54 protein-coding genes, 2 tRNA genes and 1 pseudogene (1 of these 57 running past the window's edge) are annotated in these 57,671 nt (G+C 52.5%); 51 read left to right on the top strand and 6 right to left on the bottom strand.

Annotation, left to right across the window (positions count from 1 at the left end; all coding sequences use genetic code 11):
- Nucleotides 1-95: 95 nt before the first annotated feature.
- On the bottom strand, nt 96-689 hold the full coding sequence (locus DWX59_RS10075; protein ID WP_117558681.1) for a hypothetical protein: 594 nt from the start codon (nt 687-689) through the stop codon (nt 96-98).
- Nucleotides 690-840: 151 nt separating this feature from the next.
- On the opposite strand from DWX59_RS10075, the gene DWX59_RS10080 reads away from it, so the two are divergent.
- The 17 genes from DWX59_RS10080 to rplT all read left to right on the top strand — a co-directional run bounded on the left by DWX59_RS10080 (nt 841) and on the right by rplT (nt 16,252).
- Nucleotides 841-1,899, top strand: coding sequence for a molybdopterin-binding protein (locus tag DWX59_RS10080; RefSeq protein WP_117558683.1), 1,059 nt, complete (start codon nt 841-843; stop codon nt 1,897-1,899).
- Between the two features lie 14 nt (nt 1,900-1,913).
- Nucleotides 1,914-2,393 (top strand): cyclic pyranopterin monophosphate synthase MoaC, encoded by a 480-nt coding sequence (gene moaC / locus DWX59_RS10085; RefSeq protein WP_117558685.1) that lies wholly within the window; start codon nt 1,914-1,916, stop codon nt 2,391-2,393.
- A gap of 17 nt (nt 2,394-2,410) precedes the next feature.
- Nucleotides 2,411-3,472, top strand: coding sequence for a GTP 3',8-cyclase MoaA (gene moaA, locus DWX59_RS10090; protein WP_117559250.1), 1,062 nt, complete (start codon nt 2,411-2,413; stop codon nt 3,470-3,472).
- Nucleotides 3,473-3,518: 46 nt separating this feature from the next.
- Complete coding sequence (locus DWX59_RS10095; protein ID WP_117559252.1) at nt 3,519-4,493, top strand: MOSC domain-containing protein; 975 nt, start codon at nt 3,519-3,521, stop codon at nt 4,491-4,493.
- A gap of 214 nt (nt 4,494-4,707) precedes the next feature.
- Nucleotides 4,708-5,628, top strand: coding sequence for a molybdate ABC transporter substrate-binding protein (gene modA / locus DWX59_RS10105; protein WP_117558689.1), 921 nt, complete (start codon nt 4,708-4,710; stop codon nt 5,626-5,628).
- Nucleotides 5,629-5,650: 22 nt separating this feature from the next.
- Nucleotides 5,651-6,322 (top strand): molybdate ABC transporter permease subunit, encoded by a 672-nt coding sequence (gene modB, locus DWX59_RS10110; RefSeq protein WP_117558691.1) that lies wholly within the window; start codon nt 5,651-5,653, stop codon nt 6,320-6,322.
- Nucleotides 6,323-6,325: 3 nt separating this feature from the next.
- The gene (locus DWX59_RS10115; RefSeq protein ID WP_117558693.1) at nt 6,326-7,489 is read left to right on the top strand and encodes a sulfate/molybdate ABC transporter ATP-binding protein; all 1,164 of its coding nucleotides are present in this window, start codon (nt 6,326-6,328) and stop codon (nt 7,487-7,489) included.
- A gap of 15 nt (nt 7,490-7,504) precedes the next feature.
- Complete coding sequence (locus tag DWX59_RS10120) at nt 7,505-8,446, top strand: NTP transferase domain-containing protein (RefSeq protein WP_117558695.1); 942 nt, start codon at nt 7,505-7,507, stop codon at nt 8,444-8,446.
- On the top strand, nt 8,443-9,474 hold the full coding sequence (locus DWX59_RS10125) for an XdhC family protein (protein WP_117558697.1): 1,032 nt from the start codon (nt 8,443-8,445) through the stop codon (nt 9,472-9,474). The genes DWX59_RS10120 and DWX59_RS10125 overlap by 4 nt, the downstream gene beginning before the upstream one ends.
- A gap of 445 nt (nt 9,475-9,919) precedes the next feature.
- Entirely contained in the window at nt 9,920-10,738 is an 819-nt protein-coding gene (gene yqeC, locus DWX59_RS10130; RefSeq protein ID WP_117559256.1) for a selenium cofactor biosynthesis protein YqeC, read from the top strand.
- Between the two features lies 1 nt (nt 10,739).
- Entirely contained in the window at nt 10,740-11,330 is a 591-nt protein-coding gene (locus DWX59_RS10135) for a nucleotidyltransferase family protein (RefSeq protein ID WP_117559254.1), read from the top strand.
- Between the two features lie 50 nt (nt 11,331-11,380).
- Nucleotides 11,381-12,754 (top strand): MATE family efflux transporter, encoded by a 1,374-nt coding sequence (locus DWX59_RS10140; RefSeq protein ID WP_117559258.1) that lies wholly within the window; start codon nt 11,381-11,383, stop codon nt 12,752-12,754.
- Nucleotides 12,751-14,367, top strand: a complete 1,617-nt coding sequence (locus tag DWX59_RS10145) for a glycoside hydrolase family 113 protein (protein ID WP_117558699.1) — start codon at nt 12,751-12,753, stop codon at nt 14,365-14,367. Before DWX59_RS10140 ends, DWX59_RS10145 begins: the two co-directional genes overlap by 4 nt.
- Before the next feature lie 60 nt (nt 14,368-14,427).
- Entirely contained in the window at nt 14,428-14,742 is a 315-nt protein-coding gene (locus tag DWX59_RS10150) for a DUF1540 domain-containing protein (RefSeq protein WP_117558701.1), read from the top strand.
- A 404-nt stretch (nt 14,743-15,146) separates the two neighbouring features.
- A complete protein-coding gene (gene infC / locus DWX59_RS10155; protein ID WP_117558703.1) occupies nt 15,147-15,641 on the top strand; it encodes a translation initiation factor IF-3 in 495 nt (164 codons plus the stop codon).
- Nucleotides 15,642-15,670: 29 nt separating this feature from the next.
- The gene (gene rpmI / locus DWX59_RS10160; RefSeq protein WP_002603682.1) at nt 15,671-15,868 is read left to right on the top strand and encodes a 50S ribosomal protein L35; all 198 of its coding nucleotides are present in this window, start codon (nt 15,671-15,673) and stop codon (nt 15,866-15,868) included.
- Between the two features lie 27 nt (nt 15,869-15,895).
- A complete protein-coding gene (rplT, locus tag DWX59_RS10165) occupies nt 15,896-16,252 on the top strand; it encodes a 50S ribosomal protein L20 (protein ID WP_007868471.1) in 357 nt (118 codons plus the stop codon).
- Between the two features lie 87 nt (nt 16,253-16,339).
- Here rplT and DWX59_RS10170 read toward each other — a convergent pair whose 3' ends face one another.
- Nucleotides 16,340-17,146, bottom strand: coding sequence for an N-acetylmuramoyl-L-alanine amidase family protein (locus DWX59_RS10170; protein ID WP_117558705.1), 807 nt, complete (start codon nt 17,144-17,146; stop codon nt 16,340-16,342).
- Between the two features lie 131 nt (nt 17,147-17,277).
- On the opposite strand from DWX59_RS10170, the gene DWX59_RS10175 reads away from it, so the two are divergent.
- The 6 genes from DWX59_RS10175 (at nt 17,278) to DWX59_RS10200 (ending at nt 24,607) form a co-directional block, all read left to right on the top strand.
- The gene (locus DWX59_RS10175) at nt 17,278-18,186 is read left to right on the top strand and encodes a DMT family transporter (protein WP_117559260.1); all 909 of its coding nucleotides are present in this window, start codon (nt 17,278-17,280) and stop codon (nt 18,184-18,186) included.
- 115 nt (nt 18,187-18,301) lie between these two features.
- Nucleotides 18,302-18,976 (top strand): ABC transporter ATP-binding protein, encoded by a 675-nt coding sequence (locus DWX59_RS10180; RefSeq protein ID WP_117558707.1) that lies wholly within the window; start codon nt 18,302-18,304, stop codon nt 18,974-18,976.
- 56 nt (nt 18,977-19,032) lie between these two features.
- Nucleotides 19,033-21,066: a zinc ribbon domain-containing protein gene (locus tag DWX59_RS10185; RefSeq protein WP_117558709.1), complete on the top strand. Its 2,034-nt coding sequence runs from the start codon at nt 19,033-19,035 to the stop codon at nt 21,064-21,066.
- Between the two features lie 99 nt (nt 21,067-21,165).
- Nucleotides 21,166-22,353 (top strand): ABC transporter permease, encoded by a 1,188-nt coding sequence (locus DWX59_RS10190; RefSeq protein ID WP_117559262.1) that lies wholly within the window; start codon nt 21,166-21,168, stop codon nt 22,351-22,353.
- On the top strand, nt 22,350-23,453 hold the full coding sequence (locus DWX59_RS10195) for a hypothetical protein (protein WP_117558711.1): 1,104 nt from the start codon (nt 22,350-22,352) through the stop codon (nt 23,451-23,453). The genes DWX59_RS10190 and DWX59_RS10195 overlap by 4 nt, the downstream gene beginning before the upstream one ends.
- A gap of 317 nt (nt 23,454-23,770) precedes the next feature.
- The gene (locus tag DWX59_RS10200; protein WP_117558713.1) at nt 23,771-24,607 is read left to right on the top strand and encodes a class I SAM-dependent methyltransferase; all 837 of its coding nucleotides are present in this window, start codon (nt 23,771-23,773) and stop codon (nt 24,605-24,607) included.
- Nucleotides 24,608-24,654: 47 nt separating this feature from the next.
- On the opposite strand, the gene DWX59_RS10205 is transcribed toward DWX59_RS10200, so the two are convergent.
- A tRNA-Leu gene (locus DWX59_RS10205) sits at nt 24,655-24,738 on the bottom strand.
- Nucleotides 24,739-24,914: 176 nt separating this feature from the next.
- Between DWX59_RS10205 and DWX59_RS10210 the strand changes: the two genes are divergently transcribed.
- From DWX59_RS10210 to DWX59_RS10255, 10 genes are all read left to right on the top strand, one after another.
- Nucleotides 24,915-24,998: transfer RNA gene (locus tag DWX59_RS10210), tRNA-Leu, on the top strand.
- Nucleotides 24,999-25,260: 262 nt separating this feature from the next.
- Nucleotides 25,261-25,620, top strand: coding sequence for an Hpt domain-containing protein (locus DWX59_RS10215; protein ID WP_117558716.1), 360 nt, complete (start codon nt 25,261-25,263; stop codon nt 25,618-25,620).
- Between the two features lie 59 nt (nt 25,621-25,679).
- On the top strand, nt 25,680-29,429 hold the full coding sequence (locus DWX59_RS10220; RefSeq protein WP_117558718.1) for a sensor domain-containing diguanylate cyclase/phosphohydrolase: 3,750 nt from the start codon (nt 25,680-25,682) through the stop codon (nt 29,427-29,429).
- Between the two features lie 121 nt (nt 29,430-29,550).
- Complete coding sequence (locus tag DWX59_RS10225) at nt 29,551-30,507, top strand: alpha/beta hydrolase (protein WP_117558720.1); 957 nt, start codon at nt 29,551-29,553, stop codon at nt 30,505-30,507.
- Between the two features lie 232 nt (nt 30,508-30,739).
- Nucleotides 30,740-32,368 (top strand): response regulator, encoded by a 1,629-nt coding sequence (locus DWX59_RS10230; protein WP_117558722.1) that lies wholly within the window; start codon nt 30,740-30,742, stop codon nt 32,366-32,368.
- Nucleotides 32,369-32,382: 14 nt separating this feature from the next.
- Complete coding sequence (locus DWX59_RS10235; RefSeq protein ID WP_227116338.1) at nt 32,383-33,906, top strand: sensor histidine kinase; 1,524 nt, start codon at nt 32,383-32,385, stop codon at nt 33,904-33,906.
- A gap of 175 nt (nt 33,907-34,081) precedes the next feature.
- Entirely contained in the window at nt 34,082-35,179 is a 1,098-nt protein-coding gene (locus tag DWX59_RS10240; RefSeq protein WP_117558726.1) for an ABC transporter substrate-binding protein, read from the top strand.
- Nucleotides 35,180-35,310: 131 nt separating this feature from the next.
- Nucleotides 35,311-36,825 (top strand): sugar ABC transporter ATP-binding protein, encoded by a 1,515-nt coding sequence (locus DWX59_RS10245; RefSeq protein ID WP_117558728.1) that lies wholly within the window; start codon nt 35,311-35,313, stop codon nt 36,823-36,825.
- Nucleotides 36,822-37,877, top strand: coding sequence for an ABC transporter permease (locus tag DWX59_RS10250; RefSeq protein WP_177315667.1), 1,056 nt, complete (start codon nt 36,822-36,824; stop codon nt 37,875-37,877). The genes DWX59_RS10245 and DWX59_RS10250 overlap by 4 nt, the downstream gene beginning before the upstream one ends.
- A complete protein-coding gene (locus DWX59_RS10255; RefSeq protein ID WP_117559264.1) occupies nt 37,877-38,899 on the top strand; it encodes an ABC transporter permease subunit in 1,023 nt (340 codons plus the stop codon). The genes DWX59_RS10250 and DWX59_RS10255 overlap by 1 nt, the downstream gene beginning before the upstream one ends.
- Nucleotides 38,900-39,147: 248 nt before the next feature.
- On the opposite strand, the gene DWX59_RS29955 is transcribed toward DWX59_RS10255, so the two are convergent.
- On the bottom strand, nt 39,148-39,339 hold the full coding sequence (locus tag DWX59_RS29955) for a DUF6783 domain-containing protein (protein ID WP_353626763.1): 192 nt from the start codon (nt 39,337-39,339) through the stop codon (nt 39,148-39,150).
- Nucleotides 39,270-40,112, bottom strand: a complete 843-nt coding sequence (locus tag DWX59_RS10260) for a DegV family protein (protein WP_117558732.1) — start codon at nt 40,110-40,112, stop codon at nt 39,270-39,272. Before DWX59_RS10260 ends, DWX59_RS29955 begins: the two co-directional genes overlap by 70 nt.
- A gap of 314 nt (nt 40,113-40,426) precedes the next feature.
- Between DWX59_RS10260 and DWX59_RS29960 the strand changes: the two are divergent.
- The 18 genes and pseudogenes from DWX59_RS29960 to DWX59_RS10345 form a co-directional block, all read left to right on the top strand.
- Nucleotides 40,427-40,525: pseudogene (locus DWX59_RS29960) on the top strand (DUF6783 domain-containing protein); the annotation flags it as partial.
- Between the two features lie 66 nt (nt 40,526-40,591).
- The gene (locus DWX59_RS10265) at nt 40,592-41,686 is read left to right on the top strand and encodes a GntR family transcriptional regulator (protein WP_117559266.1); all 1,095 of its coding nucleotides are present in this window, start codon (nt 40,592-40,594) and stop codon (nt 41,684-41,686) included.
- A gap of 13 nt (nt 41,687-41,699) precedes the next feature.
- Nucleotides 41,700-42,065: a hypothetical protein gene (locus DWX59_RS10270; RefSeq protein ID WP_227116336.1), complete on the top strand. Its 366-nt coding sequence runs from the start codon at nt 41,700-41,702 to the stop codon at nt 42,063-42,065.
- The gene (araA, locus tag DWX59_RS10275) at nt 42,052-43,548 is read left to right on the top strand and encodes an L-arabinose isomerase (RefSeq protein WP_117558734.1); all 1,497 of its coding nucleotides are present in this window, start codon (nt 42,052-42,054) and stop codon (nt 43,546-43,548) included. Before DWX59_RS10270 ends, araA begins: the two co-directional genes overlap by 14 nt.
- Nucleotides 43,549-43,700: 152 nt before the next feature.
- Nucleotides 43,701-45,308, top strand: a complete 1,608-nt coding sequence (locus DWX59_RS10280; protein ID WP_117558736.1) for a xylulokinase — start codon at nt 43,701-43,703, stop codon at nt 45,306-45,308.
- A gap of 14 nt (nt 45,309-45,322) precedes the next feature.
- Nucleotides 45,323-46,018: an L-ribulose-5-phosphate 4-epimerase gene (locus DWX59_RS10285; protein WP_117558738.1), complete on the top strand. Its 696-nt coding sequence runs from the start codon at nt 45,323-45,325 to the stop codon at nt 46,016-46,018.
- Nucleotides 46,019-46,163: 145 nt separating this feature from the next.
- Nucleotides 46,164-46,517, top strand: a complete 354-nt coding sequence (locus tag DWX59_RS10290) for an MGMT family protein (RefSeq protein WP_117559268.1) — start codon at nt 46,164-46,166, stop codon at nt 46,515-46,517.
- Between the two features lie 387 nt (nt 46,518-46,904).
- Complete coding sequence (locus tag DWX59_RS10295) at nt 46,905-47,582, top strand: GntR family transcriptional regulator (protein WP_207660420.1); 678 nt, start codon at nt 46,905-46,907, stop codon at nt 47,580-47,582.
- Between the two features lie 83 nt (nt 47,583-47,665).
- Nucleotides 47,666-47,830, top strand: a complete 165-nt coding sequence (locus tag DWX59_RS10300) for an LPXTG cell wall anchor domain-containing protein (RefSeq protein ID WP_117558742.1) — start codon at nt 47,666-47,668, stop codon at nt 47,828-47,830.
- 14 nt (nt 47,831-47,844) lie between these two features.
- Nucleotides 47,845-48,528, top strand: coding sequence for a QueT transporter family protein (locus tag DWX59_RS10305; protein WP_117558744.1), 684 nt, complete (start codon nt 47,845-47,847; stop codon nt 48,526-48,528).
- An 18-nt stretch (nt 48,529-48,546) separates the two neighbouring features.
- Entirely contained in the window at nt 48,547-50,271 is a 1,725-nt protein-coding gene (locus tag DWX59_RS10310; protein ID WP_117558746.1) for an ABC transporter ATP-binding protein, read from the top strand.
- Complete coding sequence (locus DWX59_RS10315) at nt 50,246-51,049, top strand: energy-coupling factor transporter transmembrane component T family protein (protein WP_165642208.1); 804 nt, start codon at nt 50,246-50,248, stop codon at nt 51,047-51,049. The genes DWX59_RS10310 and DWX59_RS10315 overlap by 26 nt, the downstream gene beginning before the upstream one ends.
- Before the next feature lie 12 nt (nt 51,050-51,061).
- Complete coding sequence (locus DWX59_RS10320; protein ID WP_117558750.1) at nt 51,062-52,168, top strand: SIS domain-containing protein; 1,107 nt, start codon at nt 51,062-51,064, stop codon at nt 52,166-52,168.
- 10 nt (nt 52,169-52,178) lie between these two features.
- Nucleotides 52,179-53,096, top strand: a complete 918-nt coding sequence (locus DWX59_RS10325) for a carbohydrate kinase family protein (protein ID WP_117558752.1) — start codon at nt 52,179-52,181, stop codon at nt 53,094-53,096.
- A gap of 62 nt (nt 53,097-53,158) precedes the next feature.
- Nucleotides 53,159-53,908 carry a BtpA/SgcQ family protein gene (locus DWX59_RS10330; protein WP_117558754.1) on the top strand — a complete coding sequence of 250 codons (750 nt, stop codon included), beginning with the start codon at nt 53,159-53,161 and terminating at the stop codon, nt 53,906-53,908.
- Nucleotides 53,909-54,086: 178 nt separating this feature from the next.
- Entirely contained in the window at nt 54,087-55,355 is a 1,269-nt protein-coding gene (locus DWX59_RS10335) for an alkyl/aryl-sulfatase (protein WP_117558756.1), read from the top strand.
- 68 nt (nt 55,356-55,423) lie between these two features.
- Nucleotides 55,424-55,702 carry a type II toxin-antitoxin system HicB family antitoxin gene (locus DWX59_RS10340; protein WP_117558758.1) on the top strand — a complete coding sequence of 93 codons (279 nt, stop codon included), beginning with the start codon at nt 55,424-55,426 and terminating at the stop codon, nt 55,700-55,702.
- A 103-nt stretch (nt 55,703-55,805) separates the two neighbouring features.
- Nucleotides 55,806-55,985 (top strand): DUF6019 family protein, encoded by a 180-nt coding sequence (locus DWX59_RS10345; RefSeq protein WP_117558760.1) that lies wholly within the window; start codon nt 55,806-55,808, stop codon nt 55,983-55,985.
- 196 nt (nt 55,986-56,181) lie between these two features.
- On the opposite strand, the gene arfA is transcribed toward DWX59_RS10345, so the two are convergent.
- On the bottom strand, nt 56,182-57,671 hold the 3' portion of the coding sequence (gene arfA, locus DWX59_RS10350; protein WP_117558762.1) for an arabinosylfuranosidase ArfA. It continues 25 nt past the right edge of the window; the window shows 1,490 of its 1,515 coding nt (coding positions 26-1,515); the start codon falls outside the window, past its right edge; its stop codon occupies nt 56,182-56,184.

Raw genomic sequence — 57,671 nt, forward strand, 5'->3', positions numbered from 1 at the left:
ACCCGTTCACCGAGCCACCCGTTTTACGGGTGGCGGCGACTCATGATGAGATAACCATGCTTTAATTCTGACTTTGCGGCCGGTTGGTCTTCCGGTCATGATTGGGAAATCACAAGGCCGGATGCCTCTTTTATGCCCAGTTCCCCCAGCCTGGCAGCTGAAAACCGGAGCTCATAAAACAGCAGGTCCTCCAGTTCTGCGGCCAAACCATCCCAATCACCGCGCTCCAGGCTTTCCGACAGGAGGTTGATGTGCGGGAGATAGAATGCGTTAATCTCCTCCCTGGAGCCATGCATGCTGCGCAGAGGATATCCCCAAAGCAGAAGTGAGGGCAGTTGATTATAGATTTCCTGTATGACCTGGTTCGGAGAGCATAACGGGATGATTTCAAGGGAGGCAAATACCACTGACTCATACCGGAAGTTTTCCCTGATGTACGCCAGACGGTCTTTCCATAGGCCGATGGCCTGGGCCTTGATGCTTTTAACACAGGCCCTGCATGTCATGGCAAAGATCTGAAGGCTTTGCACGAAGTCCAGCAGCCGTTTTCTTATCATGGGCCGGGTCATGTCGTAGTTTTTTAAACTGTCCTCCGTGCTTAAAATCTTGCTGCCAACCCCGTTTATGGATTGAACGGCGCCTAGCTGGTTCAGCAGCGTCAGGGTCCGGCGGACCGTGATGGATAGCATGTATGGCCAGGCTTTTCTACCAGTTATTGAATCCCAAAATTTAAATTCATGGGATTATTGTCCGCAAAAGTGTTTACAAAAATGTTGAAAAGTGATATCCTGTTAACAGCGTTATTTTTGTAAATAAATAACGGGTGGAGGTTAAGGAAAAATGAAACTGATTAAGACAGTGGACGCAGAGGGAACCGTACTGTGTCACGATATCACGCAGATCATCAAAGGCGTTACCAAGGACGCGGTGTTCCGCAAGGGACATGTGGTGACAAAGGAGGACATCCCTGTTCTTTTAAGCGTTGGCAAGGACCAGCTCTATGTGTGGGAGAAGGAAGAGGGGATGCTCCATGAGAATGATGCGGCAGAAATACTCTGCGCCATGTGCAGGGGCGGACATATGGAACGCTCCCAGGCAAAGGAAGGGAAGATTGAACTGACTGCTTCCTGCGACGGCCTTTTAAAGGTGGACAATGACGGGCTTAAGGCGGTTAATGGTTTCGGGCAGATGATGATTGCCACCCGCCACGGCAACTTCCCGGTAAAGAAGGGGGACAAGCTGGCAGGCACCAGGATTATCCCGCTGGTGATTGAGGAAGAGAAGATGGCAGCTGCAAAGGAGGCGGCCTTCCGGGCATCCAAGGGAAGGCCGATCCTGGAACTGAAGCCCTTTGTACATAAAAAAGTAGGCATTGTCACCACGGGCAATGAAGTGTTCCATGGGCGGATCAAGGATACCTTTACGCCTGTCATCAAAGAGAAAATCAGTGAGTTTGACACGGAGGTCATTGACCACGTGACCTGGGATGATGATGATGCCAAGGTAACGGCCAGTATCCTGGACATGGTTAAAAAGGGAGCCGACGTGGTGATCTGTACCGGCGGCATGAGCGTTGACCCGGATGACAAGACTCCCCTTGCCATCCGCAACACAGGGGCCAGGGTGGTTTCATACGGGGCGCCGGTGCTTCCTGGCGCCATGTTCCTTCTGGCATACCTTGACGTGGCGGACGGGGATGAAAGGCGCACCGCTGCCATCATGGGGCTTCCTGGCTGTGTGATGTATGCAAAGCGCACCATATTTGACCTGGTCCTGCCGCGGATCATGGCGGACGATGCAGTGACACCTCAGGACCTGGCAGCCCTTGGACAGGGCGGTCTCTGCCTGAACTGTCCTGTCTGTACCTTCCCCAACTGCGGATTTGGAAAAGGAATGTAGGAGGAGCGGCAGAGATGGAATTTACACATTTTGATGAACAGGGCAATGCCCTGATGGTGGATGTGGGGGATAAGGCGGACACCAAGAGGGAAGCAGTGGCCAAGGGCAGCATTTTCATGAGCAGTGAATGCCTGAAAAAAGTGACGGAAGGTACCATGGCCAAGGGGGACGTGCTTGGGGTAGCCAGGGTAGCAGGCATCATGGGGGCAAAACGCACCTCCGACCTGATCCCGTTATGCCATATCCTGAACCTGACAAAGCTGAGCATTGATTTTACCGTCATAGAAGAAACAAATGAAATCCAGGCAGCCTGCACGGCCAGGACCACTGGCAGGACAGGAGTGGAGATGGAGGCGCTGACCGGTGTCACGGTTGCGCTCCTGACCATCTATGACATGTGCAAGGCAGTGGACAAGACCATGGAACTTGGCAATATTTATCTGGAACACAAATCCGGAGGCAAGAGCGGGGAGTTTCACAACCCCAGGAAATGATACTGGAGCATTTTACTATGAAAGATTCATTTGGAAGGAATATTGACTATATGAGGATATCCATCACGGACCGGTGCAACCTGCGGTGTAAGTACTGCATGCCGGACGGGGTGGAAAGCCTGGCCCGCTGGGAGATCCTGTCCCTGGAGGAGATTGAGGCCATTGCCATCTGCGCCGCCGGTCTTGGCATCAGCCGGATCAAGGTGACTGGGGGGGAACCCCTGGTGCGCAGGGACTGCTGCCAGCTGGTGAAGCTGTTAAAGTCCATACCTGGCATCGAGAAGGTGACCATCACTACCAACGGCGTCCTGCTGGACCGGTATCTGGAACCGCTCCTGGAGGCGGGGATTGACGGGATTAACATCAGCCTGGACACCCTGGACCCATGCATGTATGAGAAGATTACAGGCTTTGACAGGCTGGCCTGCGTGATGAAGACCATAGAGCGGTCACCGGGCCTCCCGGTAAGGGTTAAGATCAATGCGGTTTCCATTGATTTTAGTTCCATGGACGGGGAAGGCTGCAGCGGCCCAGGGGGCAGCTGGTGGAAGGAGCTGGTGGAACTGACCGGCCGCTATCCGGTGGATGTGCGTTTCATTGAAATGATGCCCATCGGATACGGAAAGCAGTTTAAGACCATCAACCACAAGGAACTGCTGGAGGAGATGCACAGGGAATACCCGGGGCTTGCTAAGGACCATACGGAGCACGGTTATGGACCGGCTGTGTATTACCGGATACCAGGCGCCCTTGGAAGCGTTGGGCTCATAAGCGCCATCCACGGGAAATTCTGTGATGAATGCAACCGCGTACGCCTGACCTCACAGGGCTTTTTAAAGACCTGCCTGTGTTATGAGGACGGCGTGGACCTGAGGGCAATCCTGAGGGAAGGCTTAAAGGCGCCTGAGGGCGGCGGCCACTACCATTGGCCCCTGAGGGAATGTCCGGGAGAGGAGAAGCTTCAGGCCCGTCTGGCTGCTGCCATGGAAAAGGCCATTGAGCACAAGCCTGCGGCCCACTGTTTTGAACGGCCGGGTATGATAACGGAATCACACAATATGATTGCGATTGGAGGATAATAAAAGGGTTATGGGAGACGTGACAGAGAAAAAGGAAGGCCTGCAGATGGACCGGCAGGGTAAAAGTGGGGAAGGCGTGCTTCCCACAGGGGTTGTGAAGGCCATCTGCATCAGCGATGTCAGGGGAATTGAAAAAAGGGCCATTGAAGAAGGCCATTTCCTGGTGGATTTTGGGATTGAGGGGGATGCCCATGGCGGAAACTGGCACCGCCAGGTCAGCCTGCTTTCCTATGACAAGGTCAAGGCGTTTAACGAGAAAGGGGCTGATGTGGGAGACGGGGCCTTTGGGGAGAACCTGGTGGTGGAAGGCCTGGACTTCCGTTCCCTGCCAGTGGGCACAAAGCTGTACGCGGGGACCGTGGAGCTTGTGATGACCCAGATCGGGAAGGAATGCCACAGCCATTGTGCCATTTACAAACGCATGGGTGAATGCATCATGCCAAGGGAGGGAGTGTTTGCCAAGGTGCTGAAGGAAGGCATCATCCGCCCTGGTGATGAGATGTGCGTGAAACTGCCTGATGAGAACCGTCCCTTAACAGCCGCGGTCATAACCCTCAGTGACAAAGGGGCCAGGGGCGAAAGAAAGGACGAAAGCGGACCTGTGGCAAAGGAAATGCTGGAGCAGGCAGGTTATGAGGTGGTGGAAACCCTTCTCATAGCCGATGAACCGGCCCTGTTAAAGACCCAGCTGATGCGCCTGGCTGACGGCAGGCAGGTGGATTTAATCCTTACCAGCGGCGGGACCGGGTTCTCCCTGAGGGACCAGACACCGGAGGCAACCATGGCGGTGGCTGACCGGAACGCCCCCGGGATTGCGGAGGCAATCCGTTACAGATCCCTTCAGGTTACGGACAGGGCCATGTTAAGCAGGGGCGCGTCCGTAATCCGCAAGAAGACCCTGATTGTAAACCTTCCTGGAAGTCCCAAGGCGGTGAAGGAAAGCCTTGGATTCATCCTGGACTCCCTGGAGCATGGGATAAAGATACTGCGCGGAAGCGCGTCCGAGTGCGCCAGACCCTGAATGTGGGGTTACGGGGCGGACAACAGACAGGATTGGCAGACGCGGCGCAGACCGGCAGTCCCAACGTCCGTTTACAGCATGAAACAGATATGACCGGCAGGCCCACCTGTCATGGGTGGGCTTTTGCCCGGGATTCGATATATTTGAGCAAGTATAACGAATGGACATTGTCCGTTTACAATTTATTATTTTATATTAAAAGGAGAGGCATATTATGAAAAAACACATTACCATGATCATAACGGCCATGATGGCGGCAGCCGTACTGGCAGGATGCGGGACATCCAAGGAAGCGGCAACCACAGCAGCGTCCTCCGGGACAGCGGCTGCGGCAGAAGCTGAAGCCAGGGCAGAAACTGAAACCAAGGCAGAAACCAAAACCGGGGCCGGGGCGCAGACAGGGGCAGATGCCAAGGCGGAGGCGGCTATGGGCCAGGAGACCGAGATCCTAGTGGCGGCAGCTGCCAGCCTTAAGAACGCCTATGAGGAGGAACTGATTCCCATGTTCCAGGACAAGTACCCTGGCGTTACGGTTAAGGGAACCTATGACAGTTCAGGCAAGCTGCAGACACAGATCGAGGAGGGCCTGGAAGCGGATGTGTTCATGTCGGCAGCACCCAAGCAGATGACCGCCCTTGACGGGGAAGGGCTGATTGTCTCTGACACCATCACCAACCTGCTGGAGAACAAGATTGTGCTGATCGTGCCCTCTGACAGCGATTCGGGCTTTACCAGGTTTGAGGATATTGAAAAAGCTGAGAGCATTGCACTGGGGGATCCGGCCAGTGTCCCGGTGGGGCAGTATTCAGAAGAAGCATTGACGAGTCTGGGGATTTGGGATAAAATTCAGGATAAGGTAAGTTTTGGCACGAACGTGACAGAGGTACTGAACCAGGTGGCGGCAGCCAGCGCGGACGCGGGCATCGTGTATGCAACGGATGCAGCCAGCATGGCAGACCAGGTCAAGGTTGTTGCAGAGGCCCCGGAGGGCAGCCTGGCCAAGAAGGTAATCTACCCGGTTGCTGTTGTGAAGGACACTGCCAATGCGGAGGCGGCCGGGAATTTTGTTGAATTCCTGAAAACAGACGAAGCCATGAAGGTGTTTGAGTCCTACGGATTTACAAAGGGAGAATGATAATGGGAGAGGGGATGCATACATGGATTGGTCACCCATACTGATATCGATGAAGACAGCCGGCCTGTCAATTATAATTACGTTTTTTCTTGGGATTTTTGCTGCCTGGGCAGTGGTAAGTCTTAAAAATGAGGGGTGGAGGCTGTTCTGGGACGGTGTGCTGACACTTCCGCTGGTGCTTCCGCCTACAGTGGCCGGATTTTTCCTTCTCTATATATTTGGGGTCAAACGCCCGGTGGGGCAGTTTTTTATTGACTATTTCAGCATCAAGATTGCATTTTCCTGGGCAGCCACCGTGATTGCGGCCGTGGTCATGTCCTTCCCGCTGATGTACCGGTCGGCCAGGGGCGCATTTGAACAGGTGGACCAGAACCTGGTGGCGGCGGCCAGGACCCTGGGGATGAGCGAGTGGTGTATTTTCTGGAAGGTATTGATTGCCAATGCAGTGCCGGGGGTTGTCAGCGGAGGCGTCCTGGCCTTTGCAAGGGGCCTTGGGGAGTTTGGCGCCACGGCCATGATAGCAGGCAACATTGCGGGCAGGACAAGGACCCTGCCCATGGCGGTTTATTCCGAGGTGGCTGCCGGGAACATGGATAAGGCATACGGTTATGTGGCCATCATTGTGGTGATTGCGTTTATTTCGGTTTTTCTTATGAACTGGACGGCCCTTCGGACCGGAAGCAGGAGGGGTTAGGATATGATTGCAGATGCAGGGCATGAGCTTTGTTTGGGAGTGGATATAAAAAAGAAGCTGAAGGAATTCAGCCTGGACATTGGATTTGAGACGGGAAAGGGATGCCTGGGAATACTGGGGCCCTCGGGCTGCGGCAAAAGCATGACCCTTAAATCCATTGCAGGCATCGTAAGGCCGGATTCCGGCAGGATAGCGGTTCAGTATGCCAAGGAGGAAGCGGCAGGGGGAAGGGTGCTTTACGATTCATCCCTAAAGGTCAATGAACGGCCCCAGGTGCGCAGGGTAGGTTACCTGTTCCAGAATTACGCCCTGTTTCCCAACATGACAGTGGAACAGAACATACTTACCGGTTTGAACAGCAGGGGCGGCAGGAAGGCAGTGTCCGGGAAACGCCGGCCCCTGACACAGAAGGAGAAGGATGGGAAAGTCAGGGAAATGCTCTCAAGGTTCAGGCTGGAAGGGCTGGAAAAACGCTATCCCGCACAGCTGTCGGGAGGACAGCAGCAGAGGGTGGCCCTGGCCCGCATCCTTGCATATGAGCCTGAGGTGCTTTTGCTGGACGAACCGTTTTCAGCCATGGATACCTATCTCAGGGAAGGGCTGAGGCTGGAACTGGCCGGTGTCCTTAAGGATTACGACGGGGTCAGCATCTTGGTGACCCATGACAGGGATGAGGCGTACCAGCTCTGTGACAGCCTTCTTCTTTTAGACAGGGGAAGGGTGCTGGCTGGCGGGAAGACCAGGGACATATTCCAGTGCCCGGTCACGTGCCAGGCCGCCAGGCTCACGGGCTGCAAGAACATTTCCAGGATAGAACGTCTGGGCGCGCGGCGCATCAAGGCGTTGGACTGGGGCGGGCTGGAGCTCTCAACGGACCGGGATGTGGACGGTTCCATCACAGCGGTTGGAATCAGGGCACATGATTTCGAACCCCTGTCCGATGGGGAAGCAGGGCAGTGGAAAGGCAGGGAAAACGCCAACCTGATTCAGGTGGAATCGCCCAATATTTCCGAGATGCCCTTTGAGTGGTATATTACACTGTCCAACGGCCTGTGGTGGAAAAAGGAAAAGGATATCCATACCCACAACACCGCCGGGCTTGTACCAGGGTGGCTGCGGGTGGAGCCATCGGCTTTGCTGCTGCTTACAGGCGAGTTAAATGGATAAAAGGAGAAGTTGGATATGAGGACAGGCGCTGTGGTTGTTGCGGCAGGACACAAGAGTTCTGTAAGCAGTTTTTCGCCCATGCTTCCCATCGGGGACAGTACGGTCATCAGAAGGATCATCATTACCCTTAAGCGGTCCGGGATTGACCCGGTGGTGGTGGTTACGGGGAAACAGGGGGATGAGGTGGAGAAGCACATAGCAGGCCTTCGCGTCATCTGCCTGCGCAATCAGAATTATGGGAATACCCAGATGTATAACAGCATCTGTCTGGGCCTAAACTACATTGAGGACCTGTGCGACCGGGTATTTATCCTGCCTGCCAAGTTCCCCATGTTCCTTCCGGAAACCATAAAGCGGATGATGGATATGGATGCCCAGGTGGTCTGCCCTGTATTTGAGGGGAGAAGGGGACATCCGGTGCTGGTTTCCAGCAATATCATCGGTAAACTGCTGAATTACAAGGGGGAAAAAGGGCTCCGCGGCGCCCTCAGGCAGGTGGATGTGGACCGGTGCGCGTGGGAGGTTGAGGTGGAGGACCAGGGAATCATCCTGGCAGTGGAAACGGATGAGGACCGTGCCCAGAGTAATCTTGACAATGAGCGGCTGGACATTTTCCCGCAGATCCAGCTGACGCTGGAGCGGGATGAAGGGTTCTTCGGTCCGTCCGTGGCACAGTTTTTATCATTGATTGACCATACGGGGTCCATGCAGACTGCCTGCAGGCAGATGCACATGTCCTACACCAAGGGATGGAAGATCTTAAAGGCAGCGGAAAAACAGCTTGGATACCCCCTGCTGATTACCCAGTCAGGCGGGGCAGAGGGCGGTTCGTCCCTGCTGACCCCGAAGGCTAAGGATTTCCTGATCCGTTTCCTGGGGATGGAGAAGGAACTGAGGGAGGATGCGCAGAAACTATATCAAAAATATTTTTCCATGGAGGATCAGACAGGTCTATGAAGGCATTATTTGAAGAGTTATCCAATGTATTGGCAAAAGGGGAGGAGGCCGTGCTGGTCACAATCATAGCCAGCTCCGGCTCCACGCCCAGGGGCACCGGTTCACGCATGCTGGTGAGGCAGGACGGCTCCATCAAAGGGACCGTGGGCGGCGGCGCAGTGGAATACCAGGCCATACTCACGGCCATGGAGGCCATGGAACATAAAGCTTCCTATACCAAGGGATTTACCCTGAACCGGAACCAGGTGGCTGATATCGGCATGGTGTGCGGCGGCAACGTGGTGGTTTACTTTCAGTATATCCGCCCGGATGACGGGGACTTTGCAGGCTTATGCACAAAGGTGAGGGAAGCGCTTGGCAGGGATGAGGACAGCTGGCTGCTCCTTGACATATCGGACGAGACCTGCTGGCAGATGGGGCTTTACAGCAAAAGCACAGGCCTTCTGGGCATGGATATGCCGGGACAGGCGCTGCAGGAACCGATTTTTACAAGCAGGACCCTTCAACAGGAGGTTGGGGGACGTAAATACTACATTGAACCCCTGGTCCAGGCAGGGACGGTCTATATCTTTGGCGGCGGACATGTGGCCCAGGAACTGGTGCCTGTCCTGTCCCATGTGGGGTTCCGGTGCGTGGTCATGGATGACAGGGAGGAATTTGCCAACAGGGAAGTATTCCCCCAGGCAGCAGCAACCATTGTGGGGAACCTGGAAGGGATTGGCAGCTATATTGACATCAGGCCCTGTGATTATGTGTGCGTCATGACCAGGGGACATCAGTTTGACTATTATGTACAGCGCCAGGCCCTGACCATGAAGCCGGGCTACATCGGCATCATGGGAAGCAGGAATAAAATCAGGGTGGTAACGGATAAACTGCTGGCGGACGGTTTTACAAGGGAAGAGATAGAAGCCTGCCACATGCCCATCGGGACGGATATCCGGGCAGAGACACCGGCAGAGATAGCAATCAGCATTGCAGGCGAGCTGATCTGTGAGCGGGCTGCCAGGATGGGACGCAGGAAGTAAGGATAAGACTTCGTTAAATAAAATACAAAAATTTTTAGGCAACCTAAAAGAATTTGTATTTATAAACAAAAACAAAGGATGTACGGCCTGAAAGATCATCTATATTGCGGATTGTGCGGCTGCGGATTCCGGGCTATAATCAGGGTATCCAAATGATAAGCAGAATACTTTGAAAGAAGGGAACGCAGATGGCAGTAATCGCAATCATACTTGCATACGGCATCCTCAGTGTGGATCTGTATGGCGTCATCAGGGATAACATCCGCAAATAAAATGGGAAGCAATTGACCAAATGATAGGAAAAACAGTCAGGAACACAGGGCAAGGCCGTTGGTTCCCGGCTGTTTTTGTGCGTTTATGGCTTTCCTTAAATTGTAATTTATGTTAAGATAATCTGTACGGGAAACAGGACGTGTTGGAATGATGCAGAGGATGGTGGATGGGCATGGATGCTTACTATAAGGACAAAGGCAGCTGGAACCGGTCAGACAGGCTTTTTCGCGCGCTGGCCCTTGACGGGCGGATGGAGCGGAGGGCCCGGAGGGGAAGCGGGCCGTATGTGATTTCCTTAACAGGCGGAGGCGGTAAAACATCCCTGATCCGCCGTCTTGCATGGGAGGGGATGGAACAAGGCCTTAAGGTCTTTGTGACCACCACCACCCACATGGCCGTGCCGCTGCGCCTGGGCGTTTTTTCCGGCAGCGGACAGGACGTGAAGGAAATGCTTGACCGGGAACACGCTGTTGTGGCCGGACAGACCAACGGGGCAGGGAAAATCTCCTACATGGGGGATGGGGCCTACGGCTCATTATGTCCCCTGGCCGACCTGGTCCTGGTGGAGGCGGACGGGGCCAAGCGGCTGCCTCTTAAGGTGCCGAGGGGCAACGAGCCGATCATACCGGACAATACGGATTTAATCCTCTGTGTCAGCGGCCTTTCAGCCGCAGGCAGCCTGGCGGCGGAAAAGTGCTTCCGTCTGGATGCAGCGCAGCGTATCATGGAGGCCCATGGGCGTAAGGATTACAATGGAGGGGAAGGCGGACCGTGGCGGATTACCCTGGAGGATATGGGCTGCCTGATGCGTTATGGGTATCTGGAGCCGCTCCGGGCCAAATATCCGCGCACAGAGGTCCTCCCTGTATGGAACCAGGCCGACACCAGGGAACTGGGGCTGGCGGCAGCCGGGCTTTTGGATGAGATGAAGGAGGATGGCGGGATTGCAGCAGGCCGGCTGCTGGGGGAAGAATCCGCCGGACTATTTTAATATGAAGATATCGTTTATCTATATGGCATCCGGATATGGCAGAAGGTTCGGATCTAATAAACTGTATGCCCGGCTGGACGGCAGGCCGCTGTACCGCCATGGGCTGGAATGCCTGCTGGCGGCGGCCGGGGAACTGAAGGAAAAAGATGGATTTGACGTGGGCCTGATACTGGTCAGCCAGTACCGGGACATACTGGAGGATGGGAAGGAACTGGGACTTGAGGCCGTATATAACGGTTTCAGCAGCCAGGGGATTACGGCTTCCCTGCGCCTGGGCACGAAAGCCGCGGGGGAGGACACGGACATCCTTCTGTTTTTTGTGGCGGACCAGCCCTATATGAAGGGCACTACGGTGGCTTCCTTTGTCCGCGGGTTTGCAGGGTGCGGATATGGGATTGGCTGTGTGAAAAGCGGGGACAGGAAAGGGAATCCCGCGGCATTTTCCGGCAGATACAGGCAGGAACTGCTGGCGCTTTGGGGAGACCGGGGCGGAAGCGTGATCATGAAGGCGCATCCCGGGGACGTGTGGACCATGGAGGTGCCGGCAGAGGAATTAAAAGACATCGATCTGCAGGAAGACCTGGGGCAATGAACGGACTGCGGGACCGCCTGCAGGCCATGCCTGGGGGAAAGGGGGATTGTATGAGGGAAACCAATGATTTTTCAAAGGGCAGCGTCATAAAGAATATCCTGAAGCTGGCCCTGCCCATGACCCTGGCCCAGCTGATTAACGTGCTGTATAATATTGTGGACCGGATATACATCGGCATGATTCCGGAACATGCCACCTTGTCACTGACCGGCCTGGGGCTGTGCCTTCCCATCATATCCATTGTCATTGCGTTTGCAAACCTGTTCGGCATGGGAGGCGCACCGCTGTGTTCCATTGAACGCGGACGCGGCAATACATCAGAGGCAGAGTCCATTATGGGCAATGCCTTTGTGATGATGGTCGCAGTGGGAATCCTCCTCACGGTCACGGGACTGATGTTCAGACGCCCCATGCTGTATCTGTTCGGGGCCAGCGACGCAACTATTGGTTACGCGGACGCTTACATAACCATCTACCTTATGGGCAATATCTTTGTGATGACCGGTCTGGGCATGAACAGTTTCATCAACTCCCAGGGATTCGGGACAGTGGGCATGATGACCGTGCTTCTGGGCGCTGTGAGCAACATCATACTGGACCCCATATTTATTTTTGTGTTCCACATGGGCGTCAGGGGAGCTGCCCTGGCAACCATCCTGTCCCAGTTCCTGTCCGCTGCGTGGATCATCGCATTCCTCACCGGGAAAAAGACAATCCTTCGGCTGCGCCCGTCCGCCATGAAGCTGGAAGGCGCCCGCGTCCTGCGCATTGTGGGCCTGGGCATGTCGGGCTTTACCATGTCCATCACCAACAGCTCAGTGCAGATCATGTATAATGTGATGCTCCAGAAGTTCGGCGGCGACCTGTATGTGGGGATCATGACGGTCATCAACTCGGTGCGGGAGGTCATTTCCATGCCGGTCAACGGACTTACCAACAGCGCCCAGCCGGTGATGGGATTTAATTACGGGGCAAGGGAATACAACCGGGTCAGGAAGTCCATTGTATTCATGTCCGCGGTCAGCATTGCATACACGGTGGTTGTATGGCTCTTTGTGCATGAATGTCCGGAATTCTTCATCCGCATCTTTAACAGGGAAGGGGAACTGGTGGAGGCAGGCGTTCCGGCCATGCGGGTATATTTCTTCGGGTTTTTCATGATGTCCCTCCAGTTTGCGGGCCAGGCCGTGTTCGTGGGGCTTGGAAAGTCGAAAAATGCAGTGTTCTTTTCCATTTTCCGCAAGGTCATCATTGTCATTCCGCTGATCCTGATACTGCCGGCCGTATTCAATCTGGGTACCACGGGAATATTAATGGCAGAGCCAATCTCCAATTTTATCGGCGGCACAGCCTGTTTCGGGACCATGATGTTAACGGTGTGGCCGGAACTAAAACGCGGGGCAAAGGAGAAGACGGACCAATGAAGAAACATGTACTTAGGATAACGGCAGCCCTTGGGGCGGCGGCTTTTCTGTTTACCACGGGATTTGCCAGGGCAGAGGACCATGCATCCGGTAAGGCTGGATATCTCAAGTCCGCAACCTATTATTCCGATGACTGGGTCATCAATTTCTGGAACAGTGAAAGCAGCCGCATGGATGAGGAACTGGCTCAGATTGCAGAAGACGGGTTTAACAACATCATTCTTGTGGTGCCCTGGAGGGAGTTCCAGCCAGGCACATCGCCCTGCACCTATAACAGCTATGCCTGGGACAAGCTGGACCGCGTCATGGAAGCGGCAGCGGACCAGGGACTAAGCGTCATGCTGCGGGTGGGATATACCTGGGATTATTATGGAAGGGACGATGTGCTTTCCCGCTACCGCGGGCTTATGTATGACGGTGATATCCGGGACGCCTGGATGGAATATGTGGGCCGTCTGTATGGGCGGGCCTCGTCCCATGGAAATTTCTGCGGGGGCTTCATTACATGGGAGGATTTCTGGAACTTTACGGACACCAGCGCGGGCCTGGGAAACAAAGCCAGCGCAAGGAAAATGGCCAGGCAGTGCGGTTACACGGAATATGCCGGGGAACACTATACCCTTGAGGAGCTGGAGGAAATGTACGGGCATTCCCTGGATTCCTATGACGACCTGTATTTTCCGGGAAAGGACTCCTATGCCAGGAAGGTATTCTTCGAATTTTATGATGATTTCCTCAATGGACTGTTAGCTGAAAGCCAGGAAGCATTCCCCGGCCTTTCCATGGAGGTACGGCTGGATGTGGATTCTGTGGAACATGCGGACGGGTCGCTGGAGGGATTCATGCATTCCTCCACCTTCCCAAGCGGGAATGCGGCCTATACAAGCACCATGTACAGCGTGCCCATGGGGTTCCTCAATGAACATGAGAGGGTTACGGCTGATGAGGTCCTGGAGAAGCTTCCCGTGTTCATGAACCGGCTTCACGTGTACGGCGGCGGAAAGCCGGTATATATAGACCAGTTCCTTTTTACGGACAACACGGTGGGGTATGAGCACAATGCCCAGCTGATGGATGACCAGAAGGCCTTATTCCTGGAAAAGGCGGCCCCTGTCCTAAAAAGCATGACCATGGGATACGGCATATGGACATACCGGGATTACGGCGATAATAAACTGTATAATGCCCAGTTCGGGCTGGGACAGGAAGGCTGGAGGTTTTCAGGCGGCAGCAGTGTGGTCAGGCGAGGAAAGACCAGGCAGGCCAAGATCCCGGGCGGCGCAGGTATCTTCCAGGATATTGGGAACCGTATGACAGGTACCACGGGAAAAGACACCCATGTAAGGTTCCTGGCAGAAAGCGAGGGCGTCAGCCAGCTGTCCGTCAGCGCGTCCGGACGCACGAAGACCGTGGAGGTAAAGGGCCCGGGCACGGTTGAACTTGTTTTTGAAAATTGCAGCGCCAAGGATTTCTCCATCCGTGCCAGCGGAGATACCGCCTATGTGGATGATGTCCAGGTATTTACATTCACCACCCAGGGCGAACTGTACCACATGGACGGTTCCGAGGGAGGCTGCATTGAAGCGCTGCGTCTTATGAATCAAAACTTATAATCAGCGCATACTATCCTTGTCATCGGTAGACGTTTAAACCATGAGAAGGAGGAAATGATCATGACTAAGCTGGAATGTAGCGTTAAAAACTGTGTGCACAATGCAGATAACTGCTGCTGCAAGGCAGCCATTGCCGTGGATGGGAACAAGGCAGTGGATTCTGAGCAGACATGCTGTGCAAGCTTTGACGAGAACAAGGGCGGAAGGTTCACCAACCTGTTTAAGACTCCTGAGACCAGGCTGGATATTGCCTGCGATGCCGTCAAATGCATTTACAATGAGGAGCACCGCTGCACTGCTGAGCGCATTGACATCAGCGGGGACGGGGCCTGTGAATGCACGGAGACCAGGTGCAATACATTTAAGGCAAAATAAGACAGGCCTTGGCTGTGGTTTGAGGCCGCCATACCGGAAGGATACGGTGTGGCGGCCTCAATTTTCTTCTTTAGAAATAAAATCGCCCATGTGACGTTCTGTTTTATAAAAAGACGTTGACAAATCTTGCGCAGTGTAGTAAAGTAATATAAGTTGTGAGAACGACTGACAGGAAAGCAGGTATCCGCCTCACCCTGGCACGAGCAAGTGACCTGGGTTCATAGATGAAGTGATGTGCTGTAGCATTTCCATGGGAGATGGGTCAGCAGATGATTTTATGTGTGTTAAGAGTGGATGGTCTGACTGTCCGCTTTATTTTTTGCCCTGGAGACAAGAACGGGGCGTGCTGATTCCTGAACATTATGACTTATTATTTATGGAGGTGTACGACCATTAGCGAATTAATGATTAACGAACAAATCAGAGACAAGGAAGTAAGACTGATTGGCGAAGACGGAGAGCAGTTAGGCATAGTCCAGGCAAAGGACGCACTTAGGATGGCTCAGGAGGCTGAGCTTGACCTGGTAAAGATTGCGCCTACCGCAAAGCCGCCGGTATGTAAGATTATCGACTACGGTAAGTACCGTTATGAGCTGGCACGCAAAGAGAAGGAAGCCAGGAAGAAACAGAAGGTAATCGAGATAAAGGAAGTTCGTTTGTCCCCCAATATTGACACCAACGACCTGAATACAAAGGTGGGAGCTGCCAGGAAGTTTTTAGAGAAGGGTGATAAAGTGAAAGTCACACTCCGTTTCCGCGGACGTGAGATGGCCCATATGTACAAATCCAAATACATCCTGGATGATTTCGCTGAGAGTCTTAAGGACATTGCAGTAATCGATAAGCCCTCTAAGGTAGAAGGAAGAAGCATGGTAATGTTTTTAACTGCAAAACGTTAAAATAGAAAGTTTTAAGGAGGAAATTAATAATGCCAAAGTTAAAAACCAGCAGAGCAGCAGCAAAGCGCTTTAAAAAGACAGGAACCGGTAAGTTAGTCCGCAATAAAGCTTACAAATCCCATATCTTAACTAAGAAGTCCACAAAGAGAAAAAGGAATCTTAGAAAAGATATCGTTACCGATGCAACCAACGCAAAGGTAATGAAGAAGATTTTACCATATCTGTAAGTTGAATTGTAGAAGGAGGAAATACCGATGGCAAGAGTTAAAGGCGGTTTAAATGCAAAGAAGAAACACAATAGAGTCTTAAAGATGGCAAAGGGCTACAGAGGTGCCCGTTCCAAACAGTATAGAGTAGCAAAACAGTCCGTTATGCGCGCACTGACCAGCTCCTACGCTGGCAGGAAAGAGAGGAAGAGACAGTTCAGACAGCTCTGGATTGCACGTATCAACGCTGCAGCACGTATCAATGGCCTGTCCTACAGCAAGTTCATGTACGGCTTAAAGTTAGCTGAGGTGGATTTAAACCGTAAGGTCCTGTCCGATATGGCTATCAATGACGCTGAGGGATTTGCAAAGTTAGCTGAGCTGGCTAAATCCAAGATTGCTTAATTATCTGCATAATTGAATCTGTAATCATTAAAGGTGCTGTAAACCGATGGCGGGTAACCGCGTGGAGGGCTGCAGCACCTTTGTTTGTTACCGGGCCTGTGATAAGGTGGACAGGACGGCCTGGATATCCGGTTCACCGGCCGGGTCTGAGACAGCGGCAAGGACGGCGTAATACTCCCCTATGTTCCGTACATACAGGTAACCGGACAGGGGATTGGACTGGGTGGGAGGAAAGTAAAAGCGCAGGAACTCAAGGCTGCCTGCCTGGACTGCTTCAATCCTGCCGCCCTCATCCAATGTGTGGGAGCCGCCCTGGAACATGTTCAGGAAAGCCATGGCCTGGTCCGCGGCATCCCCCTCTTTGTTGGAGGTGTAGAGAAGCATCACGGCGCAGTTTTCATTTTTCATGGACAGCATGTCCAGGAACGTGTCCGGGCCTTGGGACTGTGACAGGGCAGAGGAATCATAATTAATAAATCCCTGGGGCACGGTAAGGCGGATATTGGACCATTCATTGATAAAGGTGGGACCTGCAAAGCGGCCCATCAAAGGAGGCCCCGCGGTCTGGGCAGCCATGGCGCCGCTGCTGTCAAAGGTGTAGGAGACATTGTCAATGGTCATGGCGGTATTTGATACCATGGCTCCGTCTGTGCCGAGATAGTACCAGACCCCCTCCCTCTGCTGCCATCCTGTGAGCATGTAGCCGTCCTGGTCAAACAGATACCATGTCCCGCCAATCTGTTCCCAAGTGTCCGCCGGATAGGACCTGTCTTCCCTTTCATACCAGTAGCCGGTACTGTCAAGCTGCCATCCTGCTGCAAGGGAAGGCATGGCTGCCAGGACGGAAAGGGCAATGGCGCCTGCCAGGGCAGTGATGCATCTGCGTATCCTCATTTTACTCCTCCTTCTTGTTTATGATATCCATTATATGAAGGGGAATGGGGAAATACAACCTGTACTTATCATATGCGCCATATCATAGGTATGGAAGGGAATCAAATGATTACGGATGGAAGGGGATAAATATGAAGAAAGCCTTATTTTACGGAATACTGGCGTCGTTTTTCTTTGCTTTTACATTTATATTGAACCGGAGCATGAACCTGGCCGGGGGATACTGGCTGTGGTCTGCCTGCCTGCGGTACCTGTTCACCCTGCCCATGATGGTGCTTATGCTTGCCAGGGAAAAGGGGGCGGCGGCAGAAGTGCTTGGGGAAATCAGACGCAGGCCGGGAAGCTGGTTTTTGTGGAGCACGGTCGGGTTCGGGCTGTTTTACGCCCCGCTTACCTTTGGCTCCGTGTTCGGTGAGTCCTGGCTGGCCGCTGCTACCTGGCAGCTGACCATTGTGGCCGGGGTGGTCCTGACCCCGCTTTTTGGAAAAAAAATCCCGTTTAAAAACCTGGCCTGGTCCATGTTCATCCTGGCGGGGATATTCCTCATGCAGGTGCCGCACATGGAGCAGACGGACGGGAGGACGGTGTTCCTTACCCTGGCTCCCATACTGGCGGCCGCATTTTCCTATCCCCTGGGAAACCGGAAGATGATGGAGCTCTGCCCGGCTTCCATGACAACCATTGGGAGGGTGTATGGTATGACAATCTGCAGCATGCCATTCTGGCTGCTGCTGTCCGTGTTTGCCGCAGTGCGCACAGGAATGCCGGAAAGGGGCCAGGTCCTTCAGTCTGTCTGCGTGGCCTTGTTCTCCGGCGTCATTGCCACGGTCCTGTTCTTTAAGGCAACCGATATGGTGAAGCATAATCCGGGACACCTGGCCGTGATTGAGGCAACCCAGTGCGGGGAGGTGGTCTTTACATTGCTTGGAGGCATTTTCCTGCTGCATGACAGGGTGCCGGACGCAGTGGGACTGGCCGGGATTGCCGTGATCGTGGCAGGCATGATCGGCAACAGCTTGGCGGCCGGCGGGGAGGCGTAGGTTAGGATTCCGTTAAGAAATGCGTAATAATTATTATTTTGCATTAAGCCCCGATCTATGATACACTGATTTATGAAGTTACAAATTTAACAATTATCAGGAGTGGTTTAAGACAATGCTGGAATTATCGGGTATATGCAAATCCTATCACAGACAGAACATCCTTGACGGGGTGGAACTTACGGTCAGGCCGGGGGAGTGTGTGGGGATTGTGGGATATAACGGCTGCGGGAAAACCACTCTTTTGTCTATTATTGCAGGAGCGCTGAAAGCTGACAAGGGAAGCATCCTGTTTAACGGCAGGCAGGCCGTGGGGCATCCCCGCGTGTTTGCGGAAGAAGCAGCCTATGTCCCCCAGGAGAATCCGCTGATGGAGGAACTGACGGTAAGGGACAACCTGCTGCTGTGGTACAGGGGAAGCAGGACCGGGATGGAAGAAGACCTAAGGAGCGGCGCAGCCGCCATGCTGGGCGTGGATAAGATGCTGGACCGCACGGCCGGCAGGCTTTCCGGCGGCATGAAGAAGCGTGTCAGCATTGCATGTGCCCTGTCCAATCACGCGCCTGTGCTGATCATGGACGAGCCGGGGGCTGCCCTGGATCTGGAGTGCAAGGAACTGATACGGAATTACCTGCAGGAGTATATGGCAGGGGGCGGAGCCGTGGTGCTGACATCCCATGAACTGGCGGAACTGGCCATGTGCACGGACATGTACGCGCTGAAGCAATGCCGATTGACAAAAATCGTTAATGGTTCGTCAGCAGAAGAGCTGATCCGCCAGTTTCGATAGAAATACGAGGGAACATGCCCTTTGGCATGGACCTGATGCAAGGGAGGAAAATAAGAATGAAATGCAGGAAATGTGGAGCTGAGTACGGGGAGGACGTAAAGTTCTGTACCAAGTGCGGCGCTTCTATGGAAGATGAAGGCCAGGATTCCCAGGCATGGACCAGCGCAGGGACAGAGCCTGCAAAGGACGCCGGGACAGATGAGGCGTCCGGAGCCGGACAGGATGACGCAGGGACAGCGGCAGAAGGACAGACTGAGGCGGCAGCTGATGGAGCGGCGGAGGCTGATAAAACAGCAGGGCAGCCGTCAGTGACAGATGCAGGGCAGCAGGCAGAGGCAGAGCCCGCGGCAGAGGCAGGGCAGCAGGCAGAAGAGGCAGGCGCCGCTGTCAAGGAAGAAGAGCCAAAGGCGGCTGGCCCCATGTCGGTACCGGCAGCAGGCGAACCGGAGCCAAACAAGAAGTTCATGAAGATCCTGTTCGCGGTCATCGCTGCATTGGCAGTGATTGCCGTTGCGGCAGTGGCATATGTGAAGATGAATGCAAAAGACCCCAAGCAGGTGGTAATCGATGCATTTGAGAAGGTTTATACCGAGGACCAGGTGTTCCCGTCCGAGGAACTGTTTGGATTCAAGGATTTCTCAGAGGCAGCGCTGAAGGCTGACATGGAAAGCGGGCTTACCCTTAAGATGGACAGCTGTTCCGACCCCACGGTAAACCAGTTTGCGGGAAGCGGGCTGCGCCTTGAGGGCAAAAGCGATAAGACAAATGACAGGTCATCCTTTAATATGGGTGTGATTTATAACGGGATGGACCTGGCAAACCTGGACGCCTATTACGGTGATGACAACCTGATGATGGCGGTTCCCGAACTGAGCAGCAAGGTGTTTACCCTTGACCTTGGAGATGGACTTGGGGAGCGCATTAAGAATTCACCTACAGTAGGCCCGCTGCTGGCAGAGAACGGCGTGGATGTAGATGGACTGGCCGGATACTTTACAGACCTGATTGACGAGGCCGAGAAGGCTGAGGAAGAGGGCAAGGCCCCATTTGATATCGAAGCCCTGCTTACCCGCTACAGGGAAGGCAGCAGCGCTCAGGAGAATTTTAAGGCGGCCATGACCGTTGAGAAGGCTGACAAAGGCACCTACACCATGAATGGGGCTCAGGTCAGCTGCCAGGGATATGATGTGCTGATCAGCAAGGATTCCATGATTGAATTCCTGCGCACCTCTTCTGATTTCTTCCTTCAGGATGAGACCTTGAAGGCAGATTACCTGAAACAGCTGGAGGCCACGGTCAGGATGAGCGAACTGATGGGCAGCGCCATGACAGGCATGGGTTCCATGTCTGCCGAGCAGATGCAGGAACAGGCGTATGATGAAGTAAAAGACGCTGTGGATGAGATGATTACATATCTGGACAAGACCCTGACCGATATTCAGATGACGGTTTATGTTGATAAGGACGGAAACCTTGCGGCCTTAGAGGGAACCACGAACCTGTATGTGGATGAGGAGGTTGCAGAAGAAGAAGGATATGTGGCAGTGACATTTAACCTTACACTGGAAGGCGGGGCATACCTGACACAGAACGTTAAGGGCAACATAACGCTGCAGGATGCAGATGACACGGTTAAGCTTGACCTGTTAAAGCAGGGAACTTATGACGGCAAGAAGCTGACCTGCGATCTGTCGGTGGATGTGACTGCGCCGGATGCATCGGTTTATAACTTCATGTACACAGGCACCTATGATTCCAATGACGGCAGCTACCATGCGGCAGTGGAGCTTGGAGGCGAGGGTTCCCAGCTCTTTAAGATGTCTGCAGCCGGTATTGTGGACCAGATGGAAAAGGGCAAGGCGTACCATATGGATATCGATGCCCTGGAGATTGCAGCCATGGATAATTCCATGAACATGGTGCTCAGCGGCGAGCTTTACAGCCGTCCGTTAAGCAGCGGGGTAACACCGCTTGAGGGCGAGACCATGGATGTGCTGTCGGCCACCGAGGAGGATTGGAACAATGTCCTTATGGAGATGGTATTCGGCATCATCGGACTGTCAGGGCAGCTTGGCGCTCCCATGGGCTGATGATAAAACCGGCCAGACAGGAATAAAACAGGGGCTTTGGTTCATTTCCGTCAGGAGATGGACCGGGGCCGGATCATAACAAAGAAGGAATGGGGAAATATGTCTGCACGTCTGGTTTATCTCAAGCTGGAGTTAAAACGAGCATGTAAAAAGCTTCCCCACATCATTGCAGGGGCAATCGTGCTGTTACTATTAGCGGTTACGGTTGCCTTTTTGGCAAGCAGGATGTTGTATGGGGATCAGGCGGCAGGAAGGATTACCGTTGGGGTAGTGCTTCCTGAGGGTGATGCCGTGGCACAAAAGGCAGTGGCCATGGTCAGCTCCCTGGAAAGCGTAAAAAGTATCTGTGATTTTGAATATATGGACAAGGAAGAGGGCGTAAGGAAACTGAAAGACGGGCAGCTTTACGCTGTGATGGAAGTACCTGAGGGATTTGTGCAGGATATCATGAATGGAACCAATACGCCTGTGCGGATCATACTGCCCAGGGGCGCGGGTCTGGAAAGCAGGATATTCAAGGAACTGACAGATGCCGGCGCCAAGACGCTGGGGGCCAGTCAGGCGGGAATCTATGCAGGGGATGAGCTCTGCGTCCTGGAAGGCATGACGGACTCCATCCCTGTCCTGGAAGCGGACCTGAACCGGATTTTCATGGGATACAGCCTGCCAAGGATGGATTATTTCAGGAATATGAAGGTAACTGCCACCGGGGATGTGGATACCCTGCATTTCTATGGCGTCAGTGCGGCCGTTCTGTTTCTGCTTCTGTGCGCCATTCCCGTATCGGCATACCTGTCGCCGGCCAGGCCTGTGATGAAACAGAAGCTTAAGATACTTGGGATTGGCAATGTGACGGTCCTGGGGGTCAGGATACTGGGCCTGGGCCTGCTTCTGGCAGCGGTGGCCCTTCCGGCGGCAGCGGCGGCAGGAAGCCTGGGCTTCATTTCATGGGGGGTTAGGACCGTGCTGGCGGTAACAGCCGTATGCCTGTCCGCTGCTTCCATGATTGTGTTCCTGTATCAGGCTGCGGGTAGCCTGATGGGAGGCGTCATGCTGCTGTTCCTGACCGTGACGGCCATGCATTTCATGGCGGGCGGGTTCCTTCCGCTGGTGTTCCTTCCGGTATCCATCCGGGCAGCGGCCCCGTTCCTGCCGTCCTATATCTTTATGGAGGGTATGAAGATGACGGTGACGTCTGTCATGGATCCCGGCGTATTTGTCAGGCTGGCGGCTGTTATGGCGGTCTGTTTTCTGCTCAGCCTGTGGGTGGAGGAGGGAAGACGATGAAAAAGGTGATGATTTGGTTCCTTCTGTCCTGTAAACGGTATGTGAGGAAGCCCTCCTTCCTGGTCATCCTGCTTCTGCTTCCCCTTGGGATCCTGGCGGCGGACAAGAGCCAGGGCCATAAGGATCCGGAGATTAAGATTGCGGTCAGCGTCCAGGGAGGCGATGAAAATGAACTGGGCGCCAGGCTGGCGCAAAGCCTTGTGGAGCGCAGGCTGGGCGAGGATGCGGGTATGTTCCGCTTCTATGAATGCAGGGACGAGGAACAGGTAAAGGATGAGGTGGCTTCCAGACGGGCGGAATGCGGTTATGTGATAACGCAGGGGCTCAGGGAAAAACTGGATTCCGGCCAATACAGACGCAGTATCCTTGTCTATTCCGCCCCCTCCACCGTCACCGCGTCCCTTTCCACCGAGACTGTGTTTGCAGCGCTGATGGAAATCTATGACCGGGAGTTACTGACAGGATACGTGGCAAAGGAAAGCCTGTTTGATTCCCTGGGAGCACCGGGAAGCCAGGCCAGGGAAGAATCAGCCATGGAGGCCGGCGCGCTTTATGACAAATGGCTTGGCAATGGAAGCACCTTCCGGTTTGAATACAGCTTCCAGGGACAGGACGGTGCCGCGGCCCTGGCTGGTACGGAGCCTCAGGAGACCGTATTTCCGGTAAGGGGCATTGTGGCTGTCTATGTGTTCGTGACAAGCCTCTACGGGGCCGTGGTGTTGTGCGGGGATGAGGAGAGGGGGCTGTTCCTGCCCCTTTCCTACGGTTACAGGACGCCCTGCCGCATCGCGTCCATGGCAGCGCCCGTGGCCATGGCGGCCATATCCGGACTGATGGCATTGTGGGCCAGCAAAAGCCTTACGGACCCTGTAAAGGAAATCGTGGCCATGGCGGGGTACTGTATGGCTGTTACGGCTGTTTCCTGGCTTTTAAAGGTCATCTGCCGCAGGCCCCAGGTGCTGTGCTGCGTCATTCCCTTTTTTGTCATCGGCAGCCTTCTGTTCTGCCCTGTGTTCATTGATGCGGGACGGTACCTGGATGTCTTTGACCAGATTGGGAAAATGTTCCCGCCCTGGTATTACCTCAGGGGATTCCGATAATAATCATTGCGTTTTTGTGTAAATGCCGGTATAATAGGATTACGGTAACTATAATGGTAATGAAAAGGAGTTGATTCTGTCCGGCGCACTTGATGCTGCACAATCAGCAGCATAAGTGGAACGTGGAAAACCAAGATAATCCTAACTGCATAAGGGACAGCGCCTGTATTTACAGGTTTTGTTGTCATGCCAGCAAGATTATCAAGAATTCCGCGTTAATACGATTAACCATATTAACTGTGGAATTCTTCCACAGTTTTTTTAATTCCCACAATTACCATAGGTTACCGTAACCCAAATGGAAAGGATAAGATATCATGAAGGATTTATTAAAAATATTAAAAGAAAAACCGGCTTTATATGAACCCTCCCCCAGGAATATGTGGGATGATCCCCACATATCAAAGCAGATGCTGGCCGCGCATCTGGATGAAGGCTTTGATTCGGCAACACGGAAGATGGGGTTTGTAAAAGAATCCGTGGGGTGGATTGCCTGCACACTGCCGCCGGCCCGGTACAAAAGGCTTCTGGACCTGGGCTGCGGGCCGGGAATCTACGCTGAATTATTTTGCCGCAATGGGTATGAGGTAACCGGCGTGGATATATCGGAGCGTTCCATCAGGTTCGCCCGTGAGTCTGCCAGGCAGAAGAATCTGGCAATTGAATATTGCCGGAAGGATTACACGGCCTCCGGCCTTGGGGGCAGCTATGACCTGATTACCTTGATATACTGTGATTTTGGCGTGCTGGCCCGGGACACGCGGGTGAAGCTGCTGGCCCGTATTTACGAGTCCCTGCTTCCCCATGGCGCATTGCTGTTCGATGTGTTCAAGCCGGTAAAATACAAGGGGATGAAAGAGGCCAGGGACTGGGAGGCGGAAGAAAATGGTTTTTGGCATGAGAAGCCTTACCTGCTGCTTCATTCCTTCTGGCGGTACGATGAGGATAACACATTCCTGAACCAGTATGTGGTTGGGACAGAGGATGGGACTGACTATTACAATATCTGGGAGCATACCTTTACATTTGAAGAGCTGGAACAGGATCTGAGGAAGGCCGGATTTGGCCGGATTCAGTTCTACGGCAATGTTGCCGGCAAAAGATGTGAAGATACAGATGATACAATCTGCGTCCTGGCAATGAAGGGACTGTAAAACAAAACCCCGGATTCCAATCATGGAATCCGGGGTTTTCCTGCAAGTGCAGAAGAAGGGAGTCGAACCCTCAAGGTATTACTACCACACGGACCTGAACCGTGCGCGTCTGCCAATTCCGCCACTTCTGCGTTTTGCACTGAACTGTTTTGTCTCAGGCAACGAAAGTTATTATAAGATAGGTTGGCCTTTTTGTCAACACTATTTTAAAAAAAATTTCCTGAGATTACCAGATAAAAAAAATTAGAAAAAATTTCAAAAAATAGTTGCCAATTTAAAAACTCTGTGATATACTATCATTCGTGTTGCGGGAGTGCTGGAATTGGCAGACAGGCAAGACTAAGGATCTTGTGGGTGTATGCTCGTGTGGGTTCAAGTCCCATCTCCCGCACTGTTATTTAGAAGAGGAATCTTTGTTGGATTACAAAGGTTCTTTTTTTGTGCGCCCATGGGCCTTACGCGCCCTTTGGGACAGGGCCGGGATTTTACAAAATACAGGTGTAATTTACAATGGGATATGCTAAAATGAAAGCATGTGTATAAGAATATAGGACCTGAAAAAGATAAATCAGATAACAGGTATTAAAAAACAGGTATAAAAACGGCGTTGGTGTGGGAAATGCCCATGTCCGGTTCCGGTAGAAGGAGGCATTATGGAGTTAAATACAATACTTACACTTCAGGAGGCTGGAGTGGACACAGAGGGTGCGGTGAGGCGGTTCAGCGGCAATTCAGGGCTTTATGAGAGGTTCCTTAATAAGTTTTTGTCCGACCCCACCTTTGGGATGGTGACGGATGCATTTAAGGCCGGGGATGCGCAGCTGGCCCTGACAGCCACCCATACCTTTAAGGGATTGACGGCTAATCTGGGTCTTACAAAGCTTTATAATATTTCATCGGAGATGGTGAGTCTCATAAGGGACGGCGATTATGGGGCGGCAGCCGGAACATTCCCTGACCTGAAAGCCGCATATGATGAAATCTGCGGAATCCTGAAAAAAGGATTACTTTAAAAATACTCCATGGAACGGAAGTGCGGATTCAGGGGAATCCGTAGAGAGGAAGAATTGACATGGGTCAGCGAGATACGATTCTGATAGTAGATGATATGGAGGTCAACCGGGTCATACTGAGCGGTCTGTTCCAGGAAGAGTATCATCTGTTGGAAGCTGAGAACGGAGAACAGGCCCTTCTGCTCCTGAAGCAGTATCACGGCAATATAGCAATCATGCTGCTGGATGTGGTAATGCCTGTTATGGATGGATATCAGGTAATGAAGGAGATGGGGGGCAGCGGACTCCTGGATGAGGTGCCGGTGGTGGTCATTACGGCAGATAATTCCCTGGAAGGGGAACTGCATTCCTTTGACCTGGGCGCCTCGGACATCATTGTAAAGCCATTTGAACCTCATGTGGTGAAGCGGCGCGTACATAATATCATTGAGCTTTACCTGCATAAGCATAACCTGGAGGACATGGTGGACCAGCAGGCCCATAAGCTGAAGGAGTCCAATGACGTGCTGGTAGACGCCCTGTCCTCTGTCATTGAGTACAGGAGCCTGGAATCCGGGCAGCACATCAAGCGGATCCGTCTCCTTACCAGGGTCCTCCTTCAGGAATTGGCCCAAAACTGTCCGGAATACGGATTGGACCAGCATAAGATTGAGGTGATTGCATCTGCCTCAGCCCTCCATGACATCGGCAAGATTGCCATTGAGGACCGTATCCTCAACAAGCCCGGGCGCCTGACGCCGGAAGAGTTTGAAATCATGAAGACCCATACCACCAAGGGGTGCCAGATCCTGGAGAGCCTGGGGCGGATGAGTGATAAGGAATATCTGCAGTATGCCTATAATATCTGCCGCTATCATCACGAACGGTGGGATGGAAAGGGATACCCGGAGGGGCTCTGCGGGGACGCCATCCCAATCTGCGCCCAGGCAGTGTCGGTGGTGGATGCATTTGACGCCCTGACCTCGGATCGGGTGTACAAGAAGGCAATCCCTTACCAGCAGGCGGCCAACATGATCCTCAATGGGGAATGCGGCATATACTCCCCCAGGCTGATGGAATGCTTTAAGCTGGTGCTGCCGGTGCTTTCTGCCCTGTGCCAGAAGTATGCTGACGGCAACGTGCCCTCAGGGAACCCGCTTCACATGCAGAATAAGGAGCAGGCCGCGGCTGAGAGCCGTGTCAGCGCGCTGCAGTTGGAGCAGCTGAAGTACCTGGCCATGCTGCGTTATGAGAATACGATGGTGGCTGAGGTGGATTTTTCTACGGGAAGCTATCATCTGGTATATGCGCCCAATCTCCGGATTAAGCGCGCCTTCCAGGGCGAGCGCCTGGAGGATGCGGCTGCGCGGTATATTTCCGAGATGGTCAGACCGGAAGACCGGGAATACATGCAGATCGCATGGAAGGAAGGAATGCCTGAGTTTTTTGCGGAGGGGCTGTTAAAGCAGTCCTGGAAGCACCGTGTCCGGGAAGGACTGGAATGGCGCTGGTATGAACTGACCATACTCAGGATTGATACGGAGCATCCCCGCCAGAGAAAGGCCCTGCTTTTGTGGAAAGCCCTGGAGGATCCGGACGGGAGCGGAGAATCAGCCCCCTCCCGTCATGCGGATGAAAGCCAGATCCTCCATCAGATATTAAAGGGTATATCCCGTTACCGCAATGACCAGTGGCTTACCATCCTTGATATGGATGACGGATTCATGGGATATGATAGGGAGGTTGTCCGCAGTAAGTTTAATGACCGCTATCTGGAAATCATCCATCCGGAGGACCGGGGACGTGTCAGGAAGGAGCTGCTGGACCAGCTGAACCGGGGAAGTGAATTTGAACTGGAGCACAGGGTGGTTGACGCATATGGATGCATCAGCTGGGTGCTGACCAAGGGCTGCCTGATGACTGACCGGCAGGGACAGGAGTACCTTTACAGCGTGGTCATTGATATCAACCAGACAAAACATGCCCAGGAGGAACTGCGCCTTGGCCTGGAACGGTATAAGATTGTCATGGAGCAGACTAACGATATCTTTTTTGAGTGGGATGTGGAAACAGATACGGTTGCCTATTCCTCCAACTGGAAATCAAAGTTCGGATATGACCCTATTTCCACCAGGGCATCGGAGCGGATACCCAAGATATCCCATCTCCATCCCGAGGACATGGCTCCTTTTGGGGTATTTATCAATGAGATGCGTTCCGGCAGGCGCTATGGGGAACTGGAGTTCAAGGTATCGGATTCCAGGGGCCGTTACCAATGGTGCAAGCTTAGGGCAACCATGCAGTTCGATGACCAGGGAAGGCCGTGTAAGGCGGTCGGGATCGTGATAGATATCAATGATGAGAAAACAGCGGCCCAGGAACTGAAGGCCAGGGCTGAACGGGATACCCTCACCAAGCTGTACAATAAGGCATCCGCCCGTCAGAAGATTGAATACATGCTGGCGAACCGGGAAGAGGGGGAGGGACTGGCCCTGTTCATCATTGACATTGATAACTTTAAGATGGTCAATGATAGGTACGGCCATATGTTCGGCGATGCCGTGCTTACAAAGATTGCGGCCCAGCTTTCACATCTGTTCAGAAGCAGCGATATTGTATCGCGTATCGGCGGGGATGAGTTCATGGCCATGCTTCAGGGAGCGCTGGGTGAGGGCCAGGTCATGGCGGTTGCGGACCGTATCCTGGAATGCTTTGACCGGGTTCTGGAGGAACTGCCCAAGGACTGCAGCATCACATGCAGCACGGGGATTGCGGTGTGCCCGGAAGATGGGGAGGATTTCCAGACCCTGTTCCAAAAAGCGGATGTGGCCCTGTACCATGCAAAGGCCTGCGGCAAAAAACAATACCAGATTTACGAACAGTCCATGGAGAACAAGGCCTACGGCCAGAATGCCCCAAGGCAGACAGCTGCCAACACCACCATAGAATCAGAGGAAGGCAGCGGGGTGGTGTTAAATGACCTTCTTCCACGGGCCTTTAATATCTTCAGCAAGGCGGTGCAGCTGGACCGGGCGGTTGAGAATGTGCTGGAACTGTTGGGGGAGCGCCTTCAGGTAAGCCGGGCATATATATTTGAGAATTCAGAGGACGGCCGGTCCTACAGCAATACATTTGAGTGGTGCAGGGAAGGGATTGAATCCCAGAAGGATATGCTGCAGGATATGTCCTACGATGATATGAGCGCGGACTACAAAAGCTTTTTCAATGAGAGGGGGGTCCTTTACTGTGATGATATAAGCAGGTTCCCGGAGGACATAAGGGAAATGCTGGCCAGGCAGGGGATTCAGTCCATGCTTCAGTGCGCAATCAAGGATAACGGTGAATTTAAGGGCTGGGTAGGCTTTGACGACTGCACGTCCAAATGCATGTGGACCATCAGCCAGATAGAAATCCTGTCATTCATCTCCGAACTGCTGTCCCTGTTCCTTCTTAAGCGCAGGGCCCAGGACAATGCCATGGAACTGGCGGAGGACCTGTGCACGGTGCTGGACCACCAGGATTCATGGATATATGTGGTGGATGCAAAGACAAAGGAGCTTCTGTACATCAATGAGAAGACCCACAGGCTTGCGCCGGATTCCAGGGTGGGGATGCGGTGCCATGAAGCGTTTTTCTGCAAAGATGAGCCCTGCAGCAAATGCCCGATGAAGGATATTGACCAGAAAATCAACTGTACGCTGGAGGTATATAACCCTATCCTTAAGGTGTGGTCGCTGGCAGATGCTTCCCTGATCCGCTGGAGGAAGAAGGAAGCCTGCCTCCTGGCATGCCATGACATCACCAAGTATAAGGAAGGCATGGAAAAATAAGAAAGAATCATGTTTTCAGGGGCATAATGGAAGAAACGGAATATCCTGGTTATAAAGAAACAGGTGCTGCCGGAAAGCAATTTTCAAACACAGCCCAGGCAGCCCAAAGAGGAGTTACCATATGAAACGTTGTGTACCACTGGAGGCAGAAGCGGAAGCTGTCTGTGAGGCCAATTCTAAACCACCCCTTATTTTTGAACTTCCTCCTGCCCAGGGACGGATGGTGCTGGAAAAGGCGCAGGACAGTCCGGTGTACAAATATCCAGCCAAGGTCAGCCGGGTCAGTGTCAATACAGGAAGATGGGGGACGATACCGGTTTACCTGGTGGATCCGGGCAATACGCCGGCGCTGGCTGATGTGATTTTTTTCATCCACGGCGCCGGCTGGGTGTTCGGCAGCTATCATACCCATGAGAAGCTGGTGCGTGAACTGGCTGCCAGGACCGGTTCCCTGCTCATCTTCCCGGAATACAGCCGTTCCCCGGAAGCGCGTTATCCTGTGGCCATTGAGCAGTGCTACAGCGTGATGTGCATGGTGCCGGAACTGGTGCGGTCCATGGGCTTTACCGCCAATCCGGGCACACTGACCGTGGCCGGGGACAGCGTGGGAGGCAATATGGCCACGGTGATGACAATCATGGCAAAGTACAGGAAAGGGCCGCTCATCCAGAAGCAGCTGCTGTACTATCCTGTGACCAATGCCTGCTTTGACACATGCAGCTACCGTGAATTCGCGGAAGGGTACTACCTGTACCGGGCCGGGATGGAGTGGTTCTGGAACCAGTACACCATTTGCCAGAAGGACCGGAACCAGATAACCGCATCCCCGCTCAGGGCTGTAAGGGACCAGCTGAAAGGCCTGCCCCCTGCCATGATCCTCAATGGGGAAGCCGATGTGCTCCGGGATGAAGGCGAGGCCTATGCCAGGCGCCTGAGGGAAGCCGGGGTGGACGTGACCGCCATCCGTTTCCAGGCCATGATCCATGATTTTGTCATGCTTAATTCCCTGGACCAGACAAGGGCGTGCAGGGCTGCCATGGATGTCTCCACGGAGTGGATAAACAGGAAAAACAAATAACAGCGGCAGGGCCGGCATTGGCTGGCTGATTGACAGGGGAAGACGGTTTCGTCCCGGACGAAGGGTCTGTCCCTGTTTTTTTGCGCGGTTTTTCAGGCAGAAAGGAAATATCTTGAAATTAGCCTGCTTATATTCTATACTAAGTAACAACAAACAGTTGGACTTTACGGACCTGATGGCAGGAAAATGGGTCGTGCAGGACTGAATTGCATAAGAGGGGCGGGCAGGTGTTATGATAAAGGTATTTCTTGTGGAAGATGAGGTCGTCATGCGCAATGGGATCAAGAACAACATTCCGTGGGAAAAGGAGGGCCTTATATTTGCAGGTGAGGCAAGCGACGGGGAGCTGGCGTATCCCATGATAAAGAAAGCGCAGCCGGACATCCTGATTACGGATATCCGTATGCCGTTCATGGATGGACTGGAGCTTTCAGAGCTGGTGAAAAAGGAATTTCCCAAAATCAAGATCATCATCCTCAGCGGTTATAATGAGTTTGACTATGCGAAACAGGCCATCCACATCGGGGTCACGGATTACCTCTTAAAGCCCATTACCGCGTCCAAACTGCTGGAGGCAGTGAAAAAGGTGGCGGATGTGATTGAGAAAGAGCGGGAAGAGGAAGGCATGCTGGAGCGCTACCGCCTGGAGATGGCGGAGAACACGGTGCTGGAGCGCCAGCGCCTGTTCAGGGACCTGGTGACCAGTCGGATTAATTTTAAAGAAGCCCTTGAACGGGGGGAGGAGCTGGGCCTGGAACTGTCGGCTTCCTTTTACCAGCTCATGCTTTTTAAGCTGATTCCGTCCGGGCCCTCCAGCATATGGTCCGACGCAGTGGTTTCCTGCCAGGAGGCCATTGAGGAGCATATGGAGGGAAGGTCCCACATACTTGTATTTGACCGGGGAGATGAGGGATGGGCCTTTATCTTGACCGGGGAATCAGAGCAGGAGGTGGAGCGCAGGATGAAGGAATGCGCGGTCCATCTTGGGGAACTGGTGCATACATACAGGGATATACAGTATTTTGGCAGCATCGGATGCTGTGTCAACCGGCTGGGGGACCTTCAGCAGTCCTACCAGCAGGCCGGACAGGCATTTGCCTGCCGCTTTTTCTCGGAAATGAACCAGGTTGTGCATTACAGCCAGATGGAGCAGATGCTTTCCTCGGCAGAGGAACCCATTGACATCCATTCAGTGGATGGCTCCAAAGTAAACCGGAAAACCCTGGAGAATTTCCTGAAACAGGGAATTTCAGGGGAAGCCAGAGGTTTTGTGGAAGAGTATTTCCAGAATGTGGGAGAAAAGAACTACCAGTCCTTCATGTTCCGCCAGTATATCATCATGGACTGCTATCTGTGCGTGCGCACCTTCCTGGAGGAACTGGGGATGGATCTGTCAAGGCTTCCGGACGGAGTAGCTGATATGGATATGGTGATGAAGGAACGACATTCCATTACGGCATTAAAAGAAAGCCTGATCCGCCTGTTTGAGGAAACCATGCTTCTTCGGGACAGCCAGACAGCCAGCAAATACAGCCAGGTGCTGGAGGAGGCCAGGGCATTTATACGCGGGAACTATGCCAGGGAGGATATTTCGCTTAACACGGTGGCTGCCAGGGTGAACATCAGCCCCAGTTATTTCAGCTCCATATTCAGCCAGGAGATGGGCGTGACCTTTGTGGAATACCTAACCAGTGTCAGGATGGAGCGGGCCAAGGAACTGCTCATGTGCTCCAATATGAAAACCACTGAGATCGGTTATGAAGTCGGATATAAAGATTCCCACTATTTCGGGTATCTGTTTAAGAAGACAGTGGGATGCACGCCCAAAGAGTATAGGGCAGGAAGCAGGGAGCGGTTATGAGGGGGCCCGGGCATATGCGGGAAAGGGAAAAACGGTTTTTGGACCGCCTTCCCCTGGAAAAACGGCTGAACACCATGACATTCATCATCATCATCCCTCTGACCGTGCTGGTCATCTACCTTATGGCCACCGTGGTGAAGTTCTGCAATGCCTATAACCAGAGCATTGTCAATATCACGGATGTGAATAACAGCATGGCGTATTTCCGGGAAGACCTGGACTACACCATGTACCGGATTGCAATCGGCACCATGACATACCAGGACATCCATGACATGCCTGAGGAGGACAGGCCCTATGGATGGGAGCAGATAAAGGATCCCCATGAGATGATTAATTCCACCAGGAAGGTGTACCGCCAGCTCTTAAAGCGGACCACGGACGATGGGAACCGGCGCAGGATTACCTGGATCATCCACTGCCTGGACCAGCTGGAGGACAGGGTCAATGAGATTGAAGACAACCTTCCCTACGGCAGTTATGACAAGAACATGCAGCTTCTGGAAATGGGAGTCTATATGCTGACAGAGGATATCGCGGAACAGAGCCAGGAATACATCTACTATGAGACCCTTCATGTGCAGGAAATCCAGCAGCAGCTGGAACTCCAGGAACGCATGGCCATAGTGGTAAGCCTGAGCCTTCTGGGGATGATACTGGGGCTGGGACTGATCCTCAGCCGCAGGATTACAAAAAGCGTGACCGAGCCCATCCAGAAATTATGCAATGAAACAGAACGGGTGGCAAGGGGGGACTTTACCTCGGGACCCAAGATTGAATCCGGGGATGAACTGGCAATCCTCACCGGCAGCTTTGACCATATGAAAGGGGAAATCGGCCGCCTGATTGAGGATATACGCCAGGAGCAGAACCAGCGCAGGGTCATGGAACTGCAGCTTTTGCAGGAGCAGATTAATCCCCATTTCCTCTACAACACACTGGACACCATTGTATGGCTGGCAGAGGGCGGGCAGAACCGGGAAGTGGTGGACATGGTCACCTCCCTGTCCGAATTCTTCAGGACCACCTTAAGCGGGGGCAAGGATTTCATAACCATCAAGGAAGAGATGGGCCATATTGAGAGTTATCTGCAGATTCAGAAAATCCGCTACCAGGATATCCTGGATTATGAAGTGGCGCTGGATAAATCCCTGGAAGAATACCGCATACTTAAGCTTACCCTGCAGCCTCTTGTGGAAAATGCCCTCTACCATGGCATTAAGAACAAACGGGGCAGGGGGCATATCTGGGTCCGGGGATATGCCAGGGACGACAGGGCTGTCTTCGAAATCCGGGACGACGGGGCCGGGATGACGCAGGAGGAGATGGAGGCGGTACAGCGCAAGCTCAGGGGGGAGGACAGGCCTTCTGACAGGAACGGCTCTGCCTCCAAGGGCGGGTTTGGGCTGTTTAATGTGGCGGAACGGCTGAGGCTCAACTATGGAGGACGGTGCAGCCTTAAATTCCACAGCATCCAGGGAGAGGGGACCACTGCGCTGGTATGTATCCCTCTGGACATGGAATATGAGACTGTTTAAAAAATTCCCCCTTTTTTCGTAAAAAAACACCCGGAAGTATGGACAAACAGTGAAAATTCGAAAAATCGTGTACAAAACAACGGAGAAATTCCGTTGTTTTTGTTATTTACAGCTGGTATCATAGAACCATCAACAAGGGGAAACAAAACAACAAATCTAAGGAGGTTTACGTATTATGAGGAAAAAAACATTAAGTGTTGTATTAGGTGCGGCAATGGCAGCGTCCCTGCTTTCAGGGTGCGGCGGCGCAAGCAAACCAGCTGACGCAACAACCGCAGCTCCCGCAGCAGAGACAACCGCAGCTCCTGCAGCTGACACAACAGCGGCTCCCGAGGCTGACACAGAGGCTCCTGCAGCCGATACAGCATCTTCCGATGACCTGATCGTGGTCGGATATGCCCAGGTCGGAGCTGAGTCTGACTGGAGGACAGCCAACACAGAGTCCTTTAAATCCACATTTACGGAAGAAAACGGATATAAGCTGATTTTCGATGATGCACAGCAGAAACAGGAGAATCAGATTAAGGCCATCAGAAGCTTCATCCAGCAGGACGTTGACTATATCGTGGTAGCGCCTGTGGTTGAGACCGGATGGGAAGCAGTGCTTCAGGAAGCACAGGAAGCAGGAATCCCGGTTATCCTGTCCGACCGTATGATGGACGTGGATGAAAGCTTATATGAGTGCTGGGTAGGCGGCAACTTCATCAAGGAAGGTGAGGACGCAGGCAACTGGCTGGCTAAGTACTTAGAGGACCAGGGCAGGGGCGATGAGGAAATCAACATCGTAACCCTTCAGGGAACCATCGGCGCATCCGCACAGGTTGGCCGTACGGACGGTTTTGCAAACATCCTTGCACAGCACAGCAACTGGAAGATGTTAGATAAGCAGACCGGTGAGTTCACACAGGCTAAGGGCCAGGAGGTCATGGAATCCTTCTTAAAGTCCTATGACGATATCGATGTGGTAGTGGCTGAGAACGATAACATGGCATTCGGCGCAATTGACGCAATCAAGGCAGCAGGCAAGACCTGCGGACCTGATGGTGACATCATTATCTTCTCCTTCGACGCAGTTAAGGCAGCATTTGACGCAATGATAGCAGGCGACTTAAACGCAGCGTTTGAGTGCAACCCACTTCACGGACCACGTGTGGATGAAATCATCAAGAAGCTGGAAAAAGGCGAGACTGTTGAGAAAATCCAGTATGTAGACGAGGCTTACTTCGATACATCCATGGATCTGGAAGCCATCAAGGCTGAGCGTGCGTATTAATAGTCATGAGAGGAAAGGCGGTGGGGAGAGTCGTTTCACGGCTCTCCCCCTTCTAGTAGTCTGGCAGACAGGCGGATAGTGGAAACATGCCCTGTGGATGGGGCGGAAAACGGTAGAAAGGCGGAAATCGCATGGAGCAGAACGTTGTTTTGGAAATGCGGGGAATCAATAAGAATTTCCCCGGTGTAAAGGCACTGCAGAATGTGGATTTTACTTTGAGGAAAGGCGAGATTCACGCCCTTATGGGTGAAAATGGTGCCGGGAAGTCTACGCTGATAAAGGTGCTGACCGGTGTGGAGGAATTTGAGACCGGTACAATCCGAATTGATGGTCTGTCCAGCACAATCATCAACCGGTCGCCCCAGGAAGCGCAGGAAAATGGAATCAGCACAGTGTACCAGGAGGTAAACCTGTGTCCCAACCTGTCCGTGGCAGAGAACCTCTATATTGGCAGGGAGCCAAAGCTGGGGCCCATGATTGACTGGAAGGCCATGAAACGGAATGCCCAGGAACTGCTTAAGAGCCTGGATATCTACATTGATGTGACGGCGGCAGTGGAGAATTACTCCATCGCCATCCAGCAGATGATAGCCATTGCCCGGGCAGTGGATATGTCGGCCAAGGTATTGATACTGGATGAACCCACCTCTTCCCTGGATGACGGTGAGGTGGAGAAATTATTCGTGCTGATGCGCCAGCTGCGGGACAAGGGAATCGGAATCATTTTCGTGACCCATTTCCTGGAGCAGGTGTATGCGGTATGCGACAGGATAACGGTCCTCAGGAACGGGACCCTGGTAGGCGAGTATAAGACAGAGGAACTGCCAAGGGTACAGCTGGTTGCCAAGATGATGGGTAAGGACTTTGACGACCTGGCAGCCATTAAGAAGGAAGGCATTTCTACGGTGAAGGAGGATGTGGTCATCCACACCAAGGGACTGGGGCATAAAGGAACCATCAAACCCTTTGACCTGGATATCCATAAAGGGGAGGTCATCGGGCTTACAGGACTTCTTGGTTCAGGCCGTTCCGAACTGGTAAGGGTCATCTATGGGGCGGATAAGCCTGACAGCGGGGAACTGACCGTGAAAGGCAAGAAGTTAAAGGCCAGCGCGCCAATTGATGCAATGATGCAGGGAATGGCGTACCTGCCTGAGAACCGCAAGGAGGAAGGCATTATCGCGGACCTGTCCGTTCGTGAGAATATCATCATCGCCCTTCAGGCCAAACAGGGCATGTTCAAGCTGATGTCCAGGAAGGAGCAGGAGGAGTTTACGGACAAATACATCGACATCCTCCAGATTAAGACAGCTGACAGGGAGACGCCCATCAAGCAGCTGTCCGGCGGCAACCAGCAAAAGGTAATCCTGGGAAGATGGCTTTTGACCCAGCCGGATTTCCTCATACTGGATGAGCCTACCAGAGGGATTGATATCGGAACCAAGACCGAGATACAGAAACTGGTGCTGAAGCTGGCTGAAGATGGGATGAGCGTGGTGTTCATTTCCTCAGAGATTGAGGAAATGCTGCGTACCTGCAGCCGCATGGCTGTGCTGCGTGACGGCGAGAAGGTAGGGGAGCTGGCAGAAGGCGAGCTGAGCCAGGATTCCATCATGAAGGCAATCGCAGGAGGAGGGGAAGAATAATGGAAAAAGTGAAGAAGATAACAGGATACCGGCTTTTTCTTCCGTTGTCCTGTCTGCTCATCGTATTGCTGATTAACCTGATAACCACACCAACATTTTTCAAGATATCCATTACCAATGGAGTCCTCTATGGCTACATCATCGATGTCATCAACCGTGCCAGTGAGCTGGTGGTGCTGGCCGTGGGCATGACCCTGGTGGTGTCCGCATCAGCCGGTACGGATATTTCCGTGGGCGCCGTAATGGCGGTGGCCGCGTCTGTGTGTACCCGCATCCTTGCGGCAGGGGAGGTGTCGGTCAATGAATATGCCAACCCTTATATCCTGGCGGTTCTGGGCGGTCTGGCCGTGGCTGTTGTGTGCGGCTGCTTCAACGGTTTCCTAGTGGCGAAGCTGAAGATACAGCCCATGGTGGCAACCCTAATCCTGTTCACGGCAGGGCGGGGCATCTCACAGCTGGTTACCAACGGACAGATTACATACATCCGTGTGGACTCATATAAGCTTCTGGGCAACAATATCCCGGGAATCCCTATCCCAACCCCGATTTTCGTGGCTGTGATTGTGGTGGCCCTGACCTATGTACTTCTTAAGAAGACGGCCCTTGGCATGTACATACAGGCAGTGGGCATCAATGAACGGGCTTCACGCCTGGTGGGACTTAAATCCACCAAGATCATCTGGCTGGCCTATGCGTTCTGCGGCCTGTGCGCAGGTATTGCAGGGCTGGTGGCATCCTCCCGTATCTATTCCGCGGATGCCAATAACATCGGCCTTAACATGGAGCTGGACGCCATTGCCGCTGTTGCCCTGGGCGGAAACTCGCTGGGAGGCGGAAAGTTCTCGCTGCTGGGTTCTGTCATCGGCGCCTATACCATCCAGGCCCTGACCACCACCCTGTACGCCATGAGCGTGCCCTCTGACCAGATCCCGGTGTACAAGGCAATCGTGGTTATCCTGATTGTGGCTGTGCAGTCTGAGGAACTTAGGAAACTGAAAAAACGCATGATGGCAAAACATACATCCAAAACAGTGGAAGGAGGGGCAGCATGATGAAAAACGGTAATAAGAAAAAACTGGACGGCAACTCCTTTCTGTTGGCAGTGACCATTGTACTGTTCCTTGCAATGTACATTGTGGGCATCATCATGTTCGGCGGCCGCGGATTTGCAAAGGTACAGAACTTCCTGAACCTGTTCATTTCCAATGCAGGCCTGATTGTGGTGGCTACCGGCATGACCATTGTCATGATTACCGGAGGAATTGATATTTCTGTCGGCTCAGTGGTGGCCCTCATATGCATGATGCTGGCATGGATGATGGAAAAGGCAGGGATTGGAGCGGTTCCGGCCATCATCATTGTGCTTGTGACCGGCTGTGTGTTCGGCCTGGTGCAGGGGTTTTTGGTGGCGTATCTGAAAATACAGCCCTTTATCGTGACCCTGGCAGGCATGTTCTTTGCAAGGGGCATGACCTCCATCATCAGCCAGGAGATGATAAGCATTAACAATGAAACATTTAAATCCATTGCAACCTTTAAGATGTACCTTCCGTTTGGAGGTTACCTGAACAAGAAGGGGATTATGATATACCCTTATATCTACCCCACTGTCATCATTGCCATTGCGGTTCTCCTGCTGGTTTTCGCGGTGCTCAAATATACCAAGTTCGGACGTTCCATTTACGCCATTGGCGGAAATGAACAGTCAGCCCTGCTTCTGGGACTGAATGTCAGGAAAATCAAGCTTCAGGCTTACATACTGGATGGTTTTCTGGCCGGACTTGGCGGACTTTTGTTCTGTATGAATACATGCTCCGGTTTCGTGGAGCAGGCCAAGGGATTTGAGATGGATGCCATTGCATCCTCTGTAATCGGCGGGACCCTTCTTACGGGCGGTGTGGGAAATGTGATTGGAAGCTTGTTTGGAGTGCTGATTAAAGGTACCATTGAGTCATTCATTACCTTCCAGGGGACGCTGTCATCATGGTGGGTAAGGATTACCATTGCGGCGCTGCTTTGCTTCTTTATTGTGCTGCAGAGTCTGATTGCGGCGTTTAAGAGGAAGAATAAATAAACGGTGGCTGTTTGGCGGACTGGGGATTCCCGTCCGGGATATGCGCCAGGCAGCCAGGGAGGATCAGGGGCGGTTTGGGCGCTTGGTTTTGGAGGCGTGGCTTCTAAGACCATGACAGGCGGAAAGACGGGGGGATTGGTGCTGTCCGCTGAGAAATCTTGATGGACTTTCTCAGAGAACAGAACCTTGGATCCTTGCTTTGATGCAAGAATCCACCCCCGTCTTTTCGCATTCCGGCACAACATTGATCAGTATATGCGCAAGGCTGTGCCATGGTGTGCCTGAAAATTCATTCCCGTTATCTGTACGCCCCACTTAGCGGAATATTTGGGCCAAATCCGGGCTGTGGGTCTGGTGTGGGCGGATGAGGTCAGAGACGTAGGATTCCTATGCCTACAAGCCCGGGACCGGTGTGGACGGCCAGGGAGGGGACAATGGATTTTTCCATGATAAGCCGGCCGCCCTGGATACCTGAAATCAGCCTGGGGCGCAGGGCTGCGGCAGATTCCTGGCCCTGACCGTTTAACAATGCGGTCAGGCATGGGCCGCTGCCGGCAAATGTCCGGGCTTCTTCCAGCAGCCTGGACTGCCCGTGCCTTGCCCCGCGTATCTTGGCAACGGTGTAATAGACGCCGTCGTCATCACAGGAAATGATGGGCTTGATGTTTAACATGCTGCCTACCACGGAGGTGACCAGGCCGATGCGGCCGCCTTTGCGCAGATAGGTCAGTGTGTCCATGTAATAAAACACCTTGGAATCCTTGACTTTTACGGGAAGTATTTCCGTCAGTCCGTCAAAGCTTTTTCCCTTCTCTAATTCCATGGCGGCCCAGACAGCCAGGATACCGGCGCCAAAGGATATGTTCCGGGTGTCCAGGACAAAGGAGGTCAGGTCCTTGTCCTGATTCAGGATGCAGCTCACCGTATTGTAGGTTCCGCTTAAACCGCTGGATATGCAGAAAGCCAGGACATGGGTGTATCCTTCTGATTTGATTTCTTCTGCCATGTTCTGCACTTCCTGGGGGCTGGGTGTGGATGTAATGGGAATTTCCCTGGGGAACCGCCGATAAACGGTTTCGGCCGTGATGTCCATGTCGTCAATATAATCCCCTTCCGGGTAGATGACATGAAGGCGCATCACCTTCATGTGGTATCTCTGGACCAGTTCTTCTGATACATCGCAGCCAGAGTCAATTAATATTGCAGTCTTCATGCCGTACCTCCATATGTAGTATTTGAAACTATATATTAAAGTATCTCATAATATATGGAATGTGTCAAGGTAAAAGCTTGGCTGGTATGTAATTCACAAAATAAGTTGTACGTACATATTTTTACCGATACTAAAAAGTTATCAATACTTATTGACAATGATAGATGAAAAATGTATAGTAAGGGTATACGGGATTTATTGGGTAAATGAACGGAATTAATTGGAAGATTTATGGGATAATCAGTGAAAAATACTTATGTCTGCATAATCCGGTTGGCAGGATTCCCTGAGCGTTGGGAGATGGAGAAGAATGCATGGGATGCTGGTACAGACTAAGTTGTACGTACATAAATGCCGCGAAGTGGGGCGTGCAGATGGCGGGAATGGATTTTCAAACACGCGCTAGGATCTGTGATTCGATGGATGCAGGTATGTCCGGGGGACCGGGGATTAATAAGAAAAAGGATCAGGGATTGCTTATGGGGATACAGGAGCCTAAGTATAAGACGGTTTATAACTGGGTTGTCAATCATATTAACAGCGGGGAGCTGAAGGCGGGAGACAGGCTTCCTTCGGAAAATGAGCTTAGCGCCAGGTTTGGACTGAGCCGTCAGACCATCCGCCATGCCATTGACCTTATGGAGCAGCAGAAGCTGGTGACCAGGATCAGGGGCAGCGGGACATATGTGGGCGGGGAGGTCAGGCAGGGCCGCAGGGAGCGGTACATGAATATTGCGGTCATCAGCACGTATGTGGACAGTTATGTGTTCCCCACCGTGTTAAGGGAGATAGAGAGCGTGCTGTCCGGGAAGGGGTATACGACCCAGATCGCATTTACAGGCAACCGGGTTGTCAGGGAGCAGGAGATATTAAGCAACCTGATTGATAAGGATATCATTGACGGGCTGATTGTGGAACCGGCTAAAAGCGCCCTGCCGAATCCGAACCTGCACTATTACAGGGAATTGATGAAGCGGCAGATACCTATCCTATTTTTTAACAGCAATTATCCGGAACTGGGATTGCCCTATGTGGCCATGGATGATGTCCGGGTGGGGAGGAAGGCCGTGGAGTATCTGGTGAAGGCCGGACACAGACGGATTGGGGGCATCTTCAAATGTGATGACGGCCAGGGACTCCTCCGGTATAAAGGATTCATGCAGGGGATGCAGGAAGCCGGCCTGAGGGTAAAGGACGGCAATGTTGTGTGGATTGATTCGGAAGATCTGGTGGATATGGAGTATTGGCAGGAGTATCTGTTTTGCAGGATTGGGGACTGCTCGGCCCTTGTATGTTATAATGATGAGGTTGCATATATACTTTCCGGAATCTGCAAAAGGCGGGGAATCCGTATCCCGGACCAGCTTTCCCTGATCGGTATTGATAATTCCGAGCTTTCCACCCTGGCCGATGTGCAGATAACATCCCTTCCTTATCCCATGGAGGAACTGGGCAGGAAGGCGGCGGAGAATATTGTGAAGATGATTGGGAATCCGTGTTTTGACGGGAATCACCTGTTTGATTCAGATGTGGTGGAGCGGGATTCTGTGAAGATACTTGGCGGCGGCAGCTAAAAGGAGGCGGCTTATGGAAAAAGGGAAGGACCGGGGAGGAGCAAAACCTCTTCAGGCAACAGTGGTCATACGCCTGATTGCAGGAGGGTACCTGGTGTATCTGGCTCATGATCTATTTAAGATTTATCTTAATCCCGCGGAGGGCGGGAAGATTTACCAGCTGGGAAGCGCTGCGTTCTTCTTTGCAGTGGGGGCAGGACTGGCTGTCTGGGCTGGCATGAAGCTTATAAAAGGTGATTATGTGAAAAACGGTGAACGTGCCCGGGACGGGGAAACGCAGCCAGGAGCAGATGAGGCGGCTGCGGACGAATCGGCTGAGGCAGAGGACACCGGAAAAATAATAAATATTCAGGAGGACGATGGAAATGATAGGAGTTAAGAGTTATAAGTTCTGGTTCTGTACCGGCTCTCAGGATCTGTATGGGGATGAATGCCTGGCGCATGTGGCAGAACATTCCAGGATGATTGTAGACAACCTGAACCAGTCAGGCATCCTGCCCTATGAGGTGGTGTGGAAACCAACCCTGATTACAAATGAATTGATTCGTAAAACCTTTAATGAGGCTAATTCAGATGAAGAATGCGCGGGCGTCATCACTTGGATGCATACATTTTCACCGGCTAAGTCATGGATCCTGGGACTTCAGGAGTTCAGGAAGCCCCTGATGCATTTCCACACACAGTTCAACCAGGAGATTCCATATGATACCATTGATATGGATTTCATGAATGAGAACCAGTCCGCCCACGGGGACAGGGAATATGGCCACATGGTTACCCGCATGGGCATTGAGCGCAAGGTAATCGTGGGACACTGGAGCGATGAGAAGGTGCAGGGACGCATTGCCGGTTGGATGCGCACTGCGGTGGGCATCATGGAGAGCAGCCATGTACGGGTGGCCAGGTTTGCCGACAACATGAGGAATGTAGCGGTTACCGAGGGTGATAAGGTAGAGGCCCAGATGAAGTTTGGCTGGGAAGTGGATGCATATCCTGTGAACGAGCTGTGCGAATATGTGAAGGCGGTTCCGAAGGGGGATATCACAGCCCTGCTGGATGAGTATTACAGCAGGTACACCATCCTGTTAGAGGGAAGGGATCCCGAGGAATTCAGGCGCCATGTGGCTGTCCAGGCCCAGATTGAGGCTGGCCTTGAGAAGTTCCTTGTTGAGAAGGATTATCATGCGGTTGTCACGCATTTCGGGGATTTAGGAGAGCTGCAGCAGCTTCCCGGCCTGGCCATCCAGAGGCTGATGGAAAAAGGCTACGGATTCGGCGGGGAAGGCGACTGGAAGACGGCCGCCATGGTTAGGCTGATGAAAATCATGACCCAGGGCGTGAAGGACGCGAAGGGCACCTCCTTTATGGAGGATTATACATATAACCTGGTTCCGGGCAAGGAAGGAATCCTGGAAGCCCATATGCTGGAGGTCTGCCCGTCCATTGCTGACGGGGAAATCAGCATCAAGGTGAATCCGCTGTCCATGGGGGACAGGGAAGACCCTGCAAGGTTGGTGTTTACATCCAAGACAGGACATGGAATCGCCGCCTCACTGGTGGATCTGGGAACCAGGTTCCGCCTGATCATCAATGATGTGGAATGCAAAAAGACAGAAAAGCCGATGCCTAAGCTTCCGGTCGCAACCGCATTCTGGACGCCGGAGCCAAGCCTGGCAACAGGAGCCGAGGCCTGGATCCTGGCAGGAGGCGCCCACCATACTGCATTCTCCTATGACCTGACAGCAGAGCAGATGGGCGACTGGGCAGATTCCATGGGCATCGAGGTCGTGTATATTGATAAGGATACAACCATCAGGGGCCTGAAAAACGAACTGCGCTGGAACGCAGCAGCTTACAGATAGGAGGACGCGGGTGAAGCCGCAGCCAGGATGACGGCTGCGGCTCCCGGTGTTTCCGTGTTGTATTCAGGCGGCACGGAGCCTGGGGGGGGGGGGGTTGAAACCGTGCTGTAAGATTCCGGATTGTAAATCAACGTTTGACGGAGGGGTAATTCATGAGTTTAGATTATGATGCAGTTAAGGAAGGAATTGAAAAAGGGAATACGTCGCTGGGGATTGAACTGGGTTCCACCAGGATTAAGGCAGTGCTCATCGGGGAGGACCATACCCCCATTGCCTCCGGAAGCCATGACTGGGAAAACCGGTATGTGGACCATATCTGGACCTATACCCTGGATGACATATGGAATGGTATCAGGGACTGTTATTCGAAGATGGCGGCCGACGTGAAGGAAACGTACGGCGTGACCCTTACCACCATTGGTTCCATTGGTTTTTCCGCCATGATGCACGGTTACATGGCGTTTGATAAGGATGGGAAGCTCCTGGTTCCCTTCCGCACATGGAGGAATACCATCACAGGGCCTGCTTCTGAGAAGCTGACCCAGGTTTTCCGGTACAATGTGCCCCAGAGATGGAGCATTGCCCACCTGTACCAGGCCATCCTGAATCAGGAGGAGCATGTAAAGGATATTGATTATCTCATTACATTGGAGGGTTACGTACATTGGATGCTGACCGGGAAACGGGTCCTTGGAATCGGCGATGTGGCAGGCATGTTCCCTGTGGACATCCATACAAAGGATTTTGACCAGAAGCGGATTGACCAGTTTGATGAACTGGTGGCAGGGGAGCATTTTCCATGGAAACTGAGGGACATCCTTCCAAAGGCCCTGGTGGCCGGACAGGATGCGGGCGTACTGACGGAGGAAGGGGCCAGGCTGTTGGACGTGTCCGGTAACCTGAAACCCGGTATTCCCATGTGCCCGCCAGAGGGGGATGCGGGAACCGGAATGGCTGCCACCAACAGCGTCGCGGTCCGTACGGGTAATGTTTCTGCCGGTACCAGCGTGTTTGCCATGGTGGTGCTGGAAAAGGAACTGGAGCATGTGTACCCTGAGATTGACCTGGTAACCACGCCCGCAGGCGATATGGTGGCCATGGTGCACTGCAACAACTGTACGTCTGACCTGAATGCCTGGGTAAACCTGTTCAGGGAGTTTGCGGAAAACATGGGCATGAAGGTGGATATGAACGACCTGTTCGGGAAGCTTTACAACAAGGCGCTGGAAGGGGACGCGGACTGCGGCGGACTGCTGGCGTACAATTATTTCTCAGGTGAGCACATCACCCACTTTGAGGAGGGGCGCCCGCTGTTTGTACGTATGCCTGACAGCAGGTTTAACCTTGCCAACTTCATGAGGGTGCACCTGTATACGTCCCTGGGCGCACTTAAGACCGGTATGGATATCCTGTTAAAGAAGGAGAACGTGAAGGTAGATACCCTTCTGGGACACGGCGGCCTGTTTAAGACAAAAGGCGTGGGACAGAGGATCCTGGCAGGTGCAATGAACGCCCCGGTTTCCGTGATGGAGACAGCCGGCGAAGGCGGCGCATGGGGAATCGCGCTGCTGGCATCCTATATGAGGAACCGGGAAGAGGGCGAGACACTGGATGCCTATCTGGCTGATAAGGTCTTTGGCGGGGACAAGGGCATCACGGCGGAACCTGTCAAGGAAGATGTGGAAAGTTTTGAGGCATTCATGAAGCGGTATGCCAGGGGGCTTGCCATTGAGAAGGCTGCTGTGGAGCATATGGGATAGAAGGAGGAACTGATATGCTAGAGGAACTGAAACAGATTGTATATGAGGCCAATATGGAGCTGCCCAGAAGAGGGCTGATTACCTATACCTGGGGCAATGTCAGCGGCATTGACAGGGAAAAGGGCCTTCTTGTCATTAAGCCCAGCGGCGTGGATTATGATAAGCTGAAGGCATCGGATATGGTGGTAATGGATTTGGACGGCAATAAGGTGGAAGGGGATATGAACCCGTCCTCCGACACGCCGACCCATGTGGAGCTGTACAAGGCATTTAAGGAAATCGGCGGCATCGTGCACACCCATTCCCCTCATGCGGCTGCATGGGCCCAGGCCGGAAGGGCGCTTCCCTGTTATGGCACCACCCATGCGGATTACTTTTACGGGGAGATACCATGTGCAAGGAACCTGACCGCCCAGGAGATTGAGGAGGGGTATGAGATGAATACGGGCAAAGTGATCATCGAGACCTTTGAGGGCAAGAACCCGGTGTATATCCCGGCCGTGCTGTGCAAGAACCATGGACCCTTTACCTGGGGCAGGGACGCGGCAGAGGCAGTGCATAATGCGGTGGTCCTTGAGGAAGTGGCTAAGATGAACTTCATGACCGAGATGCTGGCCCCCCAGGTGGAACCGGCGCCCCAGTGGCTGCAGGATAAGCATTTCATGCGTAAACATGGACCTAATGCTTATTATGGACAGGGGCATAAGTAGGCCGGAGCGTATCGCGGCGCATCGCGGTGCATGCGCCGCGATGCGGATATGGCGTGGGTATGAGATGATGCAGATTAAATGATGCGGCGTGGGCATGTGAAACAGATTGGATGATGCAATTATGGATAATGCGGGCAGGACAAAGATGGATTTTTACCGCAGGGTAGGAATTGTACTGAGGGCGGTCCCTGAGGGCCGGGTGGTATCCTATGGGCAGGTCGCCCTTCTCTGCGGCAGGCCAAAGAATTCAAGGCAGGTGGGCTATGCCTTGAGGAATGACCTTTCCGGTCAGGTGCCTGCCCACCGTGTGGTTAACGGGCAGGGGTATCTGAGCGGTGCGGCCAGCTTTGATTATCCTGGACTTCAGAGGCGCCTTCTGGAGGAAGAAGGCGTGAAGGTGTCCGGGGATAACAGGGTGGATTTGAAGGAGTTTGGCTGGAAGAATACCATGTTGGATGCGCAGAGGCTGCTTGGGCAGTTTGAAAGGGAGGGAATCTGAGACCAGGGTAAGGGGGGGCCGTTACTCTGGTCTCGGTCTTTATACTCATCTGTATAGGGTTCAATTATGTCCCATCCATATTTTCACATATCCTATCCTTTGGTATTAGGGGAGCATGGAATCCGGTCCGACGGTGAGGATTTCTTTTTCCGCCCCCCCTGGCAGCGCCCTGCGTGAATATCATATTAAAAGGTTTTGTCAAATATATTAAAGATCGTAAATATTGCATAAAAAAATAGAAGTAATTTTGAATAATATGTTTATTGTACAAATAATAGCATTATGTTATTATAAAAACATAATAAGTTAGGAGCGAAACAAATGGCAACTCAATTCATAGATAAAGGCAACAATATTCCCCTATACCTTCAGCTTCTGTCTATTTTTATGGAAAATATCAGGAAAGGAATCTGGGAACCAGGGGAGAAGCTTCCATCGGAAAAGGAGCTTTCCCATACATATGGCGTATCCCTGATTACGGTCAGGAAGACGCTGGAAGAGCTGAACAAGAAAAATCTGATTTATAAGATACAGGGAAAGGGAAGCTTTGTGTCCTACGGGGAGCTGGAAAAGTATAATCTCCGGTTCAAGGAACTGCGGAGCTTTACGGAGGAGATGGAGCAGAGCCGCAGGACGGTAGGGGCAGTGGTCTTAAAGGTGGAAGAGGCTGCTGTGGAATCCCGCAATGCAGGGGATTTCGGGATTCCTGAGGGAACCGGCGTGCTTCGGATCGTCCGGCTCAGGACGGTTGACGGTATTCCAACCCACATAAGTACTTCAGAGGTCTTCCCGGGAATTGGTGAGAAGCTGAAGGACTGTGACCTGACCCAGTCAATTTATGGACATCTCAGGCGTCTGGGGCATCAGCTGAGCCACGGGACAGAGGAAATAGTGGCGGCCATGCCTACCAGGGAGGAGGCCGGGTACTTAAAAATCAGCTGTGATACGCCGGTGTTGGATACACGGAGTATTGTGGAGGAAAATGGAAGACCGATTCTGATTACCAGGTCGCTTATTAACAGCAAGCGGATGAAGATAACGGTGGAACTTGCAGGAGAAGAGTAAGGATAGGGCTGGATACCAGCTTTTCCTTTTCATCTAACATATTATGTTTTTATAATAACATTATAACGAGAGGGGGGAATAAGATGTCGAAGAAGGGAATGGCGGTTCTGGCAGTGGTGCTGCTGGTGCTTGTAATCGTCGGCGCCCTTATGGGTGGGGTGAAGGCCGGAACTCCTATGTTCCAGGCAGTAGGCGCAGTGCTTCTGGTTGTTGCGCTGGTCATGTTTTTTATGAAGAAGAAAGATTAAAAGGAGAATGAGGTATGGAAAACTATTTGGGAATTTTAAGGGTGTTGGGCGCTGCATCGTTTGGCCTTGGGGGAATCGCGTTTTTGCTGTCATTTAGATGGAGGATGGACGGACTGAAGCTTGTGAGACATCATATCCGCTGGGATGCTTCTGTCATTACGATAATCGCAATATCTGCGGCATTAAATGCCGGGGCAGCGATTATCACAGGGCCAATCCGGTTTGGATGGATCAGCTTCCGGCCGGGGGCGGCAATTACTCCTGTGCTGGGAATCCTCTTTGGGATACCCGGGGCCATTGGGGCGGGCCTGGGAAATGTGATTTCAGACATATTGAAGGGTTTTATCTCACCGGCCAGTGTCAGCGGATTTTTGGGGAATTTCTTTGCATTTGCCCTGATACCGGGGATGATTGTAAGGGATGCTTCATTAAAGAACAAAAACAGCTGGATGCAGTATATTGTGGGCATATGCGTCGGGGCAGGATTTGGGATGCTATCAATGCCATGGTTCATTGATGTGACAGGGACCATGCCTCCGGTGGCTGCATGGACAACGGAACCCTTTGCCCTGCTGATGAACCGGATTTTATCACCGCTGCTGTTAGGGCCGGTTTTCCTGAAGATTTTATATCCGTTTACAGTTAAGAACGGGATGTACTGGAGACAGGAAAACACCGCCACTGTTGAGAATCTGTAAAGGAAATAGGGAGATACAATGAGTGAAACATTAATTAAAGCGAAAAATCTTAAATTCCGCTATCCCGGAACGGATAAGCTGGCTTTGGATGATATCAGCTTTGAGATTCACAAAGGGGAAGTGATTGGGATAATCGGTCCAAACGGCGCGGGAAAGACCACGCTCTGCTCCGCAATCAAGGGGATTATCCCGCATAAAACAGGCGGGGCATGGGGAGGGGAACTGGAGGTCTGCGGACTGTCGGTGCGGACTGAATCCACGGCAAAGCTGGTGCCTCATGTCTCCATGACATTTCAGAATCCGGAAACCCAGATACTTGGCACGACCGTAGAGGAGGACCTGGCGTTTACTCCGGAAAGCCTTGGCATGGAACCTGAGGAAATCCGCATGAGGATGGACCGGGTAATGGAAACCGTAAGGCTGCCTCTGGATTATAAGAAGAGGGCTCCGTTCCGTATGTCCGGCGGGGAAAAGCAGAGGCTGGCCATTGCAGCATCCATCATCTTTGCACCGGATATCGTGATCCTGGATGAGCCCACAACGGAGCTGGACCCGGTAGGTAAGGCGGAAGTCCTTAAGATTGTGGGAAATCTGGTGGGAAGCGGGGAGAACACGGTGATTGTCGTGGAGCAGGATATTGATTATCTTGTAACTGTGGCGGACCGCCTTCTGGTCCTGGAGGATGGAAAACTCATTGCCCAGGGGCCCACAAGGGAAGTGATGGCCAGGACGGAATTCTTAAAAAGGGCAAAGATTAATGTTCCGGATGTGTCTCTTTTATGGAAGCAGATGGGATTTGAAGGTAAATATCCGGTATTTCTTACGGTAGAGGAAGCCAGGTCTGCACTGGCCCCGGAAAAGCTGACAGATACAGGTGCATTTGTTTTGGACGGGCATGGGGCAGGAACAGGGGGCGGGGAAAAGGCCCAGGCAGCGTCTTATGATCATACGGTGTTTTCCTATGGCGAACGGGAAATCTTAAGTGGTATCAGCCAATCCATACAGACCGGTGATTTTATCGCGGTCCTTGGAAAAAACGGGGCAGGGAAAACCACCATGGTGAAGCATTTAAACGGTCTTTTAAAGCCTACACAGGGCCATGTATATGTATGCGGAAGGGATACGGCAGCCTGTTCCGTGGCTGATTTAGCCCACAGCACTGCGTATGTGTTCCAGAATCCGGATCACCAGCTGTTTAATCAGACCGTGGAGGACGAGATTGCCTTTGGTCCAAGAAATCTTGGATGGGACGAGGGAAAGGTGAAGGAAGCAGTGGAACGGGCCATGGAAATCAGCGGCCTGGAGACGTGGAGGAATGAGACGCCCCTGTCATTGGAGCGCGGTCTGAAACAAATACTGATCCTGGCCTGCGTCATTGCCATGGATGTGGACATTTTTGTGGTGGATGAACCTACCACAGGACTCAGCAAGTCATTCAAGGACCGGATTGGCAGTATCCTGGACCGGCTGAATCAGGAGGGTAAGACAATTCTTCTGGTGACCCATGATATGCAGTTTGTGGCCGAGCATGCCAAACAGATTTGGGTGGTGCAGGATGGGAATATCACACTGCGGGGAGGAATCCGGGAGGTATTTAGGGAAAAGGCCCGGTTACGGGAGGCGTACCTGTTCCCGCCCCAGATTACGCAGCTTGGACTGGAACTGGGCTGGACATCCGTTGTGCTGAATAATGAAGAATTTATGGAGGTGGCCGGATATGAATGCAGTAGGCAGCTACATTGACCGGGATTCAGTGATCCATCATCTGCATCCTGTCACAAAGAACCTGTTGTTTATCGGTACATTTGTAATCTGCCTCTTAACGAACCATCCGGCCATCCTGGCAGGGTTGTTCCTTGGGGTAGTCCTTATAGGAACCGCAGCAAGGCTTCCAATCGGCCAGTCCCTGAAACTGCTGAAAAGCGTTGCGCTGCTGATTGTGATATTTTCCCTGGTAATCTGGCCCTTTACGCTGAAGGAAGGGCAGGTACTGGTCCGGGCCGGAGGGCTTACGGTTTATTCAGTGGGTGTCTGGTATGGGATTGCCATGACGTTCCGCTTCTGTACCATTGTGCTTATGAGTATTTACTGGATGATGTTTACCAGTATCAGTGAGATTACTTTGGGCCTGGTAACCCTTGGCATGCCCTATAAGGTGGCATTTTCCTTTTCAATGTCCCTGCGCTTTGTGCCGTTAATCATCAACGACCTCCATACCATCAAGGACGCGCAGCGGTCACGGGCCCTGGAAATGGACAAGGGAAGCCTGTACGGCAGGATTAAAAAGAATGTGGCGATTTTAATCCCGCTGTCCTCAAGGGCCCTGGGACTGATTAAACAGATATCCGTAAGTCTGGAGGCCAGGGGGTTTGAGTCGGGAAGCGGCAGGCGGACCTCCATTAGCAAAAGGCCGTTTACGGGCTGGGATTTTGGGATGATAACAGGAATGGTGTGCCTGTTTGGTGCGCTTATATGGTTAAGGATCACGGCAGTTGGCCTGATTACAATGTCAGTATTATAAAGGGAGGTTTTTATGCAGGAATATCGGGATATGATGACGGAGATTGAGAAGCAGGGGAGCCTGGGGCCTGTCTTAAAACAGATTGAGACAGCGGTAGCAGGGACATGCCGGGAGATAATGGAGAAGGGGAAAAACAAAAAGATTTTTTTCCTGGGATGCGGGGATTCCTATTTTGCAGGTCTGGCTGTTAAGAATTATTTTCTGGAAAAGACGGACAGCCTCTGCTTCCCGATGACCGCACTGGAGTTCTCCACATATGGAATCCGCCAGGTGGATAAGGAGAGCACGGTGATTGCGGTTTCCATGTCCGGCAACGTGGCCCGGACCGTGGAGGCTGTGAAGGAAGCGCAGGAAAGAGGGGCATATGTGGTGGGAATCACCAATTCCCTGACCGGACGTCTCTATGAAGTGTGCAGCCATCCTGTTTTTCTGGGACTGGAGGAGGAACCGGGCTGGACGCCAGGGACATTGACCTACACCGGTACCTTATACGCCCTGTACTGTCTGGGAGCAGGGCTTAGCCGGGAATCAGAACGGGACGGATGCAAAAGGAAACTGGCATTTACAATGGAACAGGTTTCCCGTGTAGTTACTCAGTGCCAGGACATGGCAAGGCAGGCAGGAGAGAACTTTGTTTATAATGGACACCAGTTCCCTGTCTACATACTGGGCGCCGGGCAGAGCTTTGCAACGGCCAAATACGGGGCGGCCAAATTCCTGGAAGTCTGCGGGGTGATTGCCATTGGACAGGAGAGCGAGGAGTTCGCACATCAGGAATTCTGGGTGATTGATAAGAACTGTCCGGTGTTCCTTGTGGCGCCAAAAGGGGACAGTTTCCAAAGGACCATGGAGGTGGGGGAGTGTCTCCGTCATTTTGGCTGCGACCTGTTTGTGATTTCCAATAGTGAGGAATTGTGCGGTATGGGAAAATATGCCTTTGGGATGCCGGAGGAAGTAGAGGAATTATATGCACCGTTGCTGTATGCGGTCCCGATGCAGCTGACCGCTTACTATTTTTCCAGAAAGCTGGGGCTGGATCCGGACCGCAGGAGCCATAATGACCCATTCCGGAAAAAGGTAAGCCGGATGTTGACAAGAGGAACCGTGAATCTTGATTAGGGGGAGCAGGATGGGAGAGGAAAAGATATTGGTGGCAGGTCATCTTTCCCTGGACCGGATTAAAACACCGGACCGGGAGGAGGACCAGGTTCCAGGAGGCGCGGCTTTATATACATCGGTGGCCGCCAGTGTATATGGCGGGACCACAGGGCTTTTAACCACCTGCTGCAGCGACTTTCCAAAGGAAGTCTTGCAGCGGATTGAAGGGCTGGGGATTGATGTGTCTGAGGTGCTTGCGGTGCTTGGCCGGCAGCGGAGAAGTTTCATGGAATATTCAGAACAGTTTGAACGGGTGACACACAGCCATGCCAGGAAAATATGGTATGAGAAAACCTTGGAACAGACCCCGAGACATCTGCCGCGCAAGGAATATACGGTACTGGTTTTACCGCCCATGATTCCGTCTGTTCAGCTGGAATATGCGAAATGGGCAAAAAAACGCGGAATGCGGGTCTGTGTGGATACCAGTGAATACTTTGCCCAAAAGGACGGGGAAAGCCTGAGGCAGGTTTTAAGCTGGTGTGATGTATTCCTGCCCTCGGATGTGGAGCTGGACCTGCTGTGGCCAGGCTGCGGGGAATCCACGGATTCATTGACGGACCGGCTGGCCGCAACCTCGATTACCGCGGCAGTGATAAAACGGGCGGAACAGGGAGCTGATATTTATGACTTCCAAAGCAGGACAGCGTACCGGATTGGAATCCGGCATACACTGGTGAAGGACGCTACCGGCGCAGGGGATACCTTTAACGGCGGATTCCTGTCCGCCTGGTGCCGGACAGGGGATTGGAAAAGCAGCGGCGCATATGGGGCAGCCCTGGCCTCTCTGTGCATTGAGTCATTTGGCTTTGAAGGCGTGGCCGGGAGGAAACGCAGTGAGGTGGAAATGCTGGCTGGGCAGATACCGGTAGAGGAATGGGGATTTTAAGGACAAGCTTCCTTGCCGGGAACCGGATTAAGGAAAAAAACTGAATCAGGAGGAGATACAGGATGGGAAAGTCATGCAGGATAACGGGAGTGGTCCATCTTCCGCCCTTTGGGGCGGACAGGATTCATGTGGAAGGGCTGGAATGCTGGCTGCTGGAACAGATAGGCAGACATGTGGAATATGGAATCACAAGTATGATGATACAGGACCAGACCCCGGGAGAGCGGGCCGGATTGAAAAACGTGGCCATCCTTTCGGCCCTGGGCAGAACGGTTAAACGGATGTTTCCGGATCTGTCCCTTGGTATAATACTGGAGGCCAACAATCCTTCCGCGGCAATGTACATTGCAAATGCCTGCGGCGCGGACTTTATCAGGCAAAAAGTGTTTATCGGGGCCATGATTAAGGCAGGAGGCGTAATCAACGGCCGCGCAGGGGAAGTATGGGAAGCAAGAAAGGACATGGATGGGCCGGTAAGTGTGCTCACGGATATCTACGACCGTACAGGAGTACCGCTGGGGCCCCTTCCCATTGAGACTGCTGCCGGACAGGCCCTTAAGTATGGTTCTGACGGCCTGATACTGACCGGCAGGAATTTTGGGGAATCCCTTGAACTGGCGGACCGGGTGAGGAAACATTTCCCTCAGGCCCCTGTCTATCTGGGCGGAGGCATTACGGAAAAAAATGTGGGGGAGGCCATCCCGCACTGCGATGGGATGATTGTAAGTTCCTGTCTGCTGGAGGATGGAAAAGACAATGAATGGAGCAGACAGAAGATAAAAAGTTTTATGGATTGTGTCCATGGGCAATAAAATAGATACATAAAAAAATAAATGAATCTGGAATGAATGCCGGAATCCCTGATATATGAAAGGATTCCGGCATTTCTTGCGGAAAGGTCTGGATAATAACGATTTCATTTTCATAAAACCCTGATATAATAAAGCTAATATTGTAAATGAAAATAAAAGGAGAAAGGATGGGCACATTATGTTAATAGAACAGGGCAGCCAAAAGCTGCGGGAATTTACAGAGGCCAGTTATCAGGAGAAACACACAAAGGTTACGGACGGGGTATGGCATATATCAGGTCTGGGGCACAGCAATGCGGTGGTGATTGAGGGGAAGACAGGGGTAATCCTGATTGATACCCTGGATTCCCTGGAAAGGGGCCGGAAGCTGCTGTCAATCATCCGGGAAAAGACAGGTAAGGATGTGGGGACCATTATCTATACCCATGGGCATCCGGACCACCGGGGCGGCGCAGGGGCTTTTCTGGAGAGCAATCCTGAGGTGATTGCATTTGCCCCCAAGACCGCTGCGCTGGAGAGGACGGGGCTTTTGAAGGATATCCAGAACCTGCGCGGCTATAGACAGTTTGGATATGGACTGACGGATGAGGAAAACATTTCCCAGGGAATCGGCCCAAGGGAGGGAGAGGCTTACGGGGAACAGCGGGCCTTTGTACCGCCTTCTGTTGTGTACGGACAGGACCAGGTAATCCGTGAGATAGATGGGATCTGTCTGGAAATGCTCCGCCTTCCCGGGGAGACAGAGGACCAGATCATGGTGTGGGTTCCTGAGAAAAAAGTGCTGTGCTGCGGGGATAATTACTATGGCTGTTTCCCCAACCTTTATGCAGTCCGCGGAAGCCAGTACAGGGACCTGGCCATATGGATCAAAAGCCTGGATGTGCTCATGTCATATCCGGCAGAGTACCTGCTTCCGGGGCATACAGGCGTCATATATGGGAATGATAATATAAAAGAGGTCCTGGGGAATTTCAGGCGGGCCATTGATTATATACTGGAAAAGACCCTGGAAGGAATGAATCAGGGCAGGAGTGAGGACCAGCTGGCGGCTGAGGTCAAACTGCCTCCGGAATACGCGGGCCTTCCTTATCTGGGGGAGTATTACGGATGTGTGGAATGGACCGTAAGGGCTGTCTATACCGCATACCTTGGCTGGTTTGACGGGAATCCCACCCACCTGCATCCCCTTTCGCCAAAAGCCAGGGCGGATAAAAAGACAGCGCTCATGGGCGGAAGGACAAACGTCCTTAAGGCGGCCAGGGAAGCCTGCCAGGCAAAGGAATACCAGTGGTGCCTGGAACTGTGCGACCAGCTGCTGGACGGGGACGGGGATGACCGGGAGGCGGCTATGTTAAAGGCAGACGCCCTTACATCCATTGCAGGATATGAGACAAGCGCAAATGGAAGACATTACTATCTGTCCTGTGCAAAGGAATTAAGGGGTTAAGTCTGTACAGGCAGGGAAAAACAGTATATAATGATACTGTTTTATTTTAGATATTGGAGGAAGAAAATATGACATTTACTTACCCGGCTGTATTTACACCCCATAAGGATGATAAGGGTTTCCATGTAGTGTTTCCGGATCTGGAGTGCTGCGAGGCGGACGGCCCGGATTTGGAGGATGCGGTGGAAAATGCAAGGGAAGCAGCTTATAACTGGCTTTACCTGGAGGTGGAAGAACAGACCTACGATTTCCCGGCCCAGTCCCATATAGAAGATATGGAGCTGGAGGAAGGGGAGTTTGTGAAACAGATCATGGTCATTGTAAGGATCATGCCGGATAATGATTAACGGATATCAGTGAAAATTAAGATTTTGTATACTTTGTTTCCCTCCCTTTTTGTCATATAATGGAATATATTACATTGCTATGGCATTATAAGGAGGGAATTAAATGAGTATGGCAACAGGAATGGGTATCTTCTTTTTTATTTTTGCATTTTTGTTATATATTGGCATCTTTGCACTTCTTTTCACAGTCACCTATTTTGTTTTCAAAAAGGCAATCAAGAACGGGCTGATTGAAGCATACAGGGAAATCGAGAAAATGAAGCATCAGGATTTCCAGGAATAAAAAGATATACATAGGAATCATCAAAAATAGCCAGTTCATACAACTACATAGAAGGGGCTGTCTCCCGGACATATAACCGGTCCGCATACCGGATTGGGTCTGGGGACAGCCTTTTTTGTGCATTTAATCAGTAATGTATTTATTCCTGGTTGTTCTGCGGCCATCCGTATTCATAAGGGCGGCGTACAAAGGCGGATTATTTCCCAAGCCGTATCACATTCCAGGAACAGCTCTTCATGATTGTTGTAAAAATACCGTCCTCCATCTGGTATTCCTTTTTGGAGTAAGGCGTTACCTTTTCACCCGTAAGGGAATTGACCGCCTTCATATCGTCATTTTCCATTGCAAGGTATTCGATGACACGGTACCCCTCAAAGCTGTTTAAATCGGCTTCAAATGGGATATCCTGGCCAGCGCAGCGGTTTACCGCGAAGATGGTGACCTCTTCCTTTTCCTCATTGTATACGGCTGCCGCGTCAATGTCCGTTACCTCCCCGTGCCTGCTGGTGTCGTGGCAGGTGGAACTGATGACAGGCGTCAGGGCGGTGCCGCGTCCGTATCTGGATGCGTGCAGGAACGGATAGTAGATGGACTGGCGGAAGGCCCCGCCTTCATTGTCCGTCATGATTGGCGCAATCACATTGACAAGCTGTGCCAGGCAGGCAATCTTCAGACGGTCCGCATGCTTTAAGAAGGTGATGAGGATCAGGCCGACTAAAAGCGCATCCTCGAAATCATAGATATCTTCCAGAAGATGGGGGGCTGTCTGCCATGGACGGTTTGCCATTTCATCGCTGTCAGCTGCTTTGGAGTGGAACCATACGTTCCATTCGTCAAAGCTTAGGTTCAAGGTTTTCCTGCTGCGCTTCTTGGCCTTGATATAGTCGCAGGTAGCGGTTACCGTGTGGATGAAACGCTCCAGGTCCTGTGTCTTGGCCAAAAAGTCTTCGGTATCATTGTCCTGGTTGCCATAGTACTGGTGGAGGGAAATGTAGTCCACGTAATCATAGTCCTGTTCCAGGGAAACAGCTTCCCACTCCGGAAAGGTGGCCATGTCCACATTGGAGCTTCCGCAGCTGACAAACTCCAGGGAGGAATCCATTTCCTTCATGGCCTTGGCTGTCTCGGCTGCCAGGCGTCCGTACTCATAAGCTGTCTTATGGCCCATCTGCCATGGACCGTCCATCTCGTTGCCAAGGCACCAGGTCTTTATGCTATATGGTTCCTTCACGCCGTGGCTTTTCCGCAAATTGCTGTAATAAGTGTCTGTGTCAAGGTTGCAGTATTCCAACAGGTTCAGGGCGTCTGCAATCCCCCTGGTGCCAAGGTTGACGGCCATCATGATGTCGGACCCGGCTTTCTTCGTCCAGTTGGAAAATTCTCCCAGTCCGAATTCGTTGGTCTCCAGGGTGCGCCAGGCCAGGTCAAGACGTTTCTTCCTCTGCTCCTTTGGCCCCACGCTGTCCTCCCAGAAAAAATTGGATACAAAGTTGCCTCCCGGATAGCGGATGATGGGGACCTGCAGTTCCTTTACCAGTTCCAGCACATCTGTCCGGAACCCTTCCTCGTCAGCTGAGGCGTGTCCCGGCTGATAGATGCCATTGTACACAGCCCTTCCCAGGTGTTCGATGAAGGAGCCGTATACGCGCTTATCCACCGGTGCGATCCTGAAACTTTTATCTACAA

This window comes from Enterocloster aldenensis, from assembly GCF_003434055.1.
Taxonomy (GTDB): domain Bacteria; phylum Bacillota; class Clostridia; order Lachnospirales; family Lachnospiraceae; genus Enterocloster; species Enterocloster aldenensis.

What these genes read in the sequence shown, in the direction of transcription:
- moaC (WP_117558685.1), top strand. Translation starts at nt 1,914, where the DNA reads ATGGAATTTACACATTTTGATGAACAGGGCAATGCCCTGATGGTGGAT.
- DWX59_RS10120 (WP_117558695.1), top strand. Translation starts at nt 7,505, where the DNA reads ATGAGGACAGGCGCTGTGGTTGTTGCGGCAGGACACAAGAGTTCTGTA.
- modA (WP_117558689.1), top strand. Translation starts at nt 4,708, where the DNA reads ATGAAAAAACACATTACCATGATCATAACGGCCATGATGGCGGCAGCC.
- DWX59_RS10335 (WP_117558756.1), top strand. Translation starts at nt 54,087, where the DNA reads ATGTTAATAGAACAGGGCAGCCAAAAGCTGCGGGAATTTACAGAGGCC.
- modB (WP_117558691.1), top strand. Translation starts at nt 5,651, where the DNA reads ATGGATTGGTCACCCATACTGATATCGATGAAGACAGCCGGCCTGTCA.
- DWX59_RS10095 (WP_117559252.1), top strand. Translation starts at nt 3,519, where the DNA reads ATGGACCGGCAGGGTAAAAGTGGGGAAGGCGTGCTTCCCACAGGGGTT.
- DWX59_RS10200 (WP_117558713.1), top strand. Translation starts at nt 23,771, where the DNA reads ATGAAGGATTTATTAAAAATATTAAAAGAAAAACCGGCTTTATATGAA.
- DWX59_RS10195 (WP_117558711.1), top strand. Translation starts at nt 22,350, where the DNA reads ATGAAAAAGGTGATGATTTGGTTCCTTCTGTCCTGTAAACGGTATGTG.
- DWX59_RS10215 (WP_117558716.1), top strand. Translation starts at nt 25,261, where the DNA reads ATGGAGTTAAATACAATACTTACACTTCAGGAGGCTGGAGTGGACACA.
- DWX59_RS10230 (WP_117558722.1), top strand. Translation starts at nt 30,740, where the DNA reads ATGATAAAGGTATTTCTTGTGGAAGATGAGGTCGTCATGCGCAATGGG.
- DWX59_RS10270 (WP_227116336.1), top strand. Translation starts at nt 41,700, where the DNA reads ATGGAAAAAGGGAAGGACCGGGGAGGAGCAAAACCTCTTCAGGCAACA.
- DWX59_RS10125 (WP_117558697.1), top strand. Translation starts at nt 8,443, where the DNA reads ATGAAGGCATTATTTGAAGAGTTATCCAATGTATTGGCAAAAGGGGAG.
- infC (WP_117558703.1), top strand. Translation starts at nt 15,147, where the DNA reads ATGATTAACGAACAAATCAGAGACAAGGAAGTAAGACTGATTGGCGAA.
- DWX59_RS10175 (WP_117559260.1), top strand. Translation starts at nt 17,278, where the DNA reads ATGAAGAAAGCCTTATTTTACGGAATACTGGCGTCGTTTTTCTTTGCT.
- araA (WP_117558734.1), top strand. Translation starts at nt 42,052, where the DNA reads ATGATAGGAGTTAAGAGTTATAAGTTCTGGTTCTGTACCGGCTCTCAG.
- DWX59_RS10080 (WP_117558683.1), top strand. Translation starts at nt 841, where the DNA reads ATGAAACTGATTAAGACAGTGGACGCAGAGGGAACCGTACTGTGTCAC.
- moaA (WP_117559250.1), top strand. Translation starts at nt 2,411, where the DNA reads ATGAAAGATTCATTTGGAAGGAATATTGACTATATGAGGATATCCATC.
- DWX59_RS10310 (WP_117558746.1), top strand. Translation starts at nt 48,547, where the DNA reads ATGAGTGAAACATTAATTAAAGCGAAAAATCTTAAATTCCGCTATCCC.
- DWX59_RS10180 (WP_117558707.1), top strand. Translation starts at nt 18,302, where the DNA reads ATGCTGGAATTATCGGGTATATGCAAATCCTATCACAGACAGAACATC.
- DWX59_RS10315 (WP_165642208.1), top strand. Translation starts at nt 50,246, where the DNA reads ATGAATGCAGTAGGCAGCTACATTGACCGGGATTCAGTGATCCATCAT.
- DWX59_RS10330 (WP_117558754.1), top strand. Translation starts at nt 53,159, where the DNA reads ATGGGAAAGTCATGCAGGATAACGGGAGTGGTCCATCTTCCGCCCTTT.
- DWX59_RS10135 (WP_117559254.1), top strand. Translation starts at nt 10,740, where the DNA reads ATGAAGATATCGTTTATCTATATGGCATCCGGATATGGCAGAAGGTTC.
- DWX59_RS10295 (WP_207660420.1), top strand. Translation starts at nt 46,905, where the DNA reads ATGGAAAATATCAGGAAAGGAATCTGGGAACCAGGGGAGAAGCTTCCA.
- DWX59_RS10290 (WP_117559268.1), top strand. Translation starts at nt 46,164, where the DNA reads ATGGATTTTTACCGCAGGGTAGGAATTGTACTGAGGGCGGTCCCTGAG.
- DWX59_RS10245 (WP_117558728.1), top strand. Translation starts at nt 35,311, where the DNA reads ATGGAGCAGAACGTTGTTTTGGAAATGCGGGGAATCAATAAGAATTTC.
- DWX59_RS10190 (WP_117559262.1), top strand. Translation starts at nt 21,166, where the DNA reads ATGTCTGCACGTCTGGTTTATCTCAAGCTGGAGTTAAAACGAGCATGT.
- DWX59_RS10220 (WP_117558718.1), top strand. Translation starts at nt 25,680, where the DNA reads ATGGGTCAGCGAGATACGATTCTGATAGTAGATGATATGGAGGTCAAC.
- DWX59_RS10150 (WP_117558701.1), top strand. Translation starts at nt 14,428, where the DNA reads ATGACTAAGCTGGAATGTAGCGTTAAAAACTGTGTGCACAATGCAGAT.
- DWX59_RS10320 (WP_117558750.1), top strand. Translation starts at nt 51,062, where the DNA reads ATGCAGGAATATCGGGATATGATGACGGAGATTGAGAAGCAGGGGAGC.
- DWX59_RS10285 (WP_117558738.1), top strand. Translation starts at nt 45,323, where the DNA reads ATGCTAGAGGAACTGAAACAGATTGTATATGAGGCCAATATGGAGCTG.
- DWX59_RS10345 (WP_117558760.1), top strand. Translation starts at nt 55,806, where the DNA reads ATGAGTATGGCAACAGGAATGGGTATCTTCTTTTTTATTTTTGCATTT.
- DWX59_RS10255 (WP_117559264.1), top strand. Translation starts at nt 37,877, where the DNA reads ATGAAAAACGGTAATAAGAAAAAACTGGACGGCAACTCCTTTCTGTTG.
- rpmI (WP_002603682.1), top strand. Translation starts at nt 15,671, where the DNA reads ATGCCAAAGTTAAAAACCAGCAGAGCAGCAGCAAAGCGCTTTAAAAAG.
- DWX59_RS10240 (WP_117558726.1), top strand. Translation starts at nt 34,082, where the DNA reads ATGAGGAAAAAAACATTAAGTGTTGTATTAGGTGCGGCAATGGCAGCG.
- DWX59_RS10300 (WP_117558742.1), top strand. Translation starts at nt 47,666, where the DNA reads ATGTCGAAGAAGGGAATGGCGGTTCTGGCAGTGGTGCTGCTGGTGCTT.
- yqeC (WP_117559256.1), top strand. Translation starts at nt 9,920, where the DNA reads ATGGATGCTTACTATAAGGACAAAGGCAGCTGGAACCGGTCAGACAGG.
- DWX59_RS10115 (WP_117558693.1), top strand. Translation starts at nt 6,326, where the DNA reads ATGATTGCAGATGCAGGGCATGAGCTTTGTTTGGGAGTGGATATAAAA.
- rplT (WP_007868471.1), top strand. Translation starts at nt 15,896, where the DNA reads ATGGCAAGAGTTAAAGGCGGTTTAAATGCAAAGAAGAAACACAATAGA.
- DWX59_RS10280 (WP_117558736.1), top strand. Translation starts at nt 43,701, where the DNA reads ATGAGTTTAGATTATGATGCAGTTAAGGAAGGAATTGAAAAAGGGAAT.
- DWX59_RS10305 (WP_117558744.1), top strand. Translation starts at nt 47,845, where the DNA reads ATGGAAAACTATTTGGGAATTTTAAGGGTGTTGGGCGCTGCATCGTTT.
- DWX59_RS10235 (WP_227116338.1), top strand. Translation starts at nt 32,383, where the DNA reads ATGCGGGAAAGGGAAAAACGGTTTTTGGACCGCCTTCCCCTGGAAAAA.
- DWX59_RS10260 (WP_117558732.1), bottom strand. Translation starts at nt 40,112, where the DNA reads ATGAAGACTGCAATATTAATTGACTCTGGCTGCGATGTATCAGAAGAA.
- DWX59_RS10225 (WP_117558720.1), top strand. Translation starts at nt 29,551, where the DNA reads ATGAAACGTTGTGTACCACTGGAGGCAGAAGCGGAAGCTGTCTGTGAG.
- DWX59_RS10075 (WP_117558681.1), bottom strand. Translation starts at nt 689, where the DNA reads ATGCTATCCATCACGGTCCGCCGGACCCTGACGCTGCTGAACCAGCTA.
- DWX59_RS10340 (WP_117558758.1), top strand. Translation starts at nt 55,424, where the DNA reads ATGACATTTACTTACCCGGCTGTATTTACACCCCATAAGGATGATAAG.
- DWX59_RS10170 (WP_117558705.1), bottom strand. Translation starts at nt 17,146, where the DNA reads ATGAGGATACGCAGATGCATCACTGCCCTGGCAGGCGCCATTGCCCTT.
- DWX59_RS10140 (WP_117559258.1), top strand. Translation starts at nt 11,381, where the DNA reads ATGAGGGAAACCAATGATTTTTCAAAGGGCAGCGTCATAAAGAATATC.
- DWX59_RS10265 (WP_117559266.1), top strand. Translation starts at nt 40,592, where the DNA reads ATGGGGATACAGGAGCCTAAGTATAAGACGGTTTATAACTGGGTTGTC.
- DWX59_RS10325 (WP_117558752.1), top strand. Translation starts at nt 52,179, where the DNA reads ATGGGAGAGGAAAAGATATTGGTGGCAGGTCATCTTTCCCTGGACCGG.
- DWX59_RS10185 (WP_117558709.1), top strand. Translation starts at nt 19,033, where the DNA reads ATGAAATGCAGGAAATGTGGAGCTGAGTACGGGGAGGACGTAAAGTTC.
- DWX59_RS10145 (WP_117558699.1), top strand. Translation starts at nt 12,751, where the DNA reads ATGAAGAAACATGTACTTAGGATAACGGCAGCCCTTGGGGCGGCGGCT.